This is a genomic window from Patiriisocius marinistellae, from assembly GCF_009014635.1.
GTDB lineage: Bacteria > Bacteroidota > Bacteroidia > Flavobacteriales > Flavobacteriaceae > Patiriisocius > Patiriisocius marinistellae.
Genome location: NZ_BKCF01000005.1, coordinates 173014 through 230684 on the forward strand (window position 1 = coordinate 173014; position 57671 = coordinate 230684).

At 33.8% G+C, this 57671-nt stretch carries 50 protein-coding genes (2 of these 50 only partly in view); 22 read left to right on the forward strand and 28 right to left on the reverse strand.

Features of this window, described 5'->3' with window-relative positions; all coding sequences use genetic code 11:
- The 3 genes from GB234_RS12685 to GB234_RS12695 form a co-directional block, all read left to right on the forward strand.
- Positions 1 to 688, forward strand: partial view of a HAMP domain-containing sensor histidine kinase gene (locus GB234_RS12685; RefSeq protein ID WP_151894950.1) — the 3' end only. 692 nt of this gene lie to the left of the window's left edge; the window shows 688 of its 1380 coding nt (coding positions 693–1380); its start codon lies off the left edge, out of view; the stop codon is at positions 686 to 688.
- An 84-nt stretch (positions 689 to 772) separates the two neighbouring features.
- A complete protein-coding gene (locus GB234_RS12690) occupies positions 773 to 1255 on the forward strand; it encodes a hypothetical protein (RefSeq protein WP_151894951.1) in 483 nt (160 codons plus the stop codon).
- Positions 1256 to 1273: 18 nt separating this feature from the next.
- Positions 1274 to 2950 (forward strand): SulP family inorganic anion transporter, encoded by a 1677-nt coding sequence (locus GB234_RS12695; protein ID WP_151894952.1) that lies wholly within the window; start codon positions 1274 to 1276, stop codon positions 2948 to 2950.
- 89 nt (positions 2951 to 3039) lie between these two features.
- Here GB234_RS12695 and GB234_RS12700 read toward each other — a convergent pair whose 3' ends face one another.
- Entirely contained in the window at positions 3040 to 3552 is a 513-nt protein-coding gene (locus GB234_RS12700; RefSeq protein WP_151894953.1) for a VOC family protein, read from the reverse strand.
- A 155-nt stretch (positions 3553 to 3707) separates the two neighbouring features.
- On the opposite strand from GB234_RS12700, the gene GB234_RS12705 reads away from it, so the two are divergent.
- Positions 3708 to 3983: a winged helix-turn-helix transcriptional regulator gene (locus tag GB234_RS12705; protein ID WP_151895078.1), complete on the forward strand. Its 276-nt coding sequence runs from the start codon at positions 3708 to 3710 to the stop codon at positions 3981 to 3983.
- 25 nt (positions 3984 to 4008) lie between these two features.
- Here GB234_RS12705 and GB234_RS12710 read toward each other — a convergent pair whose 3' ends face one another.
- The 5 genes from GB234_RS12710 to GB234_RS15095 all read right to left on the reverse strand — a co-directional run bounded on the left by GB234_RS12710 (position 4009) and on the right by GB234_RS15095 (position 9784).
- The gene (locus GB234_RS12710; RefSeq protein WP_151894954.1) at positions 4009 to 5010 is read right to left on the reverse strand and encodes an alpha/beta fold hydrolase; all 1002 of its coding nucleotides are present in this window, start codon (positions 5008 to 5010) and stop codon (positions 4009 to 4011) included.
- Between the two features lie 30 nt (positions 5011 to 5040).
- On the reverse strand, positions 5041 to 7332 hold the full coding sequence (locus GB234_RS12715) for a TonB-dependent receptor family protein (protein WP_151894955.1): 2292 nt from the start codon (positions 7330 to 7332) through the stop codon (positions 5041 to 5043).
- A 35-nt stretch (positions 7333 to 7367) separates the two neighbouring features.
- Positions 7368 to 8663 carry a PQQ-dependent sugar dehydrogenase gene (locus GB234_RS12720; protein ID WP_151894956.1) on the reverse strand — a complete coding sequence of 432 codons (1296 nt, stop codon included), beginning with the start codon at positions 8661 to 8663 and terminating at the stop codon, positions 7368 to 7370.
- 196 nt (positions 8664 to 8859) lie between these two features.
- Complete coding sequence (locus GB234_RS12725) at positions 8860 to 9453, reverse strand: T9SS type A sorting domain-containing protein (RefSeq protein ID WP_172966885.1); 594 nt, start codon at positions 9451 to 9453, stop codon at positions 8860 to 8862.
- Positions 9446 to 9784: a hypothetical protein gene (locus GB234_RS15095; RefSeq protein WP_172966886.1), complete on the reverse strand. Its 339-nt coding sequence runs from the start codon at positions 9782 to 9784 to the stop codon at positions 9446 to 9448. Before GB234_RS15095 ends, GB234_RS12725 begins: the two co-directional genes overlap by 8 nt.
- 347 nt (positions 9785 to 10131) lie before the next feature.
- On the opposite strand from GB234_RS15095, the gene GB234_RS12730 reads away from it, so the two are divergent.
- Entirely contained in the window at positions 10132 to 10737 is a 606-nt protein-coding gene (locus tag GB234_RS12730) for a hypothetical protein (RefSeq protein WP_151894958.1), read from the forward strand.
- A gap of 89 nt (positions 10738 to 10826) precedes the next feature.
- Here GB234_RS12730 and GB234_RS12735 read toward each other — a convergent pair whose 3' ends face one another.
- Together GB234_RS12735 and rpsO are read right to left on the reverse strand one after the other, a co-directional pair.
- Positions 10827 to 13052 (reverse strand): polyribonucleotide nucleotidyltransferase, encoded by a 2226-nt coding sequence (locus GB234_RS12735; RefSeq protein ID WP_151894959.1) that lies wholly within the window; start codon positions 13050 to 13052, stop codon positions 10827 to 10829.
- Positions 13053 to 13298: 246 nt separating this feature from the next.
- On the reverse strand, positions 13299 to 13568 hold the full coding sequence (gene rpsO, locus GB234_RS12740; protein WP_151894960.1) for a 30S ribosomal protein S15: 270 nt from the start codon (positions 13566 to 13568) through the stop codon (positions 13299 to 13301).
- A 202-nt stretch (positions 13569 to 13770) separates the two neighbouring features.
- Here rpsO and GB234_RS12745 point away from each other — a divergent pair, with 202 nt between their 5' ends.
- On the forward strand, positions 13771 to 14592 hold the full coding sequence (locus tag GB234_RS12745; RefSeq protein ID WP_151894961.1) for a hypothetical protein: 822 nt from the start codon (positions 13771 to 13773) through the stop codon (positions 14590 to 14592).
- 81 nt (positions 14593 to 14673) lie between these two features.
- On the opposite strand, the gene accD is transcribed toward GB234_RS12745, so the two are convergent.
- The 3 genes from accD to tamL all read right to left on the reverse strand — a co-directional run bounded on the left by accD (position 14674) and on the right by tamL (position 19499).
- Positions 14674 to 15540, reverse strand: a complete 867-nt coding sequence (gene accD / locus GB234_RS12750; RefSeq protein WP_151894962.1) for an acetyl-CoA carboxylase, carboxyltransferase subunit beta — start codon at positions 15538 to 15540, stop codon at positions 14674 to 14676.
- 36 nt (positions 15541 to 15576) lie between these two features.
- Positions 15577 to 16644 (reverse strand): class II fructose-bisphosphate aldolase, encoded by a 1068-nt coding sequence (fbaA, locus tag GB234_RS12755; protein WP_151894963.1) that lies wholly within the window; start codon positions 16642 to 16644, stop codon positions 15577 to 15579.
- Positions 16645 to 16910: 266 nt separating this feature from the next.
- Positions 16911 to 19499: a translocation and assembly module lipoprotein TamL gene (tamL, locus tag GB234_RS12760; RefSeq protein WP_151894964.1), complete on the reverse strand. Its 2589-nt coding sequence runs from the start codon at positions 19497 to 19499 to the stop codon at positions 16911 to 16913.
- 35 nt (positions 19500 to 19534) lie between these two features.
- Here tamL and GB234_RS12765 point away from each other — a divergent pair, with 35 nt between their 5' ends.
- Complete coding sequence (locus GB234_RS12765; RefSeq protein WP_151894965.1) at positions 19535 to 20263, forward strand: RNA methyltransferase; 729 nt, start codon at positions 19535 to 19537, stop codon at positions 20261 to 20263.
- Here GB234_RS12765 and porT read toward each other — a convergent pair.
- Together porT and ubiE are read right to left on the reverse strand one after the other, a co-directional pair.
- Positions 20250 to 20957, reverse strand: coding sequence for a type IX secretion/gliding motility protein PorT/SprT (gene porT / locus GB234_RS12770; protein ID WP_151894966.1), 708 nt, complete (start codon positions 20955 to 20957; stop codon positions 20250 to 20252). The two genes, GB234_RS12765 and porT, sit on opposite strands and share 14 nt — an antisense overlap.
- A gap of 3 nt (positions 20958 to 20960) precedes the next feature.
- Positions 20961 to 21698, reverse strand: coding sequence for a bifunctional demethylmenaquinone methyltransferase/2-methoxy-6-polyprenyl-1,4-benzoquinol methylase UbiE (gene ubiE / locus GB234_RS12775; protein WP_151894967.1), 738 nt, complete (start codon positions 21696 to 21698; stop codon positions 20961 to 20963).
- Positions 21699 to 21865: 167 nt separating this feature from the next.
- Here ubiE and trkA point away from each other — a divergent pair, with 167 nt between their 5' ends.
- Both trkA and GB234_RS12785 read left to right on the forward strand, forming a co-directional pair.
- Positions 21866 to 23215: a Trk system potassium transporter TrkA gene (trkA, locus tag GB234_RS12780; RefSeq protein ID WP_151894968.1), complete on the forward strand. Its 1350-nt coding sequence runs from the start codon at positions 21866 to 21868 to the stop codon at positions 23213 to 23215.
- Complete coding sequence (locus GB234_RS12785; protein WP_151894969.1) at positions 23215 to 24720, forward strand: TrkH family potassium uptake protein; 1506 nt, start codon at positions 23215 to 23217, stop codon at positions 24718 to 24720. Before trkA ends, GB234_RS12785 begins: the two co-directional genes overlap by 1 nt.
- 32 nt (positions 24721 to 24752) lie before the next feature.
- Here GB234_RS12785 and GB234_RS12790 read toward each other — a convergent pair whose 3' ends face one another.
- The 4 genes from GB234_RS12790 to GB234_RS12805 form a co-directional block, all read right to left on the reverse strand.
- Positions 24753 to 25562 carry an OmpA family protein gene (locus GB234_RS12790; protein WP_151894970.1) on the reverse strand — a complete coding sequence of 270 codons (810 nt, stop codon included), beginning with the start codon at positions 25560 to 25562 and terminating at the stop codon, positions 24753 to 24755.
- A 77-nt stretch (positions 25563 to 25639) separates the two neighbouring features.
- On the reverse strand, positions 25640 to 26803 hold the full coding sequence (gene purT / locus GB234_RS12795) for a formate-dependent phosphoribosylglycinamide formyltransferase (RefSeq protein WP_151894971.1): 1164 nt from the start codon (positions 26801 to 26803) through the stop codon (positions 25640 to 25642).
- 127 nt (positions 26804 to 26930) lie between these two features.
- Positions 26931 to 28121 (reverse strand): pyridoxal phosphate-dependent aminotransferase, encoded by a 1191-nt coding sequence (locus GB234_RS12800; RefSeq protein WP_151894972.1) that lies wholly within the window; start codon positions 28119 to 28121, stop codon positions 26931 to 26933.
- A gap of 4 nt (positions 28122 to 28125) precedes the next feature.
- Positions 28126 to 29226, reverse strand: a complete 1101-nt coding sequence (locus GB234_RS12805) for a fatty acid desaturase family protein (RefSeq protein WP_151894973.1) — start codon at positions 29224 to 29226, stop codon at positions 28126 to 28128.
- Between the two features lie 126 nt (positions 29227 to 29352).
- On the opposite strand from GB234_RS12805, the gene rsmG reads away from it, so the two are divergent.
- Entirely contained in the window at positions 29353 to 29982 is a 630-nt protein-coding gene (rsmG, locus tag GB234_RS12810; protein WP_151894974.1) for a 16S rRNA (guanine(527)-N(7))-methyltransferase RsmG, read from the forward strand.
- 108 nt (positions 29983 to 30090) lie between these two features.
- Here rsmG and GB234_RS12815 read toward each other — a convergent pair whose 3' ends face one another.
- Both GB234_RS12815 and GB234_RS12820 read right to left on the reverse strand, forming a co-directional pair.
- Entirely contained in the window at positions 30091 to 31794 is a 1704-nt protein-coding gene (locus tag GB234_RS12815; RefSeq protein WP_151894975.1) for a T9SS type A sorting domain-containing protein, read from the reverse strand.
- Positions 31795 to 32086: 292 nt separating this feature from the next.
- Entirely contained in the window at positions 32087 to 33796 is a 1710-nt protein-coding gene (locus GB234_RS12820; RefSeq protein WP_151894976.1) for a T9SS type A sorting domain-containing protein, read from the reverse strand.
- Positions 33797 to 34043: 247 nt separating this feature from the next.
- Between GB234_RS12820 and GB234_RS12825 the strand changes: the two genes are divergently transcribed.
- A complete protein-coding gene (locus tag GB234_RS12825; RefSeq protein WP_151894977.1) occupies positions 34044 to 34763 on the forward strand; it encodes a T9SS type A sorting domain-containing protein in 720 nt (239 codons plus the stop codon).
- A gap of 451 nt (positions 34764 to 35214) precedes the next feature.
- On the opposite strand, the gene GB234_RS12830 is transcribed toward GB234_RS12825, so the two are convergent.
- Positions 35215 to 36885 carry a DUF6029 family protein gene (locus tag GB234_RS12830; RefSeq protein ID WP_151894978.1) on the reverse strand — a complete coding sequence of 557 codons (1671 nt, stop codon included), beginning with the start codon at positions 36883 to 36885 and terminating at the stop codon, positions 35215 to 35217.
- Positions 36886 to 37048: 163 nt separating this feature from the next.
- Complete coding sequence (locus tag GB234_RS12835; RefSeq protein ID WP_151894979.1) at positions 37049 to 37534, reverse strand: TlpA family protein disulfide reductase; 486 nt, start codon at positions 37532 to 37534, stop codon at positions 37049 to 37051.
- Positions 37535 to 37702: 168 nt separating this feature from the next.
- On the opposite strand from GB234_RS12835, the gene GB234_RS12840 reads away from it, so the two are divergent.
- Entirely contained in the window at positions 37703 to 38761 is a 1059-nt protein-coding gene (locus GB234_RS12840; RefSeq protein ID WP_172966887.1) for an Omp28-related outer membrane protein, read from the forward strand.
- Between the two features lie 295 nt (positions 38762 to 39056).
- On the opposite strand, the gene pruA is transcribed toward GB234_RS12840, so the two are convergent.
- Positions 39057 to 40682 (reverse strand): L-glutamate gamma-semialdehyde dehydrogenase, encoded by a 1626-nt coding sequence (pruA, locus tag GB234_RS12845; protein WP_151894981.1) that lies wholly within the window; start codon positions 40680 to 40682, stop codon positions 39057 to 39059.
- A 266-nt stretch (positions 40683 to 40948) separates the two neighbouring features.
- On the opposite strand from pruA, the gene GB234_RS12850 reads away from it, so the two are divergent.
- Together GB234_RS12850 and GB234_RS12855 are read left to right on the forward strand one after the other, a co-directional pair.
- Positions 40949 to 41653 (forward strand): NRDE family protein, encoded by a 705-nt coding sequence (locus tag GB234_RS12850; RefSeq protein WP_151894982.1) that lies wholly within the window; start codon positions 40949 to 40951, stop codon positions 41651 to 41653.
- A complete protein-coding gene (locus GB234_RS12855) occupies positions 41650 to 42675 on the forward strand; it encodes a DUF6695 family protein (RefSeq protein WP_208997327.1) in 1026 nt (341 codons plus the stop codon). Before GB234_RS12850 ends, GB234_RS12855 begins: the two co-directional genes overlap by 4 nt.
- Here GB234_RS12855 and apaG read toward each other — a convergent pair.
- From apaG to GB234_RS12880, 5 genes are all read right to left on the reverse strand, one after another.
- Positions 42644 to 43030, reverse strand: coding sequence for a Co2+/Mg2+ efflux facilitator ApaG/CorD (gene apaG, locus GB234_RS12860; RefSeq protein WP_151894983.1), 387 nt, complete (start codon positions 43028 to 43030; stop codon positions 42644 to 42646). The genes GB234_RS12855 and apaG overlap by 32 nt on opposite strands.
- A gap of 1 nt (position 43031) precedes the next feature.
- Positions 43032 to 44396, reverse strand: coding sequence for a DUF3667 domain-containing protein (locus tag GB234_RS12865; protein ID WP_151894984.1), 1365 nt, complete (start codon positions 44394 to 44396; stop codon positions 43032 to 43034).
- A gap of 23 nt (positions 44397 to 44419) precedes the next feature.
- A complete protein-coding gene (locus tag GB234_RS12870; RefSeq protein WP_151894985.1) occupies positions 44420 to 45808 on the reverse strand; it encodes a pyridoxal phosphate-dependent decarboxylase family protein in 1389 nt (462 codons plus the stop codon).
- Positions 45809 to 45882: 74 nt separating this feature from the next.
- Positions 45883 to 46296, reverse strand: coding sequence for a hypothetical protein (locus tag GB234_RS12875; RefSeq protein ID WP_208997328.1), 414 nt, complete (start codon positions 46294 to 46296; stop codon positions 45883 to 45885).
- A 33-nt stretch (positions 46297 to 46329) separates the two neighbouring features.
- Positions 46330 to 47583, reverse strand: a complete 1254-nt coding sequence (locus tag GB234_RS12880) for a type IX secretion system plug protein (RefSeq protein ID WP_151894987.1) — start codon at positions 47581 to 47583, stop codon at positions 46330 to 46332.
- A gap of 277 nt (positions 47584 to 47860) precedes the next feature.
- On the opposite strand from GB234_RS12880, the gene GB234_RS12885 reads away from it, so the two are divergent.
- The 7 genes from GB234_RS12885 (at position 47861) to GB234_RS12915 (ending at position 54511) form a co-directional block, all read left to right on the forward strand.
- On the forward strand, positions 47861 to 49213 hold the full coding sequence (locus GB234_RS12885) for a Na(+)-translocating NADH-quinone reductase subunit A (protein ID WP_151894988.1): 1353 nt from the start codon (positions 47861 to 47863) through the stop codon (positions 49211 to 49213).
- A 3-nt stretch (positions 49214 to 49216) separates the two neighbouring features.
- The gene (locus GB234_RS12890) at positions 49217 to 50425 is read left to right on the forward strand and encodes an NADH:ubiquinone reductase (Na(+)-transporting) subunit B (RefSeq protein ID WP_151894989.1); all 1209 of its coding nucleotides are present in this window, start codon (positions 49217 to 49219) and stop codon (positions 50423 to 50425) included.
- 2 nt (positions 50426 to 50427) lie between these two features.
- Positions 50428 to 51177, forward strand: a complete 750-nt coding sequence (locus GB234_RS12895) for a Na(+)-translocating NADH-quinone reductase subunit C (RefSeq protein ID WP_151894990.1) — start codon at positions 50428 to 50430, stop codon at positions 51175 to 51177.
- A gap of 3 nt (positions 51178 to 51180) precedes the next feature.
- Positions 51181 to 51828 (forward strand): NADH:ubiquinone reductase (Na(+)-transporting) subunit D, encoded by a 648-nt coding sequence (locus GB234_RS12900; RefSeq protein WP_151894991.1) that lies wholly within the window; start codon positions 51181 to 51183, stop codon positions 51826 to 51828.
- Positions 51829 to 51894: 66 nt separating this feature from the next.
- A complete protein-coding gene (gene nqrE / locus GB234_RS12905) occupies positions 51895 to 52644 on the forward strand; it encodes an NADH:ubiquinone reductase (Na(+)-transporting) subunit E (RefSeq protein WP_151894992.1) in 750 nt (249 codons plus the stop codon).
- A gap of 15 nt (positions 52645 to 52659) precedes the next feature.
- Positions 52660 to 53967 (forward strand): NADH:ubiquinone reductase (Na(+)-transporting) subunit F, encoded by a 1308-nt coding sequence (gene nqrF, locus GB234_RS12910; protein ID WP_151894993.1) that lies wholly within the window; start codon positions 52660 to 52662, stop codon positions 53965 to 53967.
- 130 nt (positions 53968 to 54097) lie between these two features.
- Entirely contained in the window at positions 54098 to 54511 is a 414-nt protein-coding gene (locus tag GB234_RS12915) for a hypothetical protein (RefSeq protein WP_151894994.1), read from the forward strand.
- 61 nt (positions 54512 to 54572) lie between these two features.
- On the opposite strand, the gene GB234_RS12920 is transcribed toward GB234_RS12915, so the two are convergent.
- Positions 54573 to 56123 (reverse strand): helix-turn-helix transcriptional regulator, encoded by a 1551-nt coding sequence (locus GB234_RS12920; protein ID WP_151894995.1) that lies wholly within the window; start codon positions 56121 to 56123, stop codon positions 54573 to 54575.
- Positions 56124 to 56285: 162 nt separating this feature from the next.
- Here GB234_RS12920 and GB234_RS12925 point away from each other — a divergent pair, with 162 nt between their 5' ends.
- Positions 56286 to 57671: the start of a T9SS type A sorting domain-containing protein gene (locus tag GB234_RS12925; RefSeq protein ID WP_151894996.1), read on the forward strand. 2664 nt of this gene lie beyond the right edge of the window; 1386 of the gene's 4050 nt are visible here — the first part of the coding sequence; the start codon lies at positions 56286 to 56288; the stop codon falls past the right edge of the window.

A 57671-nucleotide genomic window follows, 5' to 3' on the forward strand; every position in this document is an offset into this window, starting at 1 on the left:
GCAAAGTAATTTTATCAATAATGCATCACACGAACTTAGAAATCCTCTAACAGCAATTTTGGGTCAGACCGAAATTGCACTTAGTAAAGCAAGAAGTAAGGAAGAATATCACTCAATACTTAAAAATATAGATCTTGAGGCATCACGTCTTGATTTTCTAGTAAATGGATTATTAAAACTTGCTCAAACAGACTTTGATTCTAAGGGGGTTTTAATTGAGCCTATTCGGGTTGATGAGATGATCTTAAGTATCAAAGAGAATATTGATGTAGCAATCCCAAATAATAAAATTGAGATTAATTTTGAGGACTTACCAGAAAATGAAGATGCTATTACATTAATGGGGAGTGAATCTCTTCTAAATGTTTCATTAAGAAATATACTTGAGAATGCTTGTAAATTTTCAGAAAACAAAAAAGTATCTGTAAAAGTATTTTCTAATATTGATTATATATCAATAACAATTAAAGATGAGGGTATTGGTATACCAGAAGATGAATTAAAAAATATTTTTGAACCCTTTTTTCGTGCTTCTAACGTAAGGGGAATAAAAGGTTTTGGTTTTGGACTTCCGCTTGCGTACCGTATTATTAAAATTCATTCAGGAGAAATTAGGTTTGTCACTCAAATTGACAAAGGAACTCTTGTGAAAATTAGCCTTCCTAATAGAAATACCTATAATACTTAAATAAAAAATTCTAATCTCATTCTAATTTCGTTCTTAGACGGCTCTAATAAGTGACAACTATGTTTGTTTAAAAGTTAGAAACCGATGAGAAAAATACTTATTCCCACAAATTTTACTGTTGAATCATTACAGCTTGTTGAATATGCAATTTTAAACTATCCAGATGCAAAACTGGATATAAAGTTAATTGCCGGGTATAAATTACCAAATACCCGCTGGGGTATTACCCATTTTAATGAGAGAGAACAAATTCGTAAACTCTTTAATGAAGATTTTGAAAAGGCCAAACGACACCTAGTGTTTGAATACAAAAAAAACATTGAAGTTTTTTCTTTTGAATTGTTTACAGGTGCAAACTCATTTGCTTTCCAAAATTTTTTAGAACAAGTAGGGGCAGAAGAAGCAGTTGTTCCTAAAGAAAAATCACTTTCATCTTCAAATAAAAATTGTTTTGATGTCACAAATTTTATCAAGAAAAATGTAAAAAATGTGATAGAAGTTCCTGTTGAATTTAGTGAAGAAGTTACAGAGAGAAAGTTTTCATTAATAAGCCTTCTTAATTTATAAATTATAAATAAAATAAAAATGAAAAATTTTTCAACAAAATATTTTAAGTCAGATATAAAATCGGGATTAGTCGTTTTTTTAGTTGCATTACCACTTTGTTTAGGTATTGCGCTAGCAAGTGGTGCGCCACTCTTTTCTGGGATTATTTCTGGAGTAGTTGCAGGTATTGTTGTAGGAACATTAAGTGGATCGCATCTTAGTGTTTCTGGTCCAGCAGCAGGATTAACGGCTATTGTTTTAGCAGCTATTGCAACTTTGGGGTCCTTTGAAGCCTTTTTATTAGCAGGGTTTTTAGCAGGGGTTATACAAATAATTTTAGGGTTCATAAAAGCGGGAGTTCTTTCAAATTATTTGCCCTCTAATGTTATAGAAGGTATGTTAGCTGCAATAGGAATCATTATTATATTGTCACAGTTGCCACATGCAGTAGGTTTTGATGAAATGCATGAAGGGGATTATTTTTTTATAAATGCTGCTGGTGAACATCAGATTTTTACAACTTTAGCAAATACCGTTAATTTTATTCATCCAGGTGCTGTGATCGTGGTATTAGTTTCATTAGCCATACTTATTGCGTTTTTAAAAGTGCCATTTTTTAAAAGGCTAAAATCTATACCTGGAGCATTAGTAGCTGTATTAGCTGGTATTGCAATAAATGAAATATTTAAAGCAACAGGTTCATCCTTAACAATAAGTCAAGAACATTTAGTAAGTCTACCAGTGCCAGAATCTATGACGCAATTTTTAAGTCAATTTAGTCTGCCAGATTTTACAAAAATAATGAATATGGAAATCTGGGTGGTTGCATTAACAATTGCAGCAGTAGCAAGTATCGAAACCTTATTATGTATTGAAGCTGCAGATAAAATGGATCCATTAAAACGATATACAAATACAAACAGAGAGTTAAAAGCACAAGGAGTAGGTAATATGCTAAGTTGTTTAATAGGAGGTATTCCTGTAACATCAGTAATTGTTAGAACCTCTGCAAATGTAAATTCTGGAGGTAGAACTAAAATTGCTGCAATATCACATGGTATATTTTTAATGGTCGCTGTTCTTGCAATTCCTTTTTTATTAAATTTAATTCCGTTGGCATCTCTTGCAGCTGTATTACTTGTAATTGGGTACAAATTGGCAAGTCCAGCAAAATTTGTCCATATGTGGAGAAACAGTAAAAAATTTCAATTTATACCTTTTGTCGTTACAGTTATAGCAATAGTTATGACAGATTTATTAATAGGTGTTGGAATAGGATTAGCTGTTAGTATTTATTTTATTTTACGCGGAAATGTGAAACTGGCATATTTCTTTAAAAAGGATAAACATAAAGAGGGCGAAACCATAAATATGGAATTAGCACAAGAAGTTTCATTTTTGAACAAAGCAGCAATCAAACAAACTTTTGCACATTTTCCTGAAGGTAGTAAGATAATTATTGATGCTTCAACCACCATTTATATTGATCATGATGTTCTCCAGATGATAAAAGAATTTGTGAATGAAGGTGCAGAAGAACGTAACATCACCGTTGAGCTTATAGGGTTTAGAAAAGAATATATGATTGAAAATTCTTCAACTTATGTAACCTCAATTGTATCAGATAATGGAGATTTTGTTTCCCCTAAAGGAGTTAGTAATGGAACAAAAGTACCTTCTAATATCTTAAAAGTTAGAGAACTGGCAACCGTATAAATTCTAACTAATAACAGAAAGCACATTCAGTATTAAAATATAATTAAGCGCTTTAATACTGAATGTGCTTTATAAATTTGTTTGTTATATTATTTTGAATAAGCTCCAGATGAGTATGTCAATTCATAACTGTGAGTATAAATTTCAAAAACAATCCCAAACGGGTCCTCCACATAGCACATTTTAAATGGCTTTTCTTTAGGGTAATATGCTCTAATAGGCATTCTCTGTTTTCCTCCGTAAGAAATAATCTTTTCAATAAGCTCTTCAATATTTGGATCTTGTACACAAAAGTGAAAAAGACCAGTATTAAAGGGATTGAACTCAGGAGCTTCTTTAACTCCATTTGGAAATGAAAATAATTCAATACCTATTCCATCCGAAGTTGCTAAATGTGCAATTTCAAACTCATCCCAATCTTCGCCAAAAACATCAATACACATTTGACCAATCGCAGTTTGGGCTTCCTTTTTTACTTTTGACGGTTCCATAATAATATACCATCCCATTACCTCAGAATAAAATTTTACAGCTTTATCTATATTAGGCACTGTTATTCCAACATGCGAAAATGATTTAGGATAGTTATTTTTATCTTTCATAAATTTAATTTAGCATTCAAAATTAAATTATATTTACCTTATGGGCAATAACTTACTAAAAAGTAATATAGTTACCTAAAGGAGTAAAATAATGATTATTAATAGTTTAATAAGTAATTTTGAATAAAGAAAATAGCTGTCCTTTAAATTATACAATGAATTTGATAGGAACTAAATGGAAACCATTAATACTTTTTCATTTATTAGAAGGAGATTTACGCTCAGGAGTTTTGCAAAAGAAAATCCCAGGGATATCAAATAAAATGTTCACTCAAACTGTAAGAGAGTTAGAGAAAGATGGTCTTGTTTTTAGAACAGTTTTCCCTGTAGTCCCTCCTAAAGTTGAATACGGTTTGAGTAAAAGAGGTGAATCTCTTGAGGATATATTAAGAAGTTTAGATACTTGGGGGTTAAATGATTGTCAAGATTAATTTGATTGTGTTGTTCAAAAAAACATTACTCTTTGAGAAATACTATTAAAGGTTTAATAAAACTCTCAAATTTTTCAATGTGAGGTAAATGCCCTACATTTTCTAATTCTATTAATGTTGCATTAGGAATTTCTTTTTGTGTTTTTTCGCCTAAAATTTCATATAAACCCATAGTTTTTCTAACTTCATCAGACACTAACGGTTTTCCAAGTGCGGTTCTATCTCTTGTCCCAATGATTAATAGGGTAGGAGCGGTTATGTTTTTGAACTCATAAACCACAGGTTGTGTAAAGATCATGTCATACGTAAGCGCAGCATTCCATGCGATTTTATTATAATCTGAATTTAATGTCCATCCAGCCAGTAAATTAACCCATTGATTATATTCTGGCTTCCAGTTGTTGTCATAATAACTTTCTAATTGATATTTTTTAATACCCTCATAATTCTTTTTAAGTTCATTTTTAAACCACCATTCAACAGGTTTATATGGCACTTTTAATTTCCAATCTTCTAATCCTATAGGGTTTTCTAAAATTAACTTAGTAGTAGTTTTAGGATACATTAAAGCAAAACGAGTAGCAAGCATACCTCCCATTGAATGCCCTAAAATAGCGGTTTCTTTTATATTTAAAGTGTCAAGTATTTTTTTAGTATTCTGTGCTAGTTGTTGAAAGGTATAATGAAAATAGTCTGGTTTTGAAGATTTTCCAAACCCAATTTGATCAGGAACTATAACTCTAAATCCTTCTTTACTTAAAGCCTGGATTGTAGTTTTCCAATATGCACCATTAAAATTTTTACCATGAAATAATACAATGTTTTTTCCATTATAATTTTCTGGTTTAATGTCCATATAAGCCATCTTCAAATTTTGTTCTTGTACATTAATCTCTAATGTAGAAACTGTATATGGGTATTTGTAGTTTGATAATTCAATGTCTAACCATTGTAAATCATTAGTTTGCGCATTTGCAGATTGAAATAAAAGTATAATAGTTGAAATTGCTAATAAAATGTTCTTCATAAAATTAAATTTTGAGTTCTTATACTATCATTACATTGAGTACTTTACTTTAAAACCACTAAACCAGTTGCGGGGTATTCCTGGATAATAATAGCGAGGTTCTGAGTTTCCAAACCCAACAGCGTTAATTAATATAGACGATGCATAAGTTTCATCTAGAACATTATTTAAACCAGCATTTACCTCGATTAAAAGTCGGTTCGTAATGTTGTATGTATAAGATAGTTTTGTGTTAAATACTTTGTAATCTTCAGAGTATAAGGTGTTAGCGTCATTTAATGGCATGTCTCCAACATAAAGAAAATTTGTATTTAAGCTGAAATTTTTAAATCCAAAACGCAAACCTCCATTAACCTTATTATTTGGCACACCTGTGAGTTTATTTCCTGAATAACTAACGTTGCCATCAACAAAATCAATAAATTTATTGTCAGAAATTTCAGCATTTAAATAAGGTGCTAGAAAGAAACCATTATTAAATATATGTGAGTATAAAATAGATAATTCCACACCCTTGTGTTCAGTTTTTCCTGCATTACGACCTATAAATTGGTCTTCTCCTACGCGGTCTGCAACAAGTAAATTATCAATGTCAATTAAATAAGCAGCAAGTTTTAATTGTAGTTTCCCTTTAAATAAAAATATTTGGCTACCTACCTCATAATTAAATCCAGTCTCTGGGCCTAAGTCAGGATTTATGACTCCTTGGGGCGTGAGTGTCTCTTCAATAGATGGATAATTAAAACCTCTACTCACATTAAGGTATGCTTTTAAATTTTGGGTATATTGATAGAATACACTTAGATTAGGTGCAAAAATAGGGTTGAAATCACGACTTGCATTTTTGTTGTTTTCACCAGTATTAAATTTATCTGTAAATGTGTAATCTGTTTTATTAAAGTTTATGCCCAACTGTATTTTTAACTTTTCGGTTATTGGCAATGTTGTAGTTGCAAAAACATTTAGTGTATTTCTTTTTTCTTTATTATCACTTAATAATTGCCCTTCTAAACTTCCGTTACCGTTATTTTCTTCATACAAATTTTCAATGGTTTTCCAGTTGTATTGATCGTTATACATTTCGGCACCAAAACTTAAAGTAGCATTATTTTTAAAAAATTTAAAGTCGTTTGCAAAAAGTGTTCTTGCTCCATATCCATTTGTAAATTCGTCTAGAATATTAAAAGGTCTTGGTTCGTAATGATCTAAATATGTATAAAATACGGATGTGGTGTTGCTTAGGTTATCTGTAAAGCGATGTGTGTAATTTATGCCGGTTAAGACCTGTTTGTTATCTTCAAAACCTTTAGCAGCATTCCATGTAAAAGCGGCTTGAGAGGGATCTTCTTCAAAGTCGGTTTTACTAATGGAACTTGGAATTTGCGCATTATAATCTGTGAAATTTACTAGTATGCCAATTTCATTTTTTGAATCAAAAGTATAATTAGAAGTTAGCAAAAAAGCATTGCGATTATAAGTGCTATTTTCACGAAATCCATCTGTTTCTAAATGATCATAATTTAAATTTAATGCTAGTTTTTCATCTGCAGTGGCTACCGAAATATTGTTTTTCACAAATCCAAAACTTCCCACAGTAAGATTACTTTTAAAATAGGTTTCACCCGGTACAGCTTGTTTTGAATTTAATAATAATGTACCACCTAAGTTTGTCCCATATTGTGTTGCTTTTGGCCCCTTTACAATTTCTAAACGTTCTATATCCTCAGGGTCAAAAGCATCAATGGTGGTGTCACCAGTACCATTAGTAATAGGGATACCATTAAAATAGGCGCGTATTTTATTTGTACCATAAAGCGTTCTAGATCCAACTCCTCTAATTACAATTCGATTGGTATTTAATGCGCCACTTTGAATATAGACCCCTGGAGTTTCATTTATCGCCGAAACTAAATCTAAGGGACTATATTCAATAAATTTTTCTGCTGAAATTTTTGCTGTTGGAATAATTACTTTGCTTTCTTTTTGATACGTTGAAGAGATAACTACCTCGTCAAGATCTTGCGTGTTTTCTATAGCGAATAAATTAAAAGTAGCATTGTTTTTAGATACTGTAATAGTACGTAAAAAATAATCTGGGTGCTTTAATTCAAGTGTGATTGGGAGTTGATATGTTTCTGATAATGAAAAATATCCCTCCGTATTAGTTTCTGAGATTACTTCACCGTTTAATAAAATGACAACATTAGGAATAGCGGTGCCTGAGTAATTAATTACTTGGTTTTTTATTGTTTGAGATAATAAGGGATTAAAAATGGCGGATACATAAATAACCGCCATTATTTTAAAAAGAATAAATTTCATTAATATTTCAGAATAAAAATTTTAGAATGTATATGCTATTTATTATAGCTCACTTTCCATATAGTATTACCAGTATCATCGTTTACTAATAAATCTCCAGATGGTGTTACAGCAACACAAACAGGCCTTCCATAAACTTTAGAATCACTATTGTTTGCAATAAAACCTGTAAGGAAATCCACAGGTTTTCCTGTAGGCTTTCCATTTTCAAAAGGGATGAAAACTACACTATATCCAGAAAGTACAGAGCGGTTCCATGAACCATGTTGCCCTACGAATACTCCATTTTTGTATTGCTTCGGAAATGTATCTCCATCATAAAATGTTAATCCAAGAGAGGCTGTATGAGGGCCCACAGAAACATCTGGAATGATTGATTTTGCGACAAGTTCTGGTGCTTTTCCTTTTAATCTTGGATCTTCTATTGAACCATAGTAAGAATAGGGCCATCCATAAAACCCACCTTTTTTTACACTTGTAACATAATCTGGCACTAGATTATCACCTATTTCGTCACGCTCGTTTACCGCTGTCCATAATTCGCCATTAGCAGGATTCCAATTCATACCTACAGGGTTTCTAAGTCCGCTGGCATAAATTATTTCGTTCTCCCCGTTTAGATCAACTTCTAATATATTAGCACGTCTTATTTCTTCTTCCATTCCATATTCGCCCACATTACTAGCAGAACCTACAGAAATATAGATTTTATCCTGTGCTTCATTTGTAATAATATTACGTGTCCAGTGATGATTATATCCTCCAGCTGGCAGTGTGACTATTTTTTTTCCTTCATTTGACTTTAAAGAAGTTTGACCACTTTTATAAGGATATTTATAAAGTCCATCTGTGTTAGCTACATAAAAATAATTATCAATGATTAACATACCTAATGGCTGTTTTAAATCACTTAAAAAAGTTTTGCGAACATCAATGGTGCCATCATTATTTTCATCTCGTAACAAGGTAATTAGATCTGCACTATCTTTAGTGTTTGCTTCAGAAACAAACATGTCTCCATTTGGACCTATGTAAGTCCAGCGTGGGTTATTAAAACCATCGGCAAGTTTAGTAACAGTAAATCCTTCTGGAGCTACTGGCATATTACCTTCTGGCCAATCTACAAGTTTGGTTTGATTTCTAACAGATTCTGTTTCGTAGGGTTTTGGTAAGATTAAAGGTCCAATGGCTGTCTGTACAGTATCCGCAGGTTTTTGAGAAATCATCTCTTTCTCCTCGTCAGAAACTTTCATCTCTTTCTCTTGTTTGGTCTTACAGGCTACGATAGAAATCATTAAAAGAATGACAACTATAAAGTTAGATTTTTTCATATCAATGGTTTTAAATCAAAGTTAACAGATTCATAATGAAGTTACTTGTCTAAACTGTTTCTTATAATAATCTTAACATTAATAGTTAAAAAAAACATATTGATGAATAGTTTTTTTTAAATAAAAATGCCCGCTAAAAATAGTGGGCGTTCAATAAATTTGATAGGAACTATTACAAATTATAAGTTATACTTATTTATTTTTTTGTCATTTTAAATGTTTTGCTTACTTCTTCAATTAAAATAGTACAGAAATAAACTCCGCTAGTTTCAGGAAATGAAAGTTCAATATTTTTTTCCTGCTGAAATATATTATTAAACACAACTTGACCTACTGTATTATATATTGTGACATCCACATCATTTAAATGTTCTGGTAGTGCTACTGTAAAATTTCCATTAGTAGGGTTTGGGTAGGCTAAAATTTCCGAAGAAAAAATTATAGTATCAATAGTGCCTAATATTAGGTTGTTGAATTTTATGACAAAGGCGTCTGCATCTCCATTTGAAGTAACACTGTTAATCCCGGCTCTTGGCTGAAAATCTACTGTTAGCCTTAAAGTACCACCCAGAATTACGGCGTCTTGATTATCGACCGCTACAGAGACCCCAGCATCTACAGCAGATCCACCCATGTTAAATGCACTTAAAAAATTCCCGTTGCTATCTAAATTTAATAAAAAAGCATCTTTATGGCCATTTGATGTAAGGTTAAATGTATTCTGCCCAGGATCAAAATCAATCGTTTCTTGAAATTGTCCAGAAATAAGAATGTCATTTTCACTATTCAAAGTAATGGACCAGCTTCGGTCGTGAGAGATGGGGTTCCCAAAATTGTAAGCCCAGATAAATTGTCCATCGGTATTTAATTTTGTAAAAAAAATCTTGGTCACCATTAGATGTAATGTTTGAAATTCCATTGCTAGGATCCATATCCATTGTTTCATAAAAGCTATCCGTTACATAAATATCATCATTTGTATCCAAAATCATAGATGTATATCCTATGAGATTATCGTTTCCAAAATTTACAGCCCAAAGTAATTGATTGTTAAGGTCATATTTAGCGATAAAAAAATCGTTCTGACCGCTACTCGTGAGTTCAAAAGTAGCCACTTCCACCTACCGTATTTAGCCAAGCAACATCTTGGACATTTAATAATAATGAAGTGAAAAACATGAATATTAGTAATTATATCTTATTCATAGCAACTTTTTTTATGGGTTCTTTCTCTATAGTCTGAAAAAGAAAAAAAGGTTGCGTTTAATGTTTTTGTTTTACATTATTAATAATGTTGTTATTTGAAGCTATCATTTAATTAAATATCAATTTTAAAATTCTATGTTAATTAAATGCAACATGAAAGCGCTTTATCATATAGTTCAACTGTATTAAATAAATACCTACTATTGGGTATTTTGTATTTTTTATTGATGTCCTAATTTTGATCAAACTAAAATTTATACTTATGAAATATTTTAAAATTACTATTTGTACGTTTTTAATTGGTCTACTATTTAGTTCCTGTGAAAAAGATGAGATTGGAGATTTCTATATTGGTATTACAAATACTTACGATTTTTCTATAGCAATATCAATGGACGGGGTCGATTTGAGTAGAGTAGAATTATCACCTGGACAAAGTTCTTATGGAAATGCAGCACCCGGTACCTATACGGTTTCAGCTCGTGTAACTGGGGATGACCCAAATAACGAGTTTCCATCAAATGCATCAGTAACTAAAAATTTTATTGAGGATGGTAATTATGGGTGGATTGCTGGAGAGCCTGATGTTGAATATTTTGGTAATGTAAATGAACCTTCTGATCCAGTAGATCCAAACAGTGGCGGAAATGGTTCTGGCGGAAATGGTGGTAATGGTTCTGGTGGAAACGGTGGTAATGGCGGTGGCGCTAATTGCGATAATTTAAATTATAATGGCCCTACCGAAGGACAAATAATGCAATTTTGTCAAGCAGCTCAACTTTACGAATGTTTAGGTGCAACGACTGAGCAAGATTATGTTTGCGATGTTATTGCAAGCTATGGCGCAAGTTGTCCTTATTGTAATTAAAAAATAAACTATATAAAATTAAAAAAGCGCTTCCCAATAAAAGGAAGCGCTTTTTGTATTAAAATTCTGAGTTACTAATTTTAAATAAATTAGTCTCTCTTTCTGTCATCTCTTCTAGGTCCACGATTATCTCTACCACGGTTGTTGTCACGACTGCCACGATCTTCTCTTGGCTTTGGTGCAACGTAACCTTCAGGCTTAGGTAAAATTGCTTTTCTAGAAACTTTTTCTTTACGAGTGCGTTTGTCAATCCCAAAATATTTTACATCAAACACATCGCCCATGATTACAACATCGCTAACGTTTTCTGTACGTTCCCAAGCTAATTCAGATACGTGCAATAATACTTCGTTTCCTGGTGCTTCCATATATTCCACAACAGCACCAAAATCTAACATCTTGATTACTTTTACTTCATAAACAGAACCAACTTCAGGCTTAAACGTGATAGAATCAATCTTCGCTAAGACTGCGTCAATTCCTTCTTGTCCTGTTCCTAAAATTTCAACAATTCCTTCTTCAGTTTCTGGATCTTCATTGATAACAATTGTTGTTCCAGTTTCTTTTTGAAGTTCTTGGATTACTTTTCCTCCAGGTCCAATTAAAGCACCAATAAATTCATTTGCAATACGTACAGTTACCATCTTAGGAGCGTAATCTTTTACATCTGCTCTAGGAGTAGCAATAGTGTCTGTCAATTTCTCTAAGATATGTAAACGACCATCTCTTGCTTGTTGTAATGCGCTAACAAGTATTTCATAGCTTAATCCTTTTACTTTAATATCCATCTGGCAAGCTGTAATACCATCTGCTGTTCCAGTTACTTTAAAGTCCATATCTCCTAAGTGATCTTCATCCCCTAAAATATCAGATAATACTGCATATTTTCCAGAGTCTGCATCAGAAATAAGCCCCATTGCAATACCAGAAACAGGCTTTGTTAATTGTACACCTGCATCCATCATTGCCATTGTTCCAGCACATACAGTTGCCATTGAAGAAGAACCGTTAGATTCTAAAACTTCACTAACAACACGTACCGTATAAGGACAATTATCTGGCACCATACCTTTTAATCCACGTTGTGCTAAGTTACCGTGTCCTACTTCTCTACGGGAAGTTCCACGAATTGGTCTTGCTTCACCAGTACAGAAAGGAGGGAAATTATAATGAAGATAGAAATTCTCTTCACCTTCATAAGATGGCATGTCTATTTTATTTGCATCTCTAGAGGTACCTAATGTAACAGTTGCTAATGCTTGAGTTTCTCCACGTGTAAAAATTGCAGAACCGTGAACAGATGGTAAATAATCTGTCTCACACCATATAGGGCGAATATCAACAGTTTTTCGACCATCTAAACGTAAACCTTCATTTAGGGTTAAGTCTCTAATTGCTGCCTTCTCTGCGGCGCGGTAATATTTAGAAACTAAACCACCGTAATCCTCTAACTCCTCTTCAGAGAAAGTAGCTTTAATATCTTCTTTGATCTCACTAAAAGCAGTACTACGCTCATGTTTTGAAGAACCAGCTTTTGCAATAGCATAAACTTTATCATACGCCATATCGTGTACCTTTTTCTTAAGATCTGCATCTTCTCTTTCTGCAGGATATTCACGAGTTTCTTTCTTTCCAAAAGCCTCAGCTAACCTAAGTTGTGCCTCACATTGTATTTTAATGTGGTCATGAGCAAACTTAATAGCATCTGCCATTTCTTCTTCACTAATTTCATCCATTTCACCTTCTACCATCATCACACTATCTGCAGATGCTCCAATCATCATATCGATGTCAGATTCTTCAAGTTGTGCTCTTGTTGGGTTGATGATAAATTCGCCATTTACGCGTCCTACTCTTGCTTCAGAGATAGCACACTCAAAAGGAAAATCTGATAATTGGATTGCTGCAGAAGCCGCAAGACCTGCCATAGCATCTGGCATAACGTCTTCATCATGAGACATTAACTGGATCATCACTTGAGTTTCAGAGTGGTAATCTTTTGGGAATAATGGACGTAATACACGATCCACTAAGCGCATTGTTAAAACTTCACCATCACTTGGTCGAGCTTCTCTTTTAAAGAAACCACCTGGGTAACGTCCTGCTGCTGCAAATTTTTCACGGTAATCCACCGTTAATGGTAAGAAATCTAAGTCTTTTTGTTCGTAGTTAGAAACTACAGTACAAAGTAACATACATTTTCCAGACTGCACTACTACAGATCCGTGCGCCTGTTTTGCTAATTTTCCAGTTTCGATAGAAATTTCTCTACCGTCACCAAGGTCAATGACCTCTTTAAATACTTTAGGTATCATACTTTTCATATTTGATGCGCACCCGCGCATCGTTAATTTGGTCAAGGTTTGACTTTCAAACCAAGTGTTGTTGTGTTGTGTGTGGTTTGACCAATGAAAAACTAAGGGTAGCCTTTTATGTATTTAATGAACGTATCGGGTTTTTAATTTATTCTCTTTCCCAAAGCAGAGATACTTAATCTTATTCCCCTAAAAAAATTGGGGTTAAAAAAAATAAGGAGCGCTTTGTGGGCGCTCCTTTATATATTATTTACGTAATCCTAATTCAGCAACGATTGCTCTGTAGCGTAAAATGTCTTTTTTCATTAGATAGTCTAATAAAGAACGACGCTTACCTACTAGTTTTACTAGAGAACGCTCTGTGTTGTAATCCTTGTGATTTCTTTTAAGGTGACCAGTAAGGTGCTCAATTCTGTAAGTAAATAAAGCAATTTGTCCTTCTGCTGTTCCTGTGTCTGTTGCAGATTTTCCGTGCTTTGCGAAAATCTCTGACTTCTCTTTTGGGTCTAAATACATGCTAATATTGTTGTAAATGATTTTTATGTATGAATGGCGTCTATCGCAATTCGGGTGCAAAAATAAGCAATACTTTTATATTTCAAACATTTAGTTAAAGATATTCAAGTATTGATGAATAAAAATTTCAGCAAGTATTATACGTAAATTAAGCTTTTTAACGTTGTAATAGTCTCAATAAAGAACCTTTTAAAACCATATTATGAAAATCACACAGTTTGCATATGTAGCAATGTTTTGTTTTGCACTTGTTTTTACAAGTTGCGAAAAAGATGAAGATCAAGAAACCGAAACACAATTCAATTTTTCGGCCGAAGACAATTTGAGGGCAGCTCAAGCGGATAATGCCACAGATGGGGCACTCAATATTGTTGAAAATGGCTATGTTGAAGCAGAAGAGGGGAGAAGCCAAATAAATTCTTTCTTCAATGAATGCGCTATTATTACCATACAGCCCAATGGAAACGGAGGAAGTATTGTTATAGATTTTGGCGAAGGTTGCCAGCTCAATAACAGTTCTATTGTTAGCGGAATCATCAACATGGACTACGGCGCCATCGTTGGCGGTACACGCACTATCAATTATCAATTTGAAAATTTTATCTACAATAGTAATAGTGTTACCGGTGGTGGCGAAATACTACGTGAAATTGCCAACAACAACGGAAATCCTCAATCTACCATAAACGAATCCATCGTAATTGGCTTTCCAAACACAAGTGTTACGGCGACGCGTACGGGATTGAGAGTTGCAGAATGGGTAGCGGGAGTTGGCAGTGGTACTTGGCAAGACAATGTTTATAACATTACGGGCAACTGGGATACACAATTGACAAACGGATTTAACCGAAGCGGGCTCGTAACCGAAAAACTAGTACGCAAATTGAGCTGTTCCTATCTTGTTAGTGGATTGTTAGAAGTAACTCAAAATAACTTTACGGGAGTCATAAACTGGGGAGCGGGTGAGTGCGATAACTTGGCAACACTGGAAGTCAATGGTCAAGTGTATGATATTGTCTTATAATTTTTGCTGCTGAAATTTTAAGGAATTAAAAAATCCGCTGTTATTGGAACAGCGGATTTTTTTGATTATTATGCATTAGCATTAAGCAGTCATGTGTCTTACGGGTCTGTTTAATACAAGGTCTAAGTATAAATTTACTTTTTGTTTTAAGTCTTTACGATGCGAGATAAAATCTAAGAAACCATGTTCAAGTACAAACTCTGCGGTTTGAAAACCTTCTGGTAATTCTTTTCCTGTAGTATCACGTACTACACGTGGGCCTGCAAAACCAATTAATGCACCTGGCTCACTTATGTTAATGTCACCAAGCATAGCGAATGATGCGGTTGTACCTCCTGTTGTAGGGTCTGTACATAATGACACGTAAGGAATTCCAGCATCTGCTAATTGTGCTAATTTTGAACTTGTCTTTGCTAATTGCATTAATGAAAGTGCAGCTTCCATCATACGGGCGCCACCACTTTTGCTTATTAATAAAAAAGGAATGTTTTTCTTTAGGGAATAATCTGCAGCACGAGCAATTTTTTCACCTACAACACTACCCATAGAACCACCAATAAAACTAAAATCCATACAAGCAACAACTAGATCTGCTCCGTTTGATTTTCCTACTGCCGTGCGTACGGCATCTTTTAATCCCGTTTTTGCTTGAGCATCTTTAAGACGGTCTACGTATTTTTTCTTATCCTCAAATTCTAGAGGATCTTTAGAAGTAAGATTTTTGTCTAATTCTTTAAACTTATTATTATCAAAGAAAATTTCAAAGTACTCCTTACTGCCTACTCTTACGTGATACCCATCTTCTGGGCTTACGTAAAAGTTTTTTTCTAGCTCGTCTGCATCAACTACTTTTCCAGTAGGTGATTTATACCAAAGCCCTTTAGGAATATCCTTTTTTTCTTCTGTTGGGGTGCTAATACCTTTTTTTGTTCTTTTAAACCAAGACATATTTTATTCGGTTAGGGGAGTTTTAAAATACTCCAATTATAATGTATTTACGTTGTTCAAGTCTTCAAAAGCTTTTTTCAATCTAGCTTTAAACGTGATTTCACCTTCGCGAAGCCACTTTCTTGGGTCGTAATATTTTTTATTTGGTAATTCTTCGCCATCAGGGTTTCCTATTTGAGTCATCAAATACTCTTTATTGGCAAGTACATAATCGCGTACGCCTTCAGTATAAGCAAATTGTAAATCTGTATCGATATTCATTTTTACAACTCCGTACCCTATTGCTTCTCTAATTTCTTCAACCGTAGATCCACTACCACCATGGAAAACAAAATCTACAGGATTGTGCCCTGTATTAAATTTTTTCTGAACAAACTCCTGTGAGTTTTTCAAAATCTTTGGAGTTAATTTTACATTACCAGGCTTATAAACACCGTGCACATTTCCAAAGGCTGCAGCAATTGTAAACTGGTCGCTTACTTTCATTAATTCCTCATAGGCATAAGCTACTTCTTCTGGTTGTGTATATAACTTAGACACATCAACATCACTGTTGTCAACACCATCTTCTTCACCTCCAGTAATACCTAATTCAATCTCTAAAGTCATCCCTATTTTGCTCATGCGAGCAAGATACTTTTTACAGATTTCAATGTTCTCTTCAATTGGCTCCTCACTTAAATCAATCATGTGCGAGCTGTATAGTGGTTTGCCTGTCTCTTTAAAAAACTGCTCTCCTGCATCTAACAAACCGTCAATCCAAGGTAATAATTTTTTTGCACAATGATCTGTGTGGAGTATAACAGTTGCGCCGTAAATTTCTGCCATTTGATGTACATGCTTTGCCCCAGCTACACCTCCCGCTATTGCTGCTCGCTCTCCATCATTATTTAAACCTTTTCCAGCATTAAATAAACATCCGCCATTAGAAAACTGAATATTAACTGGCGCGTTTAATTCTGCAGCCGTTTCCATAACAGCATTTACACTGCTAGAACTTACTACATTAACAGCAGGCATTGCAAATCCTTTTTCCTTTGCATAGGCATGTATTGCTTGAATTTCTTTTCCAGTGGCAACTCCGGCCTTTATATTGTGACTCATATTGTTGTTTAAATTTGGGTGTAAAAATAACGATTTTAGTCCTACGATTTACGATATAGGATTGTAGTTTTCAACCATCCTAGTTTTAGATTAAAAAATCCAGTGATTAGCATAGAATTATTAAAATAATAATTATGCGTTTAATGTTTTATAATAATTTTGTTTTCTTCGGAAATGTGCCTAAAATGTTACTGACTAAATTTTATTAAATAGAAGAGTAATAAAACAGGTTAAATTTCAGAAGGAATAATACTTAATAAAATTTATTAGAAAGGGTAATTAATCCCAATGTTATAAACAGCATTGTTAAAATTGTACTCCTTAAACCAGCGTTCACCCTCAGGAAGTGCTGGGTTGTGAGTTTTAAAACCAGTGTCTAACCTAAAGACGAAAAAGCCAAAATCATAACGAATACCCAATCCGCTTGCAATAGCAATTTCTTTCAAATCTGCAAGACCACTAAAACGCGATGCTTCATCTTCTACATTGTCCAGCGCGTTCCAAATGTTTCCTGCGTCTACAAAAAAGGCTCCTTTAAATGCGCCTAAAATAGTAAATCGATATTCTGCATTAAATGCAAGTTTAAAATTAGCTTCATTAAAATCAAAAATGCTTCCGCTGCTTCCAGGGCCTAAGTCATAAGGGCGCCATCCTCTGTTATCATTAGCGCCACCAGCAAAATAACTACGGGTAAATGGTATGCTATTACTGTTGCCGTAAGGGATTGCAATCCCTCCAAAACCTCTTACTGCAAATACATTTTGCCCAGCAAGTTCCCAGTGTTTTATAAATTCGGCTTCAACTTTACCATATTGAGAAAATACAACGCCACCGGTTTCAAAATTACCATCTTCATTTTTTTCAAGTCCAGCAATATTTGATATTCCCGCTAGTACGTTGCCGGCACTTTCAATTTTCCATCTAAATCTAGAAAAATTCTTATCAAATATATTGTCTCTCGTGTCTCTTGTCCACACAAAATTTGTTGTAAAGATAAGATTGTCCTCTGTTAATCTATTGCCTCTTTCAATAACGCTTAAAAGTATATCGCTGTTGTCTGGGGAGAGGGTGTAAGGGCTTTCTGGGGCTGTTGTAGTTTGTAAAAAACTATTAATGCCATTAGGTATATTTAATACTATATCATTGTCTTCGTCAAGGGTGTAAAAATCTGGGTTAATGATTCCAGGGTCTGCAGCTTCAATATCTCTTGCTATTTCGTTAACTTGATCAAATGAGTTGCGATAGACATTGAAAAAATTATCTGTATTTAAATTACGTACATAGGATACATTAACAAGGTCAAGACTATTTTCTCTAATTTTTGATGGTTTCCAATTATAATTAAAAATAGCACTTAAATTTTGACGGTCAAGGCCTATGTTATTTTGTGCGTTAAACCCTATGCTTATATTTGTTCTTGGCCCCATATATTTAGGGATAATCTTGTTTGTGTTTATAGGAAATAGAAAACGCGGAAAAGATAGTTTAGCATCAACACCAAATTCTGAAATATTAAAAAAACTTTCATCATCTGCGGCATCTTTTGAAGAACCTACTGAGCCACTTCCAGTAATTTGTAGAGTTTCGGCACCTCTAAAAATATTTCTTAGCAGGAGTGAACCGCTGCCACCAATACCTATTTGTTGTATGGTAGAAGTATAAGCGTCAAAACTAGCATTGAGAGTTGCTTTTTTTCTAGGTGTTAAAAATATAGTACTTATTAAACCAGTTTTTGTGGAATCTCTAGGGTCTTCTTGGTAAGATAGATTAGGGTATTTAAAAATACGTAAATCACTAATTTGATTATAAGTAAGTGTACGGTCAATGTCTTTAAAAGTTTTATTAGGTGTTATTGAAATAGCATCTGTAATTGCTTTAGGGCGATACCGCATTTTTTCATAACTGTACAATGTGTATCCTTTAAATTCAATAGAATCTGAAAATTTTTTCCCTTGGTTTGCAAAAGTATAATCTGTGATAATTTTAACTTCGTTTACTTTATGTACTTTAAAGGGCTCTGTGTAGCTAGAGTCTCCTACTTCAATTTTACGGTCAGGAATTATATAGGTCATGTTTGCCTTATGCCCTGTATTCACTGTGTCTCCTTCAAAACTTATATACTCACGGTCAAAATAGTAAAGACCAGAATTACGCATTTGTATATTGATACGCTCTCGTTCATTTTCAAAGTCTGAAGCCTCATATTGCTTCCCTTTTTTTACAAACGCTTTTGATTTTGTCATTTGAAAAATAGAATCAACAACAGGAGAGCTAATCCTCTCTTGAAGACTATCAACAATATACGGCATGTGCCTTGTTACATTAAAAGTGATAGCAGCACGCTTTGCTTTACTAGAGTCTGACACTATTTTATACTCTGCCTCTGTATTAAACCACCCTCTTTTTGCATACCATGATTTAACACGTTGAAGTGATTTCTCAGTCTTTTCCTTTTCAATAATTACAGGTGCATCCCCAGATTTTAATAGCCATTCATTAAAACCTACATATGTGTTTCCTAACTCATCGACTTGCTTTTTTGATAAAAAGCGCACAAGTCGTTCTTCTCGTTTAGGTTTTTTATGCAGCCATTTGTAATATGTTGAATCTGCCTCTTGGTCTGCCATATTGTAAATATGCAATCCCACGGGGATTCCAATGATGGGTAGCGTTGTATTTGGCCGTTGAACAAACTGGCTTTCTACACCTAGATCACTTATCTTTTCACCGTCAACAATGATTGTATTTTCAGTAAGCAAAAACTTATCATCTGGAACGTGTTTTACCGCATTACACGATAGTACTAACGCTACAAATACTAAAATTAATGATATTTTTGTGAGGCTTCTTTTCAAGAGGAAATTTTAATCAAGTTCAAAAATAGAGAAAATTGATAAGTAAAAGTCAAATTAAATTAATAACAAGTTTGAAGCAAAAAAAGTACCGTGCTATTGAAGGACTTTTTGTTGCAGAAGGTCCTAAGGTAATTGCCGAACTTATTGCTTCAAATATGGAATTACATAGTCATTTTTCTTCGGAAATAAATGCTGTTGAAAATGATAAGACTCATAAAATTACAGCGACCGAACTTAAAAAAATTAGTTTTCTTACTACGGCAAATAAATCATTGGCACTGTTTGAAATTCCACAAATTTCCGAAGTTAATAAAAGTGGATTGACCGTTGTTCTCGATGCTATTAGAGATCCTGGAAATCTAGGGACAATTATTAGACTTTGTGATTGGTTTGGCGTGGAACAATTAGTGTGTTCGCTAGATACGGTGGATTGCTATAATCCAAAAGTTATACAAGCAACGATGGGGTCTATTGCTCGGGTTAATGTTCATTATATTGATGTTTCAGCATTTATTAAAAATACAGAGCTCCCAGTATATGGGGGTGTGATGAATGGCAATAGTATTTACAATGAGGCATTACCTGCAGATGCAATTGTTGTTTTAGGAAATGAGGCAAATGGTATTTCAAAAGTTATTATGGAACAATTGACTCATAGAATTACGATACCGCAATTTGGAAAATCTCAAGAAACCGATAGTTTAAATGTAGCTACAGCTACGGCTGTTTTGTTGAGTGAATTTAGAAGGACTACTGGAATGTAAAATTGATAAAAACGCCTCTAGAGTTTAGTGAGCTTATGTTTGAAGTGTAATTGCTAAATGTGTCTGCATCTGGAACTAACTCATCACTCATTGCAAAAACACCACGAATTGAAGGGGTGAATTTAAAGAAGTATAGATAGAAATCTATTCCAAACCCTAGTTCGTAATAATTAGTATAGGTTGTAGTTCTAAATTGCCCTTGGGAATTGTCTTCAGGGTTTTTTTCATTACTGGAGAGGTTGAGTGATGTTGAAACTCCACCAACGATGAAAGGTTTCCAGTTATTTAGCCTTTTTGTTGAAAACTTAACAAGTAGTGGTACATGTATGTATGTAGATTTTACTTCTCTTAAAATATCTGCTTCTTCTGTAAATCCAGGAAACCTAAGATTACGTTGTGTAAAATAAAGTCCTGGTTCAAGACGTAGGTTAATATAGTTATTAATGCGCATATCTCCCACTAATCCTACATTAAAACCTGTTGATCCTTCTACAACAATATCAGTCTCTGCGTTGCTAAACTCATTGTTGTATTCAATTTTAAAATCATAACTATTAAAACCTAGAAAATATCCCCAAGTAAGGAATTGATTATCAAAAGTTTCAATATTTGCTAAACGTTCTCTGCTAAAAAGCTGTGCTTGTGCTGTTTGACCAAGCATTATAACGGCTATTACAATTAGTATTTTTTTCATAAATTATTTTGTAGCGCTGTAAATGGTGGCTACACCAAAAGTTTGGGGTTTGTGCTCCACTTGTATAAACCCAATTTTCTTCAAAATATTGTTGAGAACTTCACCGTGTGGAAATACAGAGGCACTTTCAGATAAATATTTATAGGCTACTTTATCTGAGCTAAATAGTTTACCTACTAATGGAAGTACATTTTTACTATAAATATGATAACCTTGCTTAAATGGAAACTTAGTAGGAACAGATGTTTCTAAAATGATAAACAAGCCACCCTTTTTTAAAACCCTTAAAATTTCGGAAAGGCCTTTTTCGAGATTTTCAAAATTACGAACTCCAAATGATACGGTAATCGCATCAAAACTATTGTCATCAAATGGCAAAGCTTCAGAATCTCCTTGAATAAATTCTATTTTATTTTGGAGCTTGGTGTCTTTTACCTTTATTCTTGCTTGTTCTAACATCCCGTTAGATAAATCAAGACCTACAATTCTTGTGGCTTTTGTTTCGTTAGCAAATTTTATTGCAAGGTCGCCTGTTCCTGTAGCAATGTCAAGAATGCTTTCTGGCTTAGTTGCCGCGATGGCTTTAACAACTTTTTTACGCCATTTAAGATCCATGCGTAAGGATATAACTCTGTTTAAGCCATCATAGTTTCCACTAATGGTATCAAACATTTGTTCTACCTGCTTCTTTTTATTAAGCTGAGAGTCTTTATAAGGCGTTATTTTTTTGTCTTCTTTCATTGCGGGTGCAAAGGTAGGTACTTTTTAGAATATTATTATACATTTTCAATGTCATTACTATGTGTTTCAAGTGTTAAAATAAATAGATCAATCAATAATTAAGTAGGTTAAGAGATACACGTTTTAAATTTTCAATACCTTTGCACCATTATTCGTAAGAACTTTCTATGAAAATTATAATCGCCGGTGCCGGTGAAGTGGGGTTTCATTTAGCTAAATTATTATCTTTTGAATCTCAAGATATTACATTAATTGATACAGACCGAGAATCATTAGCATATGCTGATACGCATCTTGACATTAGAGTTGTGCGCGGTGATGCAACTTCTATAAGAGTTTTAGAGGAGAGTAATATTCAAAGTATAGATTTAGTTATCGCTGTTACTTCTTCTGAAACTACTAATATTACAGTATGCGTTTTAGCAAAACAATTAGGCGCAAAAAAGACGATTGCTAGAATAAGTAATACCGAATTTATCGAAAGAAAAGATGAGGTAGGTTTTACAAAATTTGGAATTGACGAGCTCATCTCCCCAGAATCTTTAGCTGCAAACGAAATAGAACTACTACTTAATCAAAGTGCTTTTAATGACTCTTATGAATTTGAAGGCGGTGCTTTAACAATGATTGGGCTTAGTCTTTCTAGAACAAATGCATTTGTAGATAGAACTATAAAAGAAGTAGGGGCTATGTTTCCTAATTTAGAATATGCGCCAATTGCTATGCAACGTTTTGGGACACAATATACATTGATACCTCGTGGTGATACAAAGTTTAAAGAAGGTGATCAAGTATATTTTATTACAACAAAAGAAGGGTTGAACGAAATCTATACTATTATTGGTAAAGAGCGTAAAGAGATAAAAAATGTGATGATATTGGGCGGAGGTAACATTGGTTACAAAACAGCCAGAGACCTTTGTCATAATAAGTTTAAAGTTAAACTTATTGAGAATAATAAAGACAGAGCTTTTGAAGTAGCTGATGATATTCCTAGCTGTTTAGTGATTAATGGAGATGGCCGTAATGTTGATTTGCTCACCGAAGAAGATCTACAAGAAATGGATGCTTTTGTGAGTGTAACAGGAAATAGCGAAACAAATATTATGTCTTGCTTAGTAGCAAAAAGTAAAGGGGTGGGAAAAGCAATTGCTCTAGTTGAAAATATGGATTATTTTCAATTGTCTCACAGTATAGGTATTGATACTTTAATTAATAAAAAGTTATTAGCAGCAAATAATATTTTTAGATATATCCGCAAAGGAGAAGTTGTTGCGATGACTAAGCTAAATAATATGAATGCTGAGTTGCTTGAGTTTGTAGTAACATCAACATCAAAAGTAAGCGGAAAAAAAATAAAAGATATTGAAGTACCCCGCTCGGCTATAATTGGTGGAATCGTTCGTCAAGGCGAAGGTCTAATTCCACTTGGAGATTTTAAGATTGAAATAAATGATCGTGTGGTTGTTTGTTGTCTACCACAATCAATTAATAAAGTTGAAAAACTTTTTATATAATGCCTTTTTATAAAAAAGTAAATTATAAAATTATTACCCACCTCATGGGGCTCCTGCTTGCAGTAAATGGTGGTTTTATGTTGTTATCATCTTTAGTAAGTTTTTTCTATAAAGACGGCGTTTTTAAAGAGATGGTGTTTTCTGGAGTTTTGACAATGGTACTAGGAGGAGTGATTATGCTCTTGACTCGCAATCATAAAAAAGAAATCGTAAAAAGAGATGGTTATATTATTGTTTCTTTAGGTTGGGTCATTATGTCGCTTGCGGGAACAGCTCCTTATATTTTTACAGGTGCTATTCCCAGTTTTACAAATGCTTTTTTTGAAACAATGAGTGGGTACTCCACAACAGGCGCTTCTATTCTATCTGATATAGAAAGCCTACCAAAAGGTATTTTGTTTTGGAGAAGTATTACCCACTGGATAGGTGGGATGGGTATTATTGTTTTAGCCATTGCTATTTTACCATTATTGGGAATAGGAGGAATGCAACTATTTGCTGCTGAAGCACCAGGTCCTGGAGGAGATAAATTACACCCTCGAATTACTGATACGGCTAAGCGTCTATGGCTTATCTATGTAGGGTATACTATTGCAGAAACTATATTGCTTAAGTTAGCTGGGATGAGCTTTTTTGATGCGATTAATCATTCCTTAAGTACCTTGAGCACAGGAGGATTTTCAACTAAAAATAATAGTGTTGCATATTGGAATGACACACCTCTAATACAATATATTATAATCTTTTTTATGTTTTTAGCAGGAACTAATTTTGTACTTAGCTACTATGCGTTTAAAGGTAGATTTAGTAAAATATTTAGAGATGAAGAATTTAAAGTATATAGTATAGTTATAGTTGCATTGACTACTATTGCAGCTTGTTTAATATACTTAGATGTTGATATGACTGCTAGTTCTATCGCACATCCCATGCTATTGGGTCAATTTGAGAGTGGTCTTCGTCATGCTTTATTTCAGGTATTAGCTATTGTTACCACTACAGGTTTTGTTACAGCTGATTATGCTGTGTGGACCCCATTACTTACAATTTTCTTTTTCGGTTTAATGTTTTTAGGAGGTTCTTCAGGATCAACAGCAGGAGGAATTAAAATTGTGCGTCACTTAATTATGATTAAAAACGGACTCATGGAATTTAAACGCACATTACATCCTAATGCGATTATTCCAGTTCGTTATAATAATAAGTCTGTACAACAACCTATTGTTTTTAACATACTTGGTTTTTTTATATTATATATGCTCTCTTTTATTGTAGGGGTATTAGTATTCTCTGCGCTGGGCTTGGATTTTCAAACAGCACTCGGTGGCGCTGCCTCAACATTAGGAAACGTAGGTCCCGCGTTAGGTGATTTAGGACCGGTTAATAATTATGGAGAATTGCCGTCCGCAGCAAAATGGTGGGCTTCATTTTTAATGCTCATTGGTAGATTAGAGCTATTTACGGTTCTTATTTTATTTACACCCTTCTTTTGGAGAAATAGATAAACGCTACAATATATTAGTAGCAAAAAGTAAAGCTACTCAACATCTGTTATCATAATTTCTACACGTCTATCCTTAGTGTTGTTTTCTCCAGTGGGTTGTCTAAACGCCATTCCTTCATAGCGCATTCTTCTTCTTTCAATACCTTTTTTTCTTAGAAAATTGTAGAGTGCTTGAGCACGTGCTTCGCTTAAATTGTTTTTACCCGTTCGCACATTTATAAAATCGTTTCCTGGGCGTAGTGGGTCACCGCAGCATACATGGCCAATTAATTTAAATTTAATGTTAGCATTTTCTTTTAAAAAAATTGTCAATTTGTCAAGAGCATCTCTGCTTTCGTCCATAATGACATCTCTGTCTTGATAAAACATAATGCCTTCAAGCGTAATTTTATCACCCTTCTTTAAACTACTTGTAAAAGAAGGTTTTTTCTTAGGAACAATAATTGGCTCAATAATAATATCACCAGCTTCTGGAATATGATCTTTTTTGTAATGTACTAAAATATCAACTCGTCTATTTTTAGCTGCATCTGTATCGAGTTCACCGTAACCTTGCGAAGAGATAATAGTAAACTCCCGTAGCAGGGCAGTCACATTTGCCGCACGTTCATTAGAAAGTTTTAAATTATACTCTGGACTTCCCAAACTATTAGTATATCCTTTTATATGGATATCAAGTTCGTCCTTTTCTTCGGAAATATTAATGCCTTCAATAATCTGCAAATGTTGTGCACTTAGTCTAGCAGAATCATGCTCAAAATACAAAGAAAACTTTTGTTCCGTTTCTTGGCAAATTGCCAAAAGTGGAAATAATAAGAAGAATAGAAGATAAGTACGTTTCAATGCTAAAATTTTGATCCAACTATAAAAATATAAAAATTAAAATAGATGACATTTAGGCTCACATTTCCGAAGCTATTTTATCCTGTTATTGTAATTCCTTTTGCTAATTTTTTTGCTTTTTCTGTAACTTCATTAATGTCACCATCAAGCGAATCATAAGTGACAACAACTCCCATTCTTCGATAAGGGCGGGAGGTGGGTTTTCCAAAAATTCTAAAATCTGTTTTTGATGCTTCGGCTAAAGTTTCTAATCCTTCAAATTTAGGCATATCTGAATTTTTTGATGCAAGCAATACAGCACTCGCTCCTATGCGTTCTTGAGTGATTTCAGCAATTGGTAATCCTGTGATTGCACGAAGGTGTAATTCAAATTCATTAAAATTTTGAGTATTAGCTAGGGTAACCATTCCAGTATCATGAGGTCTTGGCGAAAGTTCAGAAAAATAAACGCCATCCTTACCTACAAAAAATTCAACTCCCCATATTCCATTACCTGTAAGTGAAGCTGTTACTTTAGCTGCCATGTCTTTAGCTGTTTGTAAATCTATGTCTTGCATGGCTGCTGGTTGCCAGCTTTCTTGATAATCACCTCTTTCTTGACGGTGTCCAATAGGAGGGCAAAAAAGCGTGTTACCGTTTTGTTGTGTGACAGTGAGTAGCGTAATTTCATAATCAAAGTTGATAAATGCTTCGACGATAACTTCGGCAACATCACCACGGGAGCCTTCTTGCGAGTAGTCCCAGGCCTTTTGAATGTCGCTTTCTGTTTTGATGGTGCTTTGGCCCTTTCCGCTGGAGGACATTAATGGTTTTACAACGCATGGCATTCCTATGATTTCTACAGCTGCTTTAAGCTCGTTAGATGAGGTTGCGTATTTATAAGGTGCGGTTTTAAGGCTGAGTTCTTTCGCTGCTAAATCTCTAATAGCCTTACGATTCATTGTATAATTTGCTGCTTTTGCAGAGGGTACAACTACATAGCCTTGCTTTTCGTATTCATAAAGCCTTTCTGTACGTATGGCTTCAATTTCAGGTACAATAAAGTCTGGTTTGTGCTTTTCAATAGTTGCGTCTAAGGCTTCGGCATCGAGCATATTAATAATCTCTTTTTCATGAGCAACTTGCATACCGGGTGCGTGGTCATAACTGTCCACGGCAATAATATAGTGTCCTAGTCGTTGTGCGGAGATTATAAATTCTTTTCCTAACTCACCAGATCCTAACAAAAGTATTTTAGCCATAATTTCGAAAAATTTTAAAGATGAAACAAAACTACTATTTTCAATGTATCTATCCTGTATAAGTAATAACTAAAAAAGCTCGTTGATTTATTTCAACGAGCTTTTTTATTGTAGTTACATTTCGGTATTAAGAAGTAAGTGCTTCTTTAATTTGTGCCATTGCTGTTGAAATGTCGTTTTCTGATGCTGCATACGAAATACGAATACAATTAGGGTCGCCAAAAGCCTCGCCAGTCACAGTTGCTACTTTTGCGTGCTCTAAAAGATAGAGTGAAAAATCTGTCGCATTACTAATTGTAGTGCCACGAAGGGTTTTGCCAAAGTAAGCGGCAATATCTGGAAATACATAAAATGCTCCTTCTGGCTCATTTGTTTTAATATCTGGAATTTCAGAAAGAAGTCCCAAAATAAGTGCTCTTCTATTTTTAAAAGCATCCACCATATATTGAATTTTGCTAGGTGGATTTTCTAACGCAACTATTGTTGCCTTTTGTGCAATACAGTTTGCACCACTAGTTACTTGACCTTGCATTTTATTACACGCACGTGCAATATATTCTGGAGCCCCAATAAAGCCTATTCTCCATCCAGTCATTGAAAATGCTTTAGATACTCCATTTACAGTAACTGTACGATCATACATATCATCAAATTGTGCCATAGATACATGGTCACCAATGAAATTGATATGTTCGTAAATTTCATCGCTTATTATGATGATTTTTGGGTATTTAACGAGTACATCTGCAAGTGCTCTCAACTCTTCTCTACTATAAACAGAGCCACTTGGATTACAAGGTGAACTGTAAATAATCATTTTAGTTTTTGGAGTAATTGCAGCCTCTAACTCTTGAGGAGTTACTTTAAAATCGTTATTAATTGACGTTTTAATTTCAACAGGTACACCACCAGCAACTTTGCTAATATCTCCATAACTTACCCAGAAAGGTGCGGGAAGTAATACTTCGTCGCCAGGGTTTAATAGTACTTGTGCTAAGTTGTATAATGATTGCTTTGCTCCGGTTGATACTACAATTTGAGATGGTTTATAATCCAGTCCATTATCACGCTTAAATTTTGTAATAATTGCTTCTTTTAAATCACCATAACCATCTACGGGAGTGTATGAGTGAAAATCATCGTTTACAGCTTTGATGGCAGCATCTTTGACAAATTCGGGAATTGTAAAATCTGGTTCCCCTAGGCTTAGTCCTATTATTTTTTCGCCAGCTTCTTTTAGTTCTCTGGCTTTTGCTGCCATTGCAAGTGTGGCAGAAGTTGCCATCTCGTTTATGCGGTTAGAAAGTTTGTTGTCCATGTTTTTAAGCGGAAAGAGCGGGATTCATTCCCATTTGCTTTAAATGATTAAAATGTGCAATTAGTGCTTTTCTTGTTGTCTTATATTCATTGTAAGGCAGATTGAATTCAATAGCTGTCTCACGAACTATTTTTGAAATTTTTGTATAATGTACATGGCTAATATGTGGAAAAATATGGTGCTCTACTTGATGATTTAAACCACCCGTAAACCAATTCATTACTTTGTTTTTTGTTCCAAAGTTTACTGTTGTAAATAATTGATGAATTGCCCATGTATTTTTCATAGTTCCAGAAGCGTCAGGTAATGGCATTGCAGCATCCTCCACGACATGTGCAAGTTGAAAAATGGTGCTTAAAATAACACCTGCTACATAGTGCATAATGAAGAAGCCAATTAAAATTTTCCACCATGCAATGTCAAAAAATAATAATGGTACTACTATCCACATTCCAAAATAGATTATTTTAGTGATTATTAAAATACTCCATTGTTTAGTGGGCTTCGGAAATTTACCAAAAGATAATTTTCTTTTTAAATATCTACTTGTCTGTTGAAAATCTGTTGTTAATGCCCAGTTGAAAGTAAGAAGACCATAAAGAAGAAAGCCATAATAATGCTGGAATTTATGCATTCTATTCCATTCTGCATGTTTAGAAAAACGAAGTACTCTTCCTGCTTCTAAGTCTTCGTCATGTCCATGAATGTTGGTATATGTATGGTGCAATACATTATGTTGTACTTGCCAGTTATATACATTTCCGGCTAGAATGTATATACTACTACCCATTATTTTATTAATCCATTTTTTTGAGGAATATGATCCATGATTTGCATCATGCATGACATTCATACCTATCCCAGCCATTCCTACTCCCATTAAAATGGTAAATAAGAGTTGCGCCCACGTTGGAAAATTAAGGGTTAATAATAAAAAATATGGGGTAAGGTAAATTGCAAACATTATCACCGTTTTTAGATGAAGTTTCCAGTTACCTGTGCGTTGTATGTTGTTCTCTTTAAAGTACGAGTTAACGCGCTTATTGAGCGTTCTAAAGAATTTTGCCGAATCTACTCTAGAAAATTTAAGTTGAGTCTCAGTCACGGTTCTGATTTTTAAAAGGTTTACACCTAAGTAGAAACATCAAAAATACATATCTATTGTTTAAAAGAAGTAATCATAATCATAAATTTATAATAGATGCATTACTTTTGTAACTTAAATTCATTTATGGAAGAATTATTAGCATACTTTCCGCATTTAAGCGATGTTCAAAAAGAACAATTTTCTCAATTGTCTACTTTATATAAAGATTGGAATTTGAAAATTAATGTGGTTTCTAGAAAAGACATTGATGAGTTATATGTTAGGCATGTACTTCATTCACTTGGAATTGCAAAGGTGCAGGAATTTATGCCTGGCGCAAAAATTTTAGATGTTGGTACTGGAGGGGGGTTTCCAGGTATTCCGTTAGCAATTTTATTTCCAGAAACAAAATTTCACCTAGTTGATAGTATAGGCAAGAAAATTAAAGTTGTTGAGGAAGTAAGGGATGGTCTAAAGCTAGAAAATGTTAAAGTGACTAATGCGCGTGTTGAGACTATTGATGAAAATTTTGACTTTATTGTAAGTAGAGCAGTAGCTCAAATGGAAACATTTAACCATTGGGTTAAAAGGAAAGTTGCTAAAAAAAGCAATCACGAATTATCTAACGGAATTTTGTATTTAAAAGGAGGCGATTTAACTGAAGAACTTGCAAATTTTCCTAAAGCGACTATTTATAAATTGTCTGAAATTTATAAAGAAGATTTTTTTGAAACAAAAACAGTTGTTCATTTGCCTTTAAAATATAAAGGATAAATTAAGACAGTTGTTTAAAGGTTAAGTTACATTTCTGAAGAAAAAAAACATTAAAAACCCTCGATGATTTCCATCGAGGGTTTTTAGGTATAACTAAGAATTTAATAATTATCTAGCGATTATAAACTTTTTAGTAGTGGTTGTTGTTCCGTTTGAAATTTTAACGAAATATGTTCCTGTTACTAATTGTGAAACATTTAATGCTTCATTTAACGATATATTTGACTTTATCATCATTACTTGACCAAGAATATTATATACTTCAACAGTTGATTTATCAACATTAGAAATATTTAATATTGTATTAGCTGGGTTAGGGTAAAGCGAAACTTCTGCTGTATTTAAATTGTCAATTCCTAAAATTCCATCTGTTGAAAAACTTCTTTTTTCGCCAAAGCCATATTGTCCAAAAGATAAAAAGGCAACAACTCCATTAGGGTCATAAAGTCTAACTCTTCTACCGCCATCACCGCCTGTATCTGTAATGTTAAAGGTGTAACAACCTTCGGTCAAAACAACATCGATTAGATTTGTAGTGTTGTTTTCAAAAGGCCCACCTTCCATAACTATAGTGTCATTAATATCTTTAATGTCGTAAAAAACCTCATCTCCATTATCATCTGTTAATATTTCTAATGTTAAGTTTCCAGCTGTATTAACTTCAATATTATCAAAAGATGTGTCGCCATCATTATTTGCATTATTTTCATCGTTTACTAACGAGATGTCAACTGAATTTGTAGATTGTACAGAAAACATAATCTCATCAAGTGTTATTTCTTCTTCTTGAAAGGTGGTAATTGAACCAGTATAAGTAAAAATTTGTGTATTACCACCATTTACTGAATACTCAATGTCTAAAGAAGTAATTGAATCTCCGCCTTCATTTCTTACAGAAATAGTAGGTGTGATTACCCCACTGTCACAGAAGTATTGATCGTCTATGTCATTTACAGTTCTTAAGCTCACATCATTTGCTAGTGGTAAGTTTGTATAAGTTGGTTTTCCACCAATTCCCGTAATTATTTCTTGGGTTGTTTCTGTCATAAATGCTACGAACTCTAATTCTGCTAAGTCAATAGCTACTCCATTATGGTCTGCAGGAATGTTATATACAAAAGTTTCATCAACAAGATTTGTCGCACTTGTTGTGGTGATTTCCATACCCCATTGACCTAATGGCATATCTATGAGTCTGTGATTGTGGTTATAGTTATTACCTGCCCCACCGCCGGTTTGCGGTCCAGTAGTGTTATTTTGTAATACAGCAAAGTTAAGCATGTTTGTTGCTACTGGGCTATTTGAAGTGTAATATCCTTCAATATGAACTGTCATTGTTCTTGCAGCTACATCAATTTCAGCTTCTACACCCATATTTAAATATGATGGTTCTTCTAGCCATGAGGCTCCGGTTGACGCCCAAGTAGTTCTGCTTTGTGCTGTTGCTCCAGAAGGAGAACCACTTTGTTGAATTCCAGGAAATGCATGGCGGTTAATAGTTCCAGCAGGATATCCAGCAAGCTGAGATTGATCAGCAATTAATTGTCCAAAAGGAGTTCTAAAATCTGGTTGGCCAGTACTTGGAATAGCAAATCCACCTGCGTGAATATTGATTAAAAAGATATTATCTGGATCAGTCGCTTTAAACGCATTTGCTCTTGCATGTCCATCAGGGCAAAATTGACATTTAATCCCTGTGAACTCTTCTAATATCACATTTTTATTTTCAGGAGAGGTCCCTACTATGGTTTGAGCGAACATTCCAGCAGACATCAGTAGAGCTGTTCCTAAAAGGTGTAATTTTTTTGACATTTTATTTTTTTTTAATTAAGTAAGTAATTTATTGAAATAAATGAAAATAGGCAAATTAATTGGTGTCAAATACTTTATGTTTTTTTGATTGAAGGTCTAGTGTTTTTGTAGGCTTAAGTTTTGGTTTTTAATTTAGTATATGGTTTTTTAAAAATTTTGTTAAGCTGTCGTTCCTCCAATAAAAATTCTAAATCAGAATAATAATTATGCATATTTCCGAAGAAAAATATTGTATAAAAAAAAAGCTCTCGATGATTTGTATCGAGAGCTTTTAAGATTAAAAAGAAAATAATTATCTAGCGATGATAAATTTCTTAGTTGTAATAGTTGTCCCGTTTGAAATTTTAACTAAATAAGTTCCAGTTACTAATTGAGATACATTTAATGCTTCATTTAATGATATATTTGACTTAGTCATCATTACTTGGCCAAGAATATTATAAATTTCAATAGTTGAATTATCAGCATTTGAAATGTTCAATTGTGTATTAGCAGGGTTAGGGTAGATAGTAATATTGCTTATATTGTTGTCACCAAGTCCTAATACTCCGTCAGCATTAAAATTTCTAGAATTTGTAGAAGTAAAATTTCCATCAAGATCTGCTAAGATGACACCGTTGAGGTCTTCAAGAAGAGCTCTACCACCTGGTACACCATCACCATAGCTATCTCTAAGTTCTAATTTAAAACAATCTTCTGTATCAAGTGCAATATTGAAAGTAACTGTACTGTTATTGTTTGCGGAAGTTAATGCTCCACTTTCAACAATATCTCCAGTAGAATTATAAATTCTGAAAGAAATTTCATTTGCATACTGGTCTGCTGTAATAGAAAGTGTTGAATTACCAGTTCCTAAAGCAGGTGCTGAAAATTCTGCTGTTAATTCATTGTTTGAATTATCATCATCATTTGCTATAGTAAATACAATTGTATTGTCTTCTGAAATAGTATATGCTGCCTCATCAATTTCGATAGTTTCGTATTGGAATGAAGTTAGATTCCCTGTGTATGTGTAAGTTTCTTGAGGGCCGCCATTAATTGTATAGTTAATATCTAAAGAGGTAATCGTAGTTGCACCTAGATTACGAATTTCGATAGTTGGAGTAATATCATTAGCATCACATGGAGCATCAATTTCCTCTACATTTAATAAGCTTACATCATTAGCAATAGCTACGTTTGTATATGTTGGAACTCCACCAATACCAGTGATTATTTCTTGATTAGTTTCTGTCATAAATGCAACAAATTCTAATTCAGTAATGTCTATGGCAACTCCATTATTGTCAGCTGGTATCGTGTAAGTAAATGTTTCATCTACAAAAGAATTTGCAGTAGTTGTTGTGATTTCCATACCCCATTGACCAAGTGGCATATCAATTAGTCTGTGGTTATGATTGTAGTTATTTCCTGCTCCACCACCTGTTTGTGGTCCTGTGGTGTTATTTTGTACAACTGCAAAATTAAGTTTATTTGTGCTTTCAGGACTGTCACCAGTGTAGTATCCTTCAATATGAACCGTCATAATATTTGTTGCCATATCGATTTCTGCTTCAACACCCATGTTTAAATATGATGGTTCGTTTAGCCAAGATGCTCCTGTTGTAGCCCAAGTTCCTCTTCCTTGAGCAGTTGCCCCAGCAGGTGAACCGTTTTGTTGTTGTCCTGGAAATGCATGGCGATTTATAGTTCCTGCTGGATACCCAGCAAGTTGAGATTGACTGGCAATTGCTTCGCCAAAAGGAGTTCTAAAGTCTGGTTGACCAGCACTTGGAATTGCAAATGAACCTGCATGAATATTGATTAAGAAAATATTATCTGGGTCTGTGGCTTTAAAAGCATTAGCTCTTGCATGCCCATCTGGACAAAATGTACATTTAATCCCTGTGAATTCTTCAAGAATCACATTTTTGTTTTCTGGAGCTGTTCCAACTATAGTTTGTGCAAACATTCCAGCAGACATTAATAAAGCTGTCCCTAAAAGGTGTAATTTTTTTGACATTGTATAATAGTTTTAAGTTAAATGAGTTACGAATATATGTAAATATCATTTTATTTAAGGATTTTTTAACACTAAAATCATAAGAAAAATCAATAGATAATCCTAGCTATTTAGTGGGTTAAGGCGTTAATTGTGAGTTTGATAGCGTTTTGCTGTAGAAGTTGTGTTATTCAAAAATAAGCGTGTAGTTTTTAATAGATTTGTCATATATTTACAAACTACTTAATTAATATAAAAAATAAAAGTTATGAAATTTAAACTACTGCTTTTTGGATTATTTGTTACATCTATATCTGTAAACGCTCAATTTACAGTTGCTGATGAGAATGGAAATCCTATTAATGATGGTGATGTTATTGCTGTGAACTCTAACGATCCATCAGTTGCAACAAAAGATTTTTTTGTTACTAATACAAGCACCGAAACTATATTTTCAACAGTTCAATATGTTTCGACAGATACACCAGCACCGTTTCAGTTATGTTATGGAGGAACGTGTTTTGACAATATTATAGTTGGTAATTCTTATCCTCCAGTAACTTCACCCCAAGTAATTGAAGCGGGTGCTACTACAGGACCAGGAAACCATTTTTTGTATACAGGTCAAGAAGTAACTTCGCCTGTAAACCATGTTTTTAGATTTTATCAAGTTGACGCAAGTGGTAATGAAACTGGTGAGGATATAACGATCACATACTTATATGACCCAAGCCTAGGAATAGGTGATAACCAGGTTTCTCTTTTTTCTCTGTCATCGACAATCGTAAATGATGAGTTGATTATAAATTCGAGAGAAAATTTGGACATTACTATTTATGACATGCGTGGGCGTGTAATTAAAAAGAAATCGAAATTAAAAAAGGGAACTAAGAGAATGTCAGTTGGTAATTTAGTGCCTCAACTATATATTGTTAAAGTTACCAATGAAAATGGACTTTCTCAAACTATACGTTTTGTAAAGCAATAAATCTTTATAAAAGATTTTAGAATTAACCCGTCACAGAAATGTTGCGGGTTTTTTTTTATATAATAAAACGATCTAATTATTTATTCGTTAAATAGTTTGAAAATTAGAATTAATCTTATGCTTAATTATGTTTTATTAATATAGCCTTCAAATTGTTTAAATGTAGCTTGTGATATAATATGATAATACTAATGAATACTAAATTAAGAGGTTTGATTTCAATAAAATTAATATTGAATACAAAATGATTTTATTATTTACAAATAGTATAACCTAGATGTCAATAACTGACCTAATGAAGTCAATTGGCTAGGTTATAATGAGGTTATAACCATTCTTGATATTAAATAATGGATTTATATGAGCATTATTATTTTGATTGGTCTCGTTAGGGTAACAAATTAAAAAGGCATCACTTAGTGATGCCTTTTTAATGTTATATAATATAATTTTAAAAAGAAATATTTAGACTAGCGCTAAGGCCATTGCTTTCAGGGACAACTCTACAAACTCCTCCTACACAAATGAGTCCTCCACGTTGACGACCGTAATTCATAGATAATCTAGTGCGGCCTTCAGTGTAACTACCTCCCACACTATAATAATGAATTTGTGATTCTTCGCCATCATAGCCTAATTCTCTGTAATTCCAATTATCGTACACATACATAGAAAACCTAGAGCTAAAGTTATATTCAACTACTGCTGCCATCCAATTCTCTCTATCTTGTTCAGTCCATAAATGTTGTACAACACCACGTATTGATTGCGAATTTTTTAATTTATATGTCCCTTCAATAACCGCGATTTGTGCTTGAATTTCTCCTTGTGTGCCAACAAATCCACCTTGAGAAATAGCTTTGTCAATATATACATTTTGATAAGTACCAACAGAGCTAAACTTAGGCGTCCATTTCTTTTTTATTTCAAAATTGAAATCACGGTAAAATCTACTTCCAGATCCAATAAACTTAGCTTCATAAAATCTATTCTCAACATTGTATTCTGCATCTAGACCTCCCCAATAAGAAAAGTTTGCTGCTATTTTTGTTCCATACTTTCCTCCTAAAGTACTTCCTTTCTTTATTGTGTAAAAAACATCTACTTGAGCACCTACTTCACCAGCACGTTGTTCTGCTTGTTCAATTACAAGCCCTGGTTGCGCATTGTAAACATATAAATTAGTCAATAAATAATCTTGTGTTTTTGATAGAGCAGGAATATAATTTACTACTTGATCATTAAATTGATTTCCTGCAGCTTGTCTGTCTGCATAAAAATTGAAGTTTTCTAATCTTCTAAAGGTACCATTGATTCCAAGTCCTTTTTGAGCATATCCAAGGTTTACCTGCATTGCAGTACCATCGTACAATTTTTCTGAAACTAATTCACCTTCAAAAAACAGAGCGTCTTTAGACTTAGTATCTACTTCAAGACCACCATAAACAGATCCTGCAACAAAATCAAGTCTTGCTCCAGCTATGCTTACATTACTAGGTAAAAAAGTTTGTGTACCTTGGTTTTGATATCTATTTACATAACTAGCACCAAACCTTAAATCAACAGCTTCAATTCCAAAAGCCGTACTTAAATCAACATTAGCATCCAACCCTTGGATTGTGGCTTCTGAAACTTCAAAACCTATACGTTGTTGGCCATATAGTGCAGTGAAATCTGAATATTCATTTATAGCATATTTAACACGAGCACCACGAATGCTATTGTTAATCCCTAACTGTCTGTCTTCCCATGATCGAAGTGCAAGACCACTTCCAAACTGCTCATAAAAATATCCTCCAGTGACATCTAGTTTGTCAGCTTTATAATTTAAATAATATGTACCAATTCCGTTTCCATTTTCATAGACTGGAGAGTATCCTAATAGTGCATCTGGTAGATAAGCTTCATATTGTATTCCAGCGGTAAATTTTCCAAGAGAATAATTAAGTTGGAAATAATTGTTAGCTCTTAAATTGTCTTCTGGAGCTACAAAGTTAATTCCGTCATCATCTAGGAGCCATTGTGCATTTGATTCAAAGCCTCCAAAAAAATACCCACCTTCTTGGGCAAATGAAGAAAATATTGTGCAGATTAGTGCGGCGGTTAGGAGTAATTTTTTCATTAATATAATTGTTTGGTTGATTTTGTTTTCCTTTGTTATTCCTAGTGGTTATCTAGGGAAATGGAGGTCTGTAAAAGTTAAATGTTAGGTCTAAAAATAAACACTTATTTTCAAACCTAACATTTTTTGTTGTGATAACTTATTTGCTTTGCGCGTTATCTAATTACTTTTTTGAATACTTTTTTACGTACTCATATAATTCATCTTCAGCACCTGGGCTATATCCAGAATGTCTGTAAACTATCTTATTATCTTTGATAAGCACAGTAAGTGGAACAGTCGCTGCCCCCAATGCTCTCTTTAAATCATTGTTGGTGTCAAGTAAAATCTCATAATCCCAGCCTTTACCGTTAATTAATGGTTTTACTCTTTTTACAGTACGACTGTCATCGACAGATACAGCGATTAATGAAACACCAGTCTCCTCTTGCCAATCTGAATATACATCGCTAATAGCATCTAGTTCTTTAATGCAAGGAACACACCATGTAGCCCAAAGAGAAACAATAGTAATGTCGCTTTTCTCTGCAGCATTTTGAATAGTGGTTGAATCTCCATCAATAGTTTCAAGAGATACTGCAGGTAATTTTTCTTGAGAAATTCCAGCAAATGAAACAACGAGTGCTAAAGTGAATAATATTTTTTTCATAATTGACGTTTTTGAATTTTTTAATATTAGCAATAATAGTTAAATTTATTGTAAATTTTACCATGGTTGTTTGAGAATTAAAAAACTTGTTAGCCTACTAAAACACTATGGTAGTTGAGAATACAATATTAATTTGTTATCATTGCATTAACAATTAAAATGCCAAACATGAAAAAGATAAAAAATATATTATGGGTTGCAATAGCCGTGTTTACAATTTCTTCTTGTAGTAAATCTGAAGAAAATGTTTCACTTACTCAAGAGACGGTGGAAATAACTGTAGAGAATTTTGTAAGGAAAGCATCTCTACGAAATCAAGAAATTCCATTTACGCTTACAAATGAAGCCGGAGACAATATTAATGACATAGCCACATTTTATGTAAATGGAGAAGCAATAGACGGAGCTGTGTTCTCCTCTGCCGAAGTAGGAGCTTTTGAAGTCTATGCTGAGTACGAAGAAAATGGCGCGCCTGTTAGCACCACTCCTGAAACTTTTGAAGTAATTATCCCAAAAAGAAAAGTTGTTCTAGAAGATTACACAGGGACTTGGTGTGGTTTTTGTCCAAGAGTTGCTGAAGCTATAGAAAAAGCCTTAGATGAAACAGATCATCTTGCTGTAGTTGCAATACATGAAGGTGTAAATAGTGACCCAGACCCAATGGATTTTATTGACATGCCTATTTTAAGAGATGCATTTTTTGAGCCTGGAGCAGGGCTTCCTCAAGCGCGTATTGATAGAACTACCGTCTGGTCAAACCCACAGCCTATTGATGATATCGTTGCTGTTGCTGGCGAACAAACTAATGTTGCTTTATCAATTAATTCTACATTAAATGGCGATCAACTCATTACTGAAATAAACGTAGTTTCAGAAGATGGAATTGTTGACGGAGATAAAATAGTAGTTTACCTCTTAGAAAGTGGAATTGTTTACAAGCAGACTAATTATTATAATACTGATACTAACAGCATCTATTTTGGTAGAGGAGATCCTATTTTAGATTTTGTTCATAATGACGCATTGAGAATTTCAATGTCTCAAGTGTTAGGTGATGATGTTACCCCAACAGGGGCTTTAGAGGAATTTAGTAAAACATATAATACCACAATCCCTGCAGATTATAACACTGCAAATTTATCTATTGTAGCTATGTTAGTTAGAGAAGATAATTCTGCCAGAAACGCACAGCATGCACATATTCAAGAGAATAAATCTTACGAATAAAGAGTACATTACATTCATGCTTTAATACACAACTAATGTTTAAAAGGCTGCCTAATATAGGTGGCCTTTTTTATGCTTCGGAAATATTAAGGCTAGAAGTTTTCAAGCACTGTTTATAAGTATTTTTTTTAATAATAAAGACTTTTTACAACCTTATAAATCAAAACCTATAAGGCGTAATCCTTATAAAATTTTATCAAAATTAACCGAATAAAAAAAGCCACATCAATTAAAAATTAATGTGGCTTTAAATAAATTATTTTCAATCTTTAAAATTTCCGAAGAATTTTAAAAACTATCCTAAAAATGGATATTTATAATCTGTTGGAGTTACAAAAGTTTCTTTTATCATTCGTGGAGAAATCCATCGCAATAAGTTTAGTTTACTTCCTGCTTTGTCATTTGTTCCACTCGCTCTAGCACCACCAAATGGTTGTTGACCTACAACTGCACCAGTAGGTTTATCATTTACGTAAAAGTTACCCGCTGCATTTTTTAATGCTTTGATGGCAACTTCAAGTTCATAACGGTCTTCACTAAATACTGCTCCAGTAAGTGCGTATTCACTAGTGTTGTCAACAAGTTCAAGTGTTTCTTCCCATTTTTTGTCTTCAAAAACATAAATGGTAACAACAGGGCCAAAAAGCTCTGTAGACATTGTAGTGTAATTAGGGTCTTTTGTTACAATTACTGTAGGCTCAATAAAATAACCTTCGCTCTTGTCATAATTTCCTCCTACAATAATATTAGCTTTTTTGTCCTTTTTAGCTTGGTCAATGTAACTAGCTAATTTGTCAAAACTTCCTTCGTGGATTACAGCGGTAATAAAATTACCCATATCTTCAGGAGATCCCATTTTAAAAGAATTTACATCTGCAATTAGGTATTTTTCCACTTTTTCCCAAATGCTTTCTGAAATATAACAACGGCTCGCCGCACTACATTTTTGTCCTTGGAATTCAAAAGCTCCACGAGCAATCGCAGTTGCAACTTGTTGCGGATTTGCAGTTTTGTGCGCAACTATAAAATCTTTTCCACCTGTCTCGCCAACGATGCGTGGGTATGTTTTGTAGTTGTGAATATTTGTGCCTATTTTTTGCCAAATATCTTTAAAAACATTTGTTGAGCCTGTGAAGTGAATTCCACTAAAATCTGGACTTGCAAGAATCGTATCTGTAATCATTACTGGATCTCCCATTACCATATTGATAACGCCATCTGGAACTCCAGCTTCTTTAAAAATATCTAAAATAACTTTTGCCGAAAATACTTGACTATCACTTGGTTTCCATACTACAACATTACCCATCAACGCTGCACTAGCAGGTAAATTTGCTGCAATAGCAGTAAAATTAAAAGGAGTAATAGCATATACAAATCCTTCTAATGGACGATATTCTAGTCTATTCCAAGCGCCAGATGTTGATGCTGGTTGTTCATGGTAAATTTCGGTCATGAACTGTACATTGAATCTTAAAAAATCAATCAGTTCACAAGCAGCATCAATTTCTGCTTGATATATAGTTTTTGATTGTGCAAGCATTGTTGCTGCATTAATTTTTGCTCTGTAAGGCCCTGCGATTAGCTCAGCAGCTCTTAAAAAAATCCCTGCTCTTTGTTCCCAAGGCATTTCTGCCCATTTAGTACGTGCTTCTAGTGCCGTGCTAATTGCTTTTTCAACATGTTTTTTCTCAGCATTGTGGTATGTGCCTAAAATATGTTTATGATCGTGCGGACAGCTCATTGTCGCAGTGTCTCCGGTTTTTACATCTTTACCGTTAATGAATAGAGGTACGTCTATTGTTTTATCGTACATTTTTTTGTACGTTTTAGCAACTTCTGCACGTTCTAGAGAGCCTGGTGCGTAGTCCTTAACTGGTTCGTTTACTGCAACTGGCACTTTAAAAAAACCTTTTCCCATAGTATTATTTTTATTTCTGATGCTGATTGAAAATCCACTTTATCAGTATCGATTAGTAGTTTGTTTTTTGTAATTTAAAAAATGAATAAAGTATAACGTTTCTTAGGCTTCATTTTCAGTCTGCAAAGGTACAAAAACTTAAATGCTTCAAGTAGCCTTTGTATATGAGTAGTGTTTGAAGCTACTATATTTTTTTCAATGTCCTAATTGACTACATTTGTGGAGTCTTTCTAGAAAATTTTTAAACTAAAAAGCCAAATCATTTTATGTGCACATTAACGTTTATTCCTACCTCTTTTGACAACTTTGTCCTAACTTCAAATAGAGATGAAGCCCCAGGAAGAGCTACAATTGCACCACAGGAGTATGATGAGAATGGAACTAAATTACTATTCCCTAAAGATGAGCTTGGTGGAGGTACATGGATAGGTGTTTCAGAAAAGAAAAGGCTTATTTGTCTTTTAAATGGGGGTTTCACTACCCATGAGAGAGCAGAATCTTATAGGATGAGTCGCGGAATTATCGTGACAGATTTATTGACTTCGGAAATTTTAAAAACCGAAATTGATTCCTACAATTTTAAAGGCATAGAGCCATTTACAATCATTGCTGTAGATTGGGCAAAAGAATTGCATTTGTATGAGTTGGTATGGGATGGGAAAGAATCACATTTTAGTGAAAAGCCATTAGCACCACATATTTGGTCTTCATCGTTGTTATACACGCCTACCGTTAAAAAACAACGTGAATTATGGTTTTCAAATTTTTTGTTTAAAGAAGTACGTCCCACAAATACTCAAATTTTGAATTTTCATAAAACCGCAGGCATAGGAGATGTCGTAAATGATATAGTAATGGATCGCGGTTTTGTAAAAACCAAAAGTATTACTCAAATTAGTAAGAGTGAGGATACGATCAATATGTACTATGAGGATTTACAATCTCAAAAAATAACAAAAACTACTTTTTGAATTATACTGGAAAAATAATTGTTCTTGCGTTTCCTGATACTTTTGTAAAAATGAGTACAGAGTTTATATGTAAAATTCTTCCGTTAGTTGGGCTAGGTACTCGGGAATATATAAAAGCTGGTCACGCAGCACTTGTCTTGATTGAAAATGAAACCGGAGAAGCGTGTTATTTTGATTTTGGTCGTTACGTAACGCCTCCAGGTAATGGAAGAGTGCGAGGAGCAAACACAGACGCCGAATTGAAGATCCCTTTTAAAGCAAAAATTGATATAAATAATCAATTGAAAAATATTGAAGAGTTTTTAATTTGGCTCGATGCAAATCCTCAAAAAACACACGGTTCTGGTAGGCTGTTAGCATCTGTTTGTGATGCAGTAAATTTTAAAAAAGCCCAAGAATATATAAATCAATTACAAGGAAGAGGGAGTATGGTTTACGCTGCTTTTGATAAAACAGGAAGTAATTGTTCTCGTTTTGTGACTGATACTATTTTAGCTTCTACAGATGATTTAAAACTTATAAAAAGTTTAAATTTTAATAAAAAATTTACGCCAAGTACAGTGGGTAATGTTGAAAAAGCAGCAATTGAAAATTCAGTATTTCAAGTTTTTAATGGAGTTGTTTCTCCTTTTAAAAGTAGTGCCTTAAAGGAAAATTTAACAAATTACTTTGATAAAAGAGTGCCTGAAAATGTGAGTCACGTTTCAGAAAAAGATTTAAAAGAGTTTGAGGAAAAAGGATTCTCAAAATTAGAAGGAACCGGGAGTGTAGCTTGGTTCGAGGTGGTTAAAGAAAAAATGCCAAAAAATCATTTTAGGATTAGAAGATACAGTCAGCAGCTTGAGGTGGATTATGATGGTGTTTATGTATCATCGAGTTTTGATAGCTCAAAACCATTTAAGTTTACATATGATTCACATTGTGCATATTGTCATGTAGTCCAAAACGGAAAGAAAATAAAGTTAAAGAATAAGCAGTCTTTTGCTTCATTTAATTCATCGCAAAAGCAGCATTCAGCTTAAAGTTAGGGATGGTAGCTTTAAATTTAGTTGCAGTTTCAATATTTACCATTTCATAATAACCGCTCATAGACCCAAAAGGGGCACTTAATAAACAGCCGCTGCTATACGTGTAGGATTCGTTGGGTTTTATTACAGGTTTCTTTCCCACAACACCTTCACCATAGACTAAATCAATATCGTTTAAAGCGTCTTTTATTTGCCAATGGCGCGCTTTTAACTGTACAATATGCTTTCCTTCATTTTTGATACGTATTGTATAAGCAAAGGCGTATTGCTTTAAACCGTTGTTGATAAAAGCTCCTTGAAATCGTGTTCTTATAGAAACACGAATATCTTTTGTAACTAATTGAACCATATTAATAAGTTGCTGCTGTTATTGCAAAGAAAAATACCGCTGATAAAGACGCGGCAAATAAAAACACGTGATTTAAAAATACAAATTTTATAATTGTTATCAAACGAGACTGCTTGTAAAAGTTGCGAAGTGCTTTATAAAAATAAAAAGGGCCAATAAATAAAAATAAAATGGCCATAAAAACTCCTGAGCCTATTATCAAATCTGGGATGATTGCGATAATCATTGATAAGAAAATAAAGCTAAAAATATGGAATATAAATACTAAATGTTCCATATAGCTATATGTTTTCTTTGAGTAAATTAACCAAAAAAATAGAGCAAATAAGGGAGCAAAGAAAAACAAGAATAGTGGGACTTTTGCACTTAAGTAATTTATAAATTTTTTTGGGTCTTCTTTAATTCTATCAATTGAGTTGTTTTTTTCGTAAAGCCATAGATTAAAACGGCTAGGTGGGTGGTTAAGGCTGTCAAGTGCTCTGCCAGCATTTTTAATTTCTGTTTCCTCCCAAAAATCATTATATGTTGTGAAGCGGTCAAAATGACGTTGTGCCCAGTTTAATTTTTGTAATTCTTCTTCAGAAATATATTTTTTTGTCTTTAAATCAGTTTTTTCTTTTATTGTGTTGGTGTCAATTTCTTTTTGGTTCTCTTTTACTTCTGAAATTTTAGGTGGTTTGTTGCTTCTAGTTTCTGTTTTCAATGTGGTTGAATCATTAAAAGCGCCAGCTACTTCTTCTTCCCAATTGGGGTTTGAAATATAAATTTCTTCAGCTTCAGTTGTGTTCTCTATTTCACTATCATCTTCATAGTTGTTTTCTATAGGATTAATTTTTACTATATCGTCATCATTTTCTGCAAAATCGAAATCATTATTTGGTAGAAGAAAATTTATGAATCCAGATAATAAAAAATAGATTATAGAAATACTTAAGAAAAATCGAAACGGATTTGCATAACGCAATCTATGTCCTTCAACATAACATTTAGTTATTGTTCCAGGTCTTAAAAGTAAGTGTTTAAGTGTAAACCACAATCGTGAATCATAGCTTACAAGGCTGCTGAAAAACTCTTTAAAAAAATCTCCGAGTGATAATTGCTTTGTACTGTTAAGTTGAGAGCAATAAGGGCAGTAACGATCACTGAGATCGAGCGGCTGACTGCAATTTAAACACTCGTTACTACGATATTTAAAATGTTTTCGACTAGTTTCAGAAACTTCAATATTATTGATTTCTGAAGTTTTTTGTTGAGCTTTTGTTTCTTTTACTACCTCTTTTGTAGCTTCGTTAGAGGGCACATTGTTTGATGCTTCTGTTTGTTTTGGCAGTTCTTCGTTGTCATTAGCTTTTGGTGTGTCGCTCATAGTATAAAAGTAGCAAACATTTTTTATTCAGCTAATACTTTGGTAGGTATGATGTTTTTATTTTTTGCAACAAAACTTTCAAGAGTATTAAAGAAGTTTAAGATGTCACTATCTTCATTACCTGCATTTATAGTAACCAATCGCACAAAAGTGGTCCCGTTAAAATTTCCGAAGCCTACCATTAACGCCGCGTCTTCATACAAGCGAGTACATAATTCTTGAGCAGGAATGCCTTTATAGTTGAAACAAATAGAAATTGAATTATCGTAACTGTAAAGTGTGTAATCTGAGTTGCTTTTAATATAATTGCGAGCAACATCGGCAAGATGAAACTGGTGATCAACCATTTTTGAGAGTCCTTTTGTACCTACACTTTTCCATAGGGTCCAAAATTTAAGCGCATCATTGCGTCTTCCACATTGTAACGATGTCTTCCCTAAGTTATAATCATCACCGTCTGTCTGGTACAAATAAGCTGCATCGTTTGAAAATGAGTCGTGTAAATGTTTTTTATGCTTTGTTAAAATTATTGAACACGATAGCGGTGTGCCTAACATTTTATGAGCGTTGTAGCTAAATGAGTCTGAATGCTCAAGACCTTTGACTAGGTGTTTATATTTTTCACTAAAAATTACACTGCCACAATAAGCGCCATCAACGTGTAGCCAGATGTTATATTTTTTACAAATTTTTGAAAGTGGTTCAATAGGGTCAAAGGCTCCTAAAACAGTTGTGCCCGCAGTGGCATTAACAAAGAAAGGGTGATTGCCAGCGTCTATATCTTTAATAATTTGTTTTTTTAAATCTGCCGCAAGCATTTCCCCATAATCATTTGTCTTAATGAAATGCACTTGTTTTCTCCCAATTCCAGCAAAAGCTGCATTTTTAGGAGTAGAATAGTGTGACTCTGCTGAGGTGTAAACGATCAATTTTTGAGTAACACCATCTTGAGGAATGTTTGCATTGTAGGCGTCTCTCGCCATCAATAGTGCCATAAAATTGCTCATAGAGCCTCCCGGGGCAAATGTTCCGTCTGCATCTTTTCCATAGCCAATTAAGTCACAAGATTTGTGAAGAATTTCTTTTTCAATACCTACTTGTGGTCCAGCAACTTTATAAGTGTACATGCTGTTGTTGAGCAATACTGCAAGTAAATCTCCAATGGTAGCCTTGGGATTTCTTCCTCCAAAAAGTTGGTTAAAAAATAGCTTGGTTGCTGTTTTTGGAGTGCTCTCTATTAATCTTCCTAGTGTGTCTTCAAAAAACTCATCAGAAACTGGATTGTCATCTAATGAAATACTGAGTGTGTCGTACAATTCATCTGCAGGTATGGGGGTTGCGATGGGATTCTTTTTTTCAGCTTCAAATAATTTATTGGCAAGTCTTTGAAAGAGTTCTAGATCTTTTTGCATTTGGGATTCATTTTTTGCAAATATACGAGAAAATGAGGGTAGCTATTATTTGTAATCTACTTCTCGGGTTTTAATTATTGAAGTTTATTAAAAAGCAAATTGCTTAAGCCACTTAATAAAAGTTGTCCGTTTGAGTTTATGGAAAATGGAGTTGTTAGACTTTCATCGTCAAATTCAAAGTTTAGTAAGGTTTCACTCGTTGACCATGTGTAAGTGCTGGCATTAGAAATTACTTGTCCGTCTGCGTTTGTTTCTAATAAAGTTCTTATGCCAGTGTTGTCTGTGTTAAAAATAAGTTTATAATCATATTGATCGTCTGAGTCGCTTCTCTGCCATTCTCCAATTAGATTTGAAGTAGTATCATTTTCAATACTATTATCATCATCATTTTTACAGGATAAGATAGAAATGCCAATAAAAAGAACGATAACCGTCTTTAATATTTTATTATTTTTCATTGTGAGGATTTTTTTATTTGAAAGTTGCAAATGTCTCGTAACAGTAAGAATATTTTAGACCAATTAATTATTATTAATTGTTGTCGAACTAGCAAAGCCTTCGCCCATTAATCTATCAAAGCGTGCGCCTGGCGCGCGGTAATAAACTAATACCGTGTAATCATTTTCTGTTTGCCAAAAATTGCCGCTAATTGGGCCTTCGGTTATACTTCCGTCTCTGTCAACTACAACGTATTTATAATTATAGAAACCTTGTTTGAAAAGACGGGCGTTTTGATAGCTATCACTTTCTTTATTATAGCGCATGTATGTTGTTTCGTCGATGGTCCAATTGTTAAAATTTCCGTAAATATGAAGTTCCTTTCCGTCAAGGTCATCAAAGTATTGTAGGTTAAAATGCATTACCACATATTCTGCTTCTGTATTTTGATTTTCTGCGTAGAGATTACGTACTTGAAAATTACCATTAATATCTGGTGCAAAGGTGTAAGGCCTTGTGCTTCGATCAATGTCTGTGTACAAGAAGTTTTCATACAACTCATTTAGTTGGACACGTCGTACTCCGTTAGTTGCAGAACGAATATCTTTATTATCAAAAAATAAAAACTCGTTTCCACCTTCAAAAGCTGCTTCTTGATCGTAACGATAAATTAATTCACTTCCTATGGTGTATTGAGGTTTCAAATCAATGATGGCAGTTTTTTGATTGCTATTTTGCATCACCATTGTTTTAACGTTCTGTTTGGGATTTATGAGTAGTAAATTTTGTGAGTTTACTGTAAATTGAACAACTTGCTGCTCATCAATTTTTCGAATATCGCGCGCGCGCTTAATTTCTACGCCAACGCTTAATACGCGCTCAATAACCATAAATTTTCTTGTGAAGACAATGTTACCGTCGTCATCAAGAATAGTCAATAGGTAATTCCCGCTTTTTTGCAATGCACGTGTTTCTCTGTTTGGGATTGTAAATGAGTAATTTGAAAAAAGCTGGAGTGTATTAAAACTATTTTCATATGTTTCAATGCGTACATCATCAAATCCATCAAGATATTCACCTTTTGAGAGGTCACTTGGTGTCCAGTCAAAATTGTAGTGTGTTATTTTGTAATAATAATCAGCCTCATCGCCATTTATATCGTCAAAGGAAAGTTGTAGTTTTTGTCCTAATTCAATGATGGGGAGTTGGCTCTGGGCAGAAGTGCCTTTAAATTGAATTGTTCTTATGTGGTAAGGTTCTACTATTTCGTCAAGTTGAGCAAATGCGTTTTGAAACGAGATGAGTACAAGAAATATAAAAAAGATGGTTGTGCGCATATAGGGTATTTTAACTTCGGAAATATGTGGCGTTTAAATAATAATAACTGTTTTAAAATTTCAGAAATTATTTAAAATGTTATTTAATGTTGCTAATATAAACAAATTTTGTGCCCTAAAATTGTACACTTTTGCTTCCAATATATTTCCGAAGAAAATTCCTATTTAAATTATTGTAAGATGGTTCTTTAATGTTTATTTTTGCAATCCTTAATTACGTCTTATTAAACGAAGCCTAAATTTGGGTTTTGAAAGACAATTTTAACACAACTATCCTATGTCCAAAGACATTAAGATTAAAAAAGGTCTTACCATTCGCTTAAAAGGCGAAGCGGATAAAACACTTTCAAACGCACCGCGTTCTCGCACATTTGCTATCATTCCTAAAGATTTACACTTAATTACACCTAAGATGGTTGTAAAAGAAGGTGCTAAAATACAGGCTGGTGATACGATTTTTTATAGTAAAGACAACGAGGACATCAAGTTTTCATCACCTGTGAGTGGAACGTTAACGCAAATTGAGCGTGGCGCAAAACGTGTGATCACAAAAATATTGATTGAAGCTGATCAACAAGATGCGTTTAGAGATTTTGGTATTAAAAATCCAGACTCGATGACTGCAGATGCTATTAAAAATCATTTGTTAGTTTCAGGATGTTGGGCTTTTATTAAGCAACGTCCTTACGATGTTATTGCGAATCCAGAAGTAATGCCTAAGGCTATTTTTATTTCAGGAATTGATACAGCACCCTTGGCAACAGATCTTGATTTTGCTTTAAGCGGAAAAGAGACAGCGTTGCAAGCTGCGTTGTCTGCATTAGCAAAATTAACTGAGGGAACTGTGCACGTTACGTTGAGTAATAATGGAAACTCTCCTCTTGCTAATTTGAATGACGTGGTATATCACAAAACAAATAATTTGCATCCTGCAGGAAACGTGGGAACTCAAATAAATAAAATTAATCCTGTAAATAAAGGAGAGACTGTATGGACAGTTGCTGCGCAGGATTTGGTAATTATTGGAGAGTTGTTCTTGACAGGAAAATATAATACAGAGCGTGTTGTTACGCTTGCAGGATCATCAGTTAAAAATCCTAAGTATTATAAAACACGTCTAGGTAGTGAAGTAGCTACGGCGGTTTATGATTCTGGATTAAACGAAGAAAATGTGCGTATTATCTCTGGGAATGTGTTAACTGGGAAAGCGATTTCGCCAAAACAACATTTAGGCTTTTATCATAATGCCATAACGGTAATTCCAGAGGGTGATGATTATGAATTCTTTGGTTGGAATAAGCCTGTTTTTGATAAAATTTCAACATCAAGAGCGTTGACATTTTCATGGTTATTTCCGAAGAAAAAATTTGACCTTAATACAAACACAAACGGTGAACACAGAGCATTTGTGTTGACTGGAAATTATGAGGAGGTCTTTCCTTTAGATATTTATCCAATGCAAATAATGAAAGCATGTATGGTTCAAGACCTAGATGCGATGGAAGCACTAGGGATGTATGAAGTAGCTCCAGAGGATTTTGCCTTGACTGAATTTGTTTGTGTGTCAAAACAGCCACACCAAGAAATTATAAGAAACGGACTTGATTTAATGTATAAAGAAATAGGATAAGTTATGGGAATGAAACAAAGTTTACATAAGCTTAAATTGAAATACGAAGGAACAAAAATGGCGCCTGCGTTTAACGCAATACATACATTTTTGTACTTACCAAACGAGACTACTCATAGTGGAGGTCACGTTAGAGCAGCAGATGATTTAAAGCGTACCATGAACATGGTAATTTTATCATTAGTACCTTGTTTGTTATTTGGTATTTTTAATGCGGGATATCAATATAATTTGCAAACGGGTGATGTTACTAAGGCTTTAAGCTTTTTTAGTCTAGAGTTTTGGAACATGGCTAACTTTAGCGTTGGTGCATGGAAAGTATTGCCTTTAGTAATAGTGTCCTATGGAGTAGGGCTTGCTGTCGAGTTTATTTTTGCAGTAATTAAAGGTCATGAGGTTGAAGAAGGGTACTTGGTTACGGGAATGTTAGTTCCTTTGATTGTACCTATAGATATTCCATTGTGGATGTTGACAGTGGCTGTTATTTTTGGTGTTGTAATAGGTAAAGAAGTATTTGGTGGAACTGGGATGAATATCTTAAATCCAGCATTGACTATTCGTGCTTTCTTATTCTTCGCATATCCTACTTGGATGTCTGGAGATAAAGTGTGGGTAACTGGAGCAGTTGATACCGTTGGACAACCAGACGCTATAACTGGAGAGACTATTTTAGGTAGTTTGGCACAAAATAATGGTTTTATGGATTTGAGTACCATGGACCAATTTTTAGGATTTATCCCAGGATCTGTGGGTGAAACTTCAAAGTTGTTGATTATCGTGGGAGCACTTATCTTGATTTTATCAAAGATAGGGAGCTGGAGAATAATCTTTAGTACACTAGTAGGTGCATTGACAATGGGACTTATTTTTAACGGTGTTGTAAGTGCTGGATGGATTGATGAGAGTTCTAAATTCTTTGGATTAATGGATGTTGTATTTTGGCAACATTTATTTATAGGGAGTATTTTGTTTGGTGCTGTATTTATGGCTACAGACCCTGTGACTGCCTCTCAAACAAACAAAGGGAAATGGATTTACGGATTTTTGATAGGATTTATCTCGATTATGATTCGTGTATTTAATCCTGCCTATCCTGAAGGAGTATTCCTTGCAATTTTATTAATGAATGTTTTCGCTCCTACAATTGACCACTACGTGTTAGAAGGAAATATCAAAAGAAGAGCAAAACGTCTTAAAGTTAAAACAGTTTAATTATGGCAGTTAATAAAGATTCTAACGTATATACAATTATATTCACCGTGATAATGGTAGCAGTTGTAGGTTCATTACTTGCAGGTTTTGCAAGCGGTTTAAAACCAATTATTACTGTGAATGAAGAGGCTGAAAAACAACAGAACATCCTTTATGCAATGAATGTAAATGATAATGAAGGAGATGGTGATGTTGTGTTTATTCCAACAGATAGAGTTGCTAGTGAATTTTCTAAATATGTTACAAAGCAAATAGTAATAGAAGGAGATAAAGTAACCGAAAATGATAAAGCCTATTTAATTGATATTAAAAAGGAGGGAACAAAAGCAAAAGACCCTAATTATACTAGGAGATTACCTTTAATGATAGGTGAAAAAGATGGTAAGGAATTATATGTTGTTCCTGTAAGAGGTAAAGGTCTTTGGGATGCTATTTGGGGATTTGTTGCTATGGATAAATCAATGACAATCCAAGGGGTTTATTTTGATCACAAGGGAGAGACACCTGGATTAGGTTCAGAAATTAAGCAACGCTATTTTATGGATGACTTTACAGGAGAAAGTTTTCTAAATGGAAATGCCTTTGAAGGTATCACTGTTGCTAAAGGGAATAATGATCCTTTGAACAATGATAAAACAGATTATGAAGTAGATGCCTTAGCTGGTGCAACAATAACAGGTGATGGTGTTTCTGCTATGCTTAAAAAGGACGTAAGAATGTACTTGCCATATTTTCAATCTCTAAACAAATAAGAAATGGGATTATTATCTAAGAAAGACACAAAATTAATACTTGACCCATTAACCGATGATAACCCTATTACTATACAGGTATTGGGTATCTGTTCCGCGTTAGCAATTACCGCTCAATTAAAGCCATCTATTGTAATGGCAGTATCGGTAATTTTTGTAATGGGATTAGGAAACGTAGTTATATCTCTATTGAGAAATTTGATTCCGTCAAAAATTAGAATTATTGTTCAACTTATAGTTGTCGCAACACTCGTTATTATTGTTGACCAAGTATTGAAAGCCTTTGCTTATGAGTTGAGTAAAGAACTCTCTGTGTTTATTGGGTTAATAATTACAAACTGTATTATCATGGGGCGTTTTGAAGCTTTTGCATTAGGTAATGGTGTATGGAGGTCTTTTCTAGATGGAATAGGTAATGCTCTTGGGTATGGAATTATCTTAATTATTGTAGGTTTCTTTAGGGAGTTGCTCGGGTCTGGAACTTTATTTGGATTTAAGGTATTAGGAGATCCAATTACTAAAACTGGATTGTATGCAATAGGTTATGAAAATAACGGTTTTATGGTATTACCTCCTATGGCTTTAATAGTAGTGGGAATTATCATTTGGGTACAACGTAGTAGAAATACTGACCTAATAGAAGAAAATTAAATAAACTAATTATTTCACACTATCCTAATGATTATTGGGAGTTGAAGTGTAATTAATAAGATATATATGGAACACGTTGAATTATTTTTCAAATCAATCTTTGTCGATAACATGGTATTCGCATACTTCTTGGGTATGTGCTCTTACTTGGCTGTATCAAAAAAAGTGAGTACTGCTGTAGGTCTTGGTGCCGCAGTAATATTTGTATTGACAGTTACAGTACCATTAAACTGGTTTTTAGATCAATATATTTTGCAACCTGGTGCATTAGCATGGTTAGATGGTAATAGAGCAACCCCAGAGTTAAGTGCTTACGCAGATTATGACTTGAGCTTCTTATCATTTATTTTATTCATCGCGACGATTGCAACTATGGTTCAATTAGTTGAAATTATCGTTGAGAAATTCTCACCTTCTTTATACAACTCATTGGGTATTTTCTTGCCGCTAATTGCAGTAAATTGTGCTATTTTAGGAGGATCATTGTTCATGCAGTCAAGAGAAATCGAAACTGCTGGACTAGCGCTTAATTACGGTTTTAGTTCTGGAATAGGATGGTTTCTAGCAATTGTTGCAATTGCAGCAATTAGAGAGAAAATTAGATATAGTAATGTGCCAGCTCCTTTAAGAGGTCTTGGAATTACTTTTATTATTACTGGTTTAATGGCGATTGGTTTTATGAGCTTTGGAGGAATGTTAACCGGTGGTGATGATGCCACTCCTTCATTAGATGGAAATGGTGAAAATGTTGGACAAACTGAACAAATAATTGAAAAGGAAAATGAGACTGCACAAGTTTTAATTTCAGAAAACTAATAAATAATACAGACTATGTTTTTAGCAGCAAGTACAATAGGCGTAATAGCAGCAACAGTAGTGGCATTTTTAGTGTTGACATTATTGTTAGTAGCATTATTGTTATTTACAAAACAAAAATTATCACCATCAGGACCTGTTACAATTACGATTAACGGTGAGAAAGAAATAGAAGTAGCGAGTGGTGATACATTGCTTACTACATTAGGTGCAAATAAAATATTTTTACCATCTGCTTGTGGTGGAGGTGGTACTTGTATACAGTGTGAATGTCATGTCTTAGAAGGTGGAGGAGAAGCTTTGCCAACAGAGACGCCGCACTTTAGCCGTAAAGAGTTAAAAGAAGGAGCACGCTTATCTTGTCAAGTAAAAGTGAAGCAGAACATGAACATCACAATCCCTGAAGAGGTATTTGGGATAAAAAAATGGGATGCTGTCGTAGTACGTAATTACAATGTGGCTTCATTTATTAAAGAATTTGTAGTTGAAATCCCGCAGGATATGAATTACAAAGCTGGTGGTTATATACAAATTGAAATTCCTGAATGTGAAGTGAATTTTAAGGATATGGATATTACTGCACATCCAGAAGAACATGAGACACCAGATAAGTTTCAAGCAGAGTGGGATAAATTTGGTTTATGGCCATTAGTGATGAAAAACAATGAAGTTGTGGAAAGAGCCTATTCTATGGCTTCTTACCCAGCCGAAGGTCGTGAGATTATGTTGAATGTACGTATAGCCACACCACCATGGGATAGAGCAAAAAATCAATGGATGGATGTTAATCCAGGTATTGCTTCCTCATACATATTCAACCTTAAAAAAGGAGATAAATGTGTAATTTCTGGACCTTACGGAGAGTTCTTTATTAACCCGTCTGAAAGCGAAATGCTTTATGTAGGTGGTGGAGCAGGAATGGCGCCTATGCGTTCACACCTGTATCACTTATTCCGTACATTGAAGACAGGTAGAAAAGTAACGTACTGGTATGGTGGACGTTCAAAGCGCGAGTTATTTTACTTAGACCATTTCCAACAACTAGAAAATGATTTCCCAAATTTCAAATTTTATTTGGCACTTTCTGAGCCAATGGAAGAAGATAACTGGAAAGTAAAAGATGGAATTGAAGGAGAAGGAGATGGCTTTGTAGGATTTATTCATCAAGTTGTAATTGACAACTATTTAAATTTACATGAAAATCCAGAAGACATAGAATTATATTTCTGTGGACCACCCTTGATGAATCAAGCAGTTCAAAAAATGGGAGAAGACTTTGGGATTCCAGATGAGCATATTCGCTTTGATGATTTTGGAGGATAATCTCTTCGGAAATATAAAAACATTAAACCGCTTTCATTTAATTGAAAGCGGTTTTTTTAGTTTTATAATGTTATTATTACTCTATAAATTTTATATTACGATCAAGTTATAACATAAGAAACTTAAAAGTATGTCTTTGAAAATAGCAACTATATTACTGCTTGCAGCTATTACAAGTTGCCAATCAATTTCTATTAATGATATTGAAAAAAAAATAGTTACTGCATCTCGGCCAGGTCAGTCCCTCACCTTTCAGTATAGTTTGACAATGACAATAAAAGAAGACGTCATGTTGAAGTCGATAATGTATAAGAATGCTTCTAAGCCTATTAATTTTTCTATTTCAAGATTGCCAGACGGATTGGTTATGTCAAATTCTGAAATGTTACAGTCAGGGATTTATTACATAACAGCAATAGCCGCATTCGACGAGTCAATAAAATCTAGTAATGATACACTTTTGTTTAATTTTGAAAATAGTTCAAATAAAACTTTTACATTTCAGAAAGAAACAGTTTGGAAAGGTAACCTACTCACTAAATGATTGTAAATTATATTCATTATTAATCACATCGATACCTTTGTTACCAATTAAAAAAGAAAGTTTAATATGTTTTGTTAATGTGCTCAACAAGTAATTTGCTATTCTCTAAATTCATTTTTTTGCTAATTCTAAATCTTTGACTTTCAACTGCTCTAATCGATTTGTCAAGAAAGAAAGCAATATCTTTATTTTTAAAACCTAGTTTTAGATAATAACTTATAATTAGTTCTGAGTCACTTAACATAGGGTAAGCCTTATTTATTTTATTGAAAAAATCATCATTTAATTCTCTCAATAAATCAATATGATTTTCTTCGTTACTTCTAAGGTTAGATGATTCAGCATTGATATTTCTATATAAATCTCTGAGTTTATTTTTTTGAGAAGATTCATCTTTAAGTGAGGATACCTGTTTGATTTTATATTTAATTTCAGAAATATAGTTTTCTAGTTCTTGGGTTCTAACAGTTAATTTTTTATGCTTGGATTTTAATTGAGAAAAGTCTTGCTCTTGGGACGTATAATCTTTTGATCTAGATTTGTAATTTCTGTAAAGTACAATAAGTAGTGTTATAATGCCAACTACAATAATGACTAATACTATATTGAAATTTTTTGATTTTGTTACTTTATCGGTTTCTTGTTGTAGTACCGTTTCAGTATCCATTAAAATTTTATTCAATTCAAAACTAGCATCTATATTATCGCGTAATATATCTTCTTGAAACATTTTTAAAGAATCTAGATAAGTACGGCTTAAATTTTCCTGTCCTGATTTGTTATAAGCTTCGGCAGAGAATGAGAAATATTCTCCTTGAGATATGATTGGCATATATTCTTTTAATTTCCTTGCAGATGATAAATAATATAAGGTTGAATCAATTTGATTTTTATCTAAGTGTAGTTTGGACATGCAAATATCTAATGTAGCTTTAAAACTTTTGTAATTATATGGAGCGATGGTTGTGTCTAATTTTAAACTTTGGAGCTCATTTAAATATTTGTTAGCATTGGGGAGGTCTCCCATGTGAATATAATTTGATGCTAACATAAAATTTGCAAATAAGTAATAATAGCTATCATCAGTTATTTTTTTGTATGTATCTATATTTTGTAAAATTAGTTTATTGCTTTTATCATATTCTTTTTTAGTAAAAGCCATATAAGCTGGCATTTGTTTTACATCAATAAGACCCAGTGTATTGTTTGACAATAAGAAAAATTTTTCTGCATCGTCTAAATATTTTTGTGCGGTACTGTCTTTTTTAACGAAATAAGTGTACCTAAACATTTCTAAACTTGCGTTGCCAGCAGTTTCAAAGTCATTTTCTTCTTTGGCATTTCTTATAGATAATAAATAACTTTGATACACTTTTGCATCTTGATTAATACGGTCGTATGCATACCCTTGTAATAAATAATATTCTCCCACTTTTCCATCTATATTATTTTTCAATGGAGTAGGAATACTATCAAGAAACTGTAATGCTTTAGTAGCATTTGTGGATACATAAAAATCTGCAGAATCAATTAATTGTGAATAGTTCTTTTCGTTTTGTGCAAAAGAGAAAATTATTTGAAATAGTAATATTTTGGTAAGAATATACCTCATGAACATTTTGTTTTAATCTAATGGTTGTTTAAAGGTAAAAATAGCAAAATTAGATGTTGTGTAGTATTTGCGTAGTACTTTAAAACGAAATTTAACATCATTCAATTAATCGAATATTGTAAAAAAAATACTTTTGGTAAATAAAATTTAAACACATTATTTATGAAATTTATTTACTCTAATTTTAAATCTTTAATAGTTGTTTCTTTACTGTTTTTAACAACTATTAGTTTCGCCCAATCTTTAACGAATATTGATTATAAAGAAAAGGTAACTGACCCTAATGCAAATTTCTATGAAATAGTTGCACAAAAGAGAGCGGAGTTTGCTTTAATGGATATGAGCGTTAAAGCCAATAACAAAGAGATGAAACAATTTGAGCGTTGGGCATATATTTGGCAAGACAAAGTAAATGCAGATGGATCCTTTCCAAGAACTTCAAATCAACGATTATCTAAAGAAGCATATATTAATACTTTGATGGAAACGCAGAATGTAAATAATCTTTCTACTACAAATCCTTGGGTACAAGTGGGGCCTGTAGATAGGCCTTTAGCAAATGGTTATGCTGGATATCCTGGAAAAGGAAGGGTTAATGTAATTACTGAAGACCCAAATAATACAGATATAATGTATGCAGGGACCGCTGCGGGAGGTGTTTGGAAAACGACGGATAATGGTACAAATTGGATTCCTAAATCTGATTTTCTAGCAGGGCTGGGTGTTACAGATATTCTTGTAGACCCGTTAAATACTAACATTATTTATATGGCAACTGGGGACGAAGATGGAGAACATATCTCATCAATAGGTATATTTAAATCTACAGATGCAGGTGAAACTTGGAATCCAACAGGATTAACATTTAGTTTAGATGAAAATGAATACATTAGAGACTTAACCTTTGCTCCAAATAGCTCTACTAAAATATTTGCCCTAACAAATGATGAGATTAGAGTTACAACAGATAGTGGCGCTTCTTGGAACAATGTTCCTGTAACATATCCTTATGACCCATATACAGAAGGATTTCAAAATATTATTTTTGATCCTAATGATTCGATGAAAGCTGTTGTTTCTGATAGCTTTGGTGGTTTGTATTTTTCTACTGATGGTGGCTCAAATTTTGCTCTTCACGCTACTATTGAAGGTTTAAGTGGTGGTCAACAAAAGTTAAAAATAACTAGTTCTGCTAACGATCCAGATTTTTTCTACGGTATTCTCGAAGATCAAAGAAATAATGGTGCTATTACAGAACAGGCAACATTTAGAAAATATAGGTATGCGTTAACAAACTCAGCTGCAGATTTGATAAGCACAACCTCTTTAACAGGATTTAATTCGCAACAAGGATACAATCAAAATATAGCTGTTTCACCTATAAACAAAAATAATATAATTGTAGCCGGTGTTAATGGATTCCGTTCTACAAATGGAGGGGCAACATTTACTACGTTAATGAATGCCTATGATACTCCTCCAGGCGTAGGTTTTTATATTCACGCAGATCATCACCATGTATCATTTGTAGGGAATACTGAAGTTGTT

What these genes read in the sequence shown, in the direction of transcription:
- GB234_RS12690 (WP_151894951.1), top strand. Translation starts at nt 773, where the DNA reads ATGAGAAAAATACTTATTCCCACAAATTTTACTGTTGAATCATTACAG.
- GB234_RS12695 (WP_151894952.1), top strand. Translation starts at nt 1,274, where the DNA reads ATGAAAAATTTTTCAACAAAATATTTTAAGTCAGATATAAAATCGGGA.
- GB234_RS12700 (WP_151894953.1), bottom strand. Translation starts at nt 3,552, where the DNA reads ATGAAAGATAAAAATAACTATCCTAAATCATTTTCGCATGTTGGAATA.
- GB234_RS12705 (WP_151895078.1), top strand. Translation starts at nt 3,708, where the DNA reads ATGAATTTGATAGGAACTAAATGGAAACCATTAATACTTTTTCATTTA.
- GB234_RS12710 (WP_151894954.1), bottom strand. Translation starts at nt 5,010, where the DNA reads ATGAAGAACATTTTATTAGCAATTTCAACTATTATACTTTTATTTCAA.
- GB234_RS12715 (WP_151894955.1), bottom strand. Translation starts at nt 7,332, where the DNA reads ATGAAATTTATTCTTTTTAAAATAATGGCGGTTATTTATGTATCCGCC.
- GB234_RS12720 (WP_151894956.1), bottom strand. Translation starts at nt 8,663, where the DNA reads ATGAAAAAATCTAACTTTATAGTTGTCATTCTTTTAATGATTTCTATC.
- GB234_RS12730 (WP_151894958.1), top strand. Translation starts at nt 10,132, where the DNA reads ATGAAATATTTTAAAATTACTATTTGTACGTTTTTAATTGGTCTACTA.
- GB234_RS12735 (WP_151894959.1), bottom strand. Translation starts at nt 13,052, where the DNA reads ATGATACCTAAAGTATTTAAAGAGGTCATTGACCTTGGTGACGGTAGA.
- rpsO (WP_151894960.1), bottom strand. Translation starts at nt 13,568, where the DNA reads ATGTATTTAGACCCAAAAGAGAAGTCAGAGATTTTCGCAAAGCACGGA.
- GB234_RS12745 (WP_151894961.1), top strand. Translation starts at nt 13,771, where the DNA reads ATGAAAATCACACAGTTTGCATATGTAGCAATGTTTTGTTTTGCACTT.
- accD (WP_151894962.1), bottom strand. Translation starts at nt 15,540, where the DNA reads ATGTCTTGGTTTAAAAGAACAAAAAAAGGTATTAGCACCCCAACAGAA.
- fbaA (WP_151894963.1), bottom strand. Translation starts at nt 16,644, where the DNA reads ATGAGTCACAATATAAAGGCCGGAGTTGCCACTGGAAAAGAAATTCAA.
- porT (WP_151894966.1), bottom strand. Translation starts at nt 20,957, where the DNA reads ATGAAAAAAATACTAATTGTAATAGCCGTTATAATGCTTGGTCAAACA.
- ubiE (WP_151894967.1), bottom strand. Translation starts at nt 21,698, where the DNA reads ATGAAAGAAGACAAAAAAATAACGCCTTATAAAGACTCTCAGCTTAAT.
- trkA (WP_151894968.1), top strand. Translation starts at nt 21,866, where the DNA reads ATGAAAATTATAATCGCCGGTGCCGGTGAAGTGGGGTTTCATTTAGCT.
- GB234_RS12785 (WP_151894969.1), top strand. Translation starts at nt 23,215, where the DNA reads ATGCCTTTTTATAAAAAAGTAAATTATAAAATTATTACCCACCTCATG.
- purT (WP_151894971.1), bottom strand. Translation starts at nt 26,803, where the DNA reads ATGGCTAAAATACTTTTGTTAGGATCTGGTGAGTTAGGAAAAGAATTT.
- GB234_RS12800 (WP_151894972.1), bottom strand. Translation starts at nt 28,121, where the DNA reads ATGGACAACAAACTTTCTAACCGCATAAACGAGATGGCAACTTCTGCC.
- rsmG (WP_151894974.1), top strand. Translation starts at nt 29,353, where the DNA reads ATGGAAGAATTATTAGCATACTTTCCGCATTTAAGCGATGTTCAAAAA.
- GB234_RS12815 (WP_151894975.1), bottom strand. Translation starts at nt 31,794, where the DNA reads ATGTCAAAAAAATTACACCTTTTAGGAACAGCTCTACTGATGTCTGCT.
- GB234_RS12820 (WP_151894976.1), bottom strand. Translation starts at nt 33,796, where the DNA reads ATGTCAAAAAAATTACACCTTTTAGGGACAGCTTTATTAATGTCTGCT.
- GB234_RS12825 (WP_151894977.1), top strand. Translation starts at nt 34,044, where the DNA reads ATGAAATTTAAACTACTGCTTTTTGGATTATTTGTTACATCTATATCT.
- GB234_RS12830 (WP_151894978.1), bottom strand. Translation starts at nt 36,885, where the DNA reads ATGAAAAAATTACTCCTAACCGCCGCACTAATCTGCACAATATTTTCT.
- GB234_RS12835 (WP_151894979.1), bottom strand. Translation starts at nt 37,534, where the DNA reads ATGAAAAAAATATTATTCACTTTAGCACTCGTTGTTTCATTTGCTGGA.
- GB234_RS12840 (WP_172966887.1), top strand. Translation starts at nt 37,703, where the DNA reads ATGAAAAAGATAAAAAATATATTATGGGTTGCAATAGCCGTGTTTACA.
- pruA (WP_151894981.1), bottom strand. Translation starts at nt 40,682, where the DNA reads ATGGGAAAAGGTTTTTTTAAAGTGCCAGTTGCAGTAAACGAACCAGTT.
- GB234_RS12850 (WP_151894982.1), top strand. Translation starts at nt 40,949, where the DNA reads ATGTGCACATTAACGTTTATTCCTACCTCTTTTGACAACTTTGTCCTA.
- apaG (WP_151894983.1), bottom strand. Translation starts at nt 43,030, where the DNA reads ATGGTTCAATTAGTTACAAAAGATATTCGTGTTTCTATAAGAACACGA.
- GB234_RS12865 (WP_151894984.1), bottom strand. Translation starts at nt 44,396, where the DNA reads ATGAGCGACACACCAAAAGCTAATGACAACGAAGAACTGCCAAAACAA.
- GB234_RS12870 (WP_151894985.1), bottom strand. Translation starts at nt 45,808, where the DNA reads ATGCAAAAAGATCTAGAACTCTTTCAAAGACTTGCCAATAAATTATTT.
- GB234_RS12880 (WP_151894987.1), bottom strand. Translation starts at nt 47,583, where the DNA reads ATGCGCACAACCATCTTTTTTATATTTCTTGTACTCATCTCGTTTCAA.
- GB234_RS12885 (WP_151894988.1), top strand. Translation starts at nt 47,861, where the DNA reads ATGTCCAAAGACATTAAGATTAAAAAAGGTCTTACCATTCGCTTAAAA.
- GB234_RS12890 (WP_151894989.1), top strand. Translation starts at nt 49,217, where the DNA reads ATGGGAATGAAACAAAGTTTACATAAGCTTAAATTGAAATACGAAGGA.
- GB234_RS12895 (WP_151894990.1), top strand. Translation starts at nt 50,428, where the DNA reads ATGGCAGTTAATAAAGATTCTAACGTATATACAATTATATTCACCGTG.
- GB234_RS12900 (WP_151894991.1), top strand. Translation starts at nt 51,181, where the DNA reads ATGGGATTATTATCTAAGAAAGACACAAAATTAATACTTGACCCATTA.
- nqrE (WP_151894992.1), top strand. Translation starts at nt 51,895, where the DNA reads ATGGAACACGTTGAATTATTTTTCAAATCAATCTTTGTCGATAACATG.
- nqrF (WP_151894993.1), top strand. Translation starts at nt 52,660, where the DNA reads ATGTTTTTAGCAGCAAGTACAATAGGCGTAATAGCAGCAACAGTAGTG.
- GB234_RS12915 (WP_151894994.1), top strand. Translation starts at nt 54,098, where the DNA reads ATGTCTTTGAAAATAGCAACTATATTACTGCTTGCAGCTATTACAAGT.
- GB234_RS12920 (WP_151894995.1), bottom strand. Translation starts at nt 56,123, where the DNA reads ATGAGGTATATTCTTACCAAAATATTACTATTTCAAATAATTTTCTCT.